Source organism: Pseudomonas sp. LAIL14HWK12:I10 (assembly GCF_900184205.1).
GTDB lineage: Bacteria > Pseudomonadota > Gammaproteobacteria > Pseudomonadales > Pseudomonadaceae > Aquipseudomonas > Aquipseudomonas kermanshahensis.
On record NZ_FXWU01000008.1, the window covers coordinates 112,425 to 165,558 of the forward strand.

The window sequence follows — 53,134 nt, forward strand, 5'->3', positions numbered from 1 at the left end:
GAGGCCATTGATGAAGCCGATGTCGAGGCGGTGGCCGAGTTCGCTTTGCGCCATCGTCGCCGTGTATCGCCCCAGCAGCAGCCGCCTTCGACACCGCCTGAGACAGGCCAGCAGAGCGCAAGCAGCCAGGGCAGCCAAGGCGGGCAGAGTGACTGGGGCGCGCTGCCACCACAGCCAGTGACCAGTGGTGCGCGCCGTGAGGTGCCGAACTGGGCAAAAAAGCCCTGAGCATCCGCCAGCCAAAGGCCCAAGGGACGGATGCCAGGCCACGTGCAGGGCAGTTGAAAGGTGCCAGCCGTGGCCGTGTACACAGCACCACTTCGGGCCGAGTAGCCTGGCTGCCGACTTTGCTCAAGGGGCGGCCACGGCTGCGTGAAGACCTCTGCTGGCAACAGCGCAAGGCTCAGCCTGGCGAACTGTGGCTGGTGATCGTCGACGCCTCGGCCTCAACCCGCCGCCACCAGGCGCTGGCGCAGACCAAAGGTTTGCTGGCGGCGTTGTTCGACCAGGCATACCGTCAGCGGGCGCGGTTGGCCCTGCTGACAGCGAGCGGGCAGACGCCGCAGTGGCAGCGACACGGCCTCAAGGCCTCGGCGGCCTTGCAGCCTTGGTTGCAAGCACTGGGGGCAGGGGGGGGTACACCGTTGATTGCTGCGTTGGAGCAAGCGCGGCAGTGGCTGCAGGCGCGGCAGCAGGCTCACCCGCATGAAGCTGTGCGCTGCCTGGTATTTACCGACGGTCGGCTGCAGCACGCGGATAACGTGCAACCGATGGGCTGTGCCACGCTACTGGTCGACATGGAGCTGGCGCCCGTTCGTCTGGGCCGTGCGCAACAATTGGCTGCGCAACTGCAGGCCGATTATCAGCACCTGGAACACTTCAAGGTCGTGGATTGAATAACAGTGCGGCGTGATACTGCGACACAATGTCGCAATAAGGTGTCGCAATAAGAAAAGTTGCAGCGGCAGCAACTGAGAAGTTGCACAAGTGCGTGGCAGGGCACGCACTTGGAGGGGCAATCGCAATTACTTCGGCATCGACCACGGTTGCAGGTCATAACCTTTTTCACACAGCTCGGCGCGCACTTCCTCGATCAGGCTGGCCCATTGCGCAGGGTCGGAATAAATGCGCGAGGACACTTGCTTGCTGCCGATGCGGGTGCTGGTCCGGTCGATCACTGCCAGGCTCAATTCACCAGTACCATTGGGCGCATCCCAGGCTACGCACTGGAAAGGTTCGAAGGCGTGGTCGGCAATCAGCAGTGCTTCGTTGACACGGAGCGGGGCATTCATGGTTCGGTCTCTCTATGGTCCCAAACATCGAAGTGAAGTCCGCGTTGCTTTAAATTCGCCTCAATCATCGCGATATGCAGCGCGGGGTTATGTGTACTGATGCTCGTTGTCCGGGGGCAAGTCACACATTGGGTGTAAAAATTTGTTTCAGGGTTGAATCCGTTCTTGCCTGCGCCGCCATGGGATGTCGATAAAGTGCGAAAATTCCCGTCAGGGTTTGTAAAAAAATGATTCGGCGGACAGACGGTACTGGGCACCGTCAAGTTCGTTGCTACTGTTAATTGGGCGCCACAACTTGCTGTTTTACTTCACAAAACCAAACTCTGGCGCCAAGGAACGGTCATGCAGCAACCCGCTTCCCAACGCCGTTTGCTCATCGTCGACCCCTGCGACGACTGCCACCGTTTATTGCCAGGCCTGCGCAGTGCCGGCTGGGATGTGGACAGTTGTATGCTCGGCGCTGCCCTGGACCACGCCTGCGATGTTGGCCTGCTGCGGCTGCAGGCGTCGCACCTGCGCCATCCCGACGCGGTCAAGGACATGATAAAGCGCAGCAATACCGAGTGGATCGCCGTGCTCAGCGCCGAGCAATTGCGCATGCAGAACGTCGGTGATTTCGTCTGCGAGTGGTTTTTTGACTTCCATACCTTGCCATTCGACGTTTCCCGCGTTCAGGTTACCCTCGGGCGTGCCTTCGGCATGGCGCGGCTGCGTGGCAAGGGTGCGGTGCGGGTGGACGACTCGGTTCACGAGTTGCTGGGTGAGAGCCGGCCGATCCGCGAGTTGCGCAAGCTTTTGGGGAAACTGGCGCCCACCGAGTCGCCGGTTTTGATCCGTGGCGAGAGTGGCACAGGCAAGGAGCTGGTGGCGCGCACCCTGCATCGGCAGTCGCAGCGGCACGATCAGCCGTTCATCGCGATCAACTGTGGGGCGATACCCGAGCACCTAATCCAGTCCGAGCTGTTTGGGCACGAGAAGGGTGCCTTTACCGGTGCGCATCAGCGCAAGGCCGGGCGAATAGAGGCGGCGCATGGCGGTACCTTGTTCCTGGACGAGGTGGGTGACTTGCCGTTGGAACTGCAAGCCAACCTGCTGCGCTTTCTGCAGGAAAAACACATTGAACGGGTCGGTGGCAGCCAGCCTATCCCGGTGGATGTGCGGGTGTTGGCGGCGACCCACGTGGACCTTGAAAAAGCCATCGAACAGGGCCGCTTTCGCGAGGACCTGTATTACCGGCTGAATGTGTTGCAGGTGGTGACGGCGCCACTGCGAGACAGGCATGGTGACCTGTCGATGCTGGCCAGCCATTTTGCCCATTTCTACAGCCTGGAGACCGGGCGCAGGCCGCGCTCGTTCAGTGACCATGCGTTGGCGGCCATGGGCCGGCATGACTGGCCGGGCAATGTGCGTGAGCTGGCCAACCGAGTGCGGCGCGGGCTGGTGTTGGCCGAGGGGCGGCAGATCGAGGCGCAGGACCTGGGCTTGCAGATCGAGCAAGAGCAGCAGCCGCTGGGTACGCTGGAGGAGTACAAGCACCGGGCAGAGCGCCAGGCTTTGTGTGATGTGCTTAACCGGCACAGCGACAACTTGAGCATCGCTGCGAAAGTACTCGGGATCTCGCGGCCGACATTCTATCGGCTGCTGCACAAGCACCAGATTCGTTGACGCCTGCCTGTGTAGGAGCAGCCTTGTGCTGCGAAGAGGCCGGTGGCAGCACTTAAGATCTTGGATGCTGCCGCCGGCCTCTTCGCAGCACAAGGCTGCTCCTACAAGGGGGCGATCAATGCGGTGCGCGCGGGATGGTCTTGAGCAGGTCTTCCGGGCTGATATGGCCAACCACCTGGGCCACCGCGCTGCCGGGGGTCGGCAGGTCGATGATGTGGCTTTTCATCTTGCCGACCACATGCATTTCACACGGTTTGCAGTCGAATTTCAGGGTCAGCACTTCGTCGCCCTGAATCAGCTGCATCGGCGCCACCTTGGTGCGCACGCCGGTCACGCCCTTGGCCTGCTTGGGGCACAGGTTGAACGAGAAGCGCAGGCAGTGCTTGGTGATCATCACCGGCACTTCGCCGTGCTCTTCATGGGCCTCGTAGGCCGCGTCGATCAGCTGCACGCCGTGACGGTGGTAGAAATCGCGCGCCTTCTGGTTGTAAACGTTGGCCAGGAACGACAGGTGCGACTCCGGGTACACCGGAGGCGGCGTGGTTTCAGCTTTACGGCCGCCGCGCGGATGCGCCTTGACCCGAGCAGCGGTCAGCGCCTCGATGGCTTCACGGCGCAGGCCCTTGAGCTGCGAGTTAGGGATGAAATACGCCTGCGGGGCATCCAGTTCGATGGCGTTGGCGTGGTATTGGGTGGTACCCAGTTGGCCCAACAGGTCGTGCAGTTGGTCCAGCGCCTGTTGCGGCTTGTTGGCCGCGCCGAACGGGCCGTCCAGGGCCACTTGCACGCTGACGCCTTCCTCGCTGCTGACGGTGAGCATCAGCCGCTGCTCGCGCAGCACCGCGTGCCATTCCACACCCACTCGGCGTTCGGCCGACGTGCGCTGCAAGGCCTGTTGCCAGTTGTGGTCGAGGTTGCGTGACAGCGGGTGATTTGGCCGCAGTTTGTACAGGCCGTCAGGCATTTCGTTGGGTTCGACGCGGTAGCGATAGCGCTTCTGGCCGTCTTCCTCGAACTCACCACGGGGTTCGGCAATGTTGGCGCGGAACCCCACCACCTCGCGCTTGACCAGCACGTTCAGGCCGTCGCCGTTGGTCAGCGGCACGTCAGTGGTGACCAGCATGTCGCGTTTGTTGACCTTTTCCACTACGCCCACCGGCAAGCCGGTGAACGTTGGTGAGTCGAACGCGCCGATGTCGATCTTGCGGTCGCTGACGAAGTAGTCGGTGCTGCCGCGGTGGAAGGTCTTGTCCGGGTCGGGGACGAAGAAGTGCTCGGTGCGGCCGCTTGACGCGCGGGCCAGGTCCGGGCGGTCTTCGAGGATGGCGTCGAGCTCTTTGCGGTAGTGGGCAGTGATGTTCTTCACATAGCCCATGTCCTTGTAGCGGCCCTCGATCTTGAACGAGCGCACGCCAGCGTCGACCAGGTCGCGCAGGTTGGCGGTCTGGTTGTTGTCCTTCATCGACAACAGGTGCTTCTCGAAGGCCACCACGCGGCCCTGGTCATCCTTCAGGGTGTAGGGCAGGCGGCAGGCTTGCGAGCAGTCGCCACGGTTGGCGCTGCGCCCGGTCTGGGCGTGGGAGATGTTGCACTGGCCGGAGAAGGCCACGCACAGCGCGCCGTGGATGAAGAACTCGATGGCGGCGTCGGTTTCGGCGGCAATGGCGCGGATCTGCTGCAGGTTCAGCTCACGGGCCAGTACCAGCTGCGAGAAGCCCGCCTGATCGAGGAACTTGGCACGCTCCAGGGTACGGATGTCGGTCTGGGTGCTGGCGTGCAGCTCGATCGGTGGGATGTCTAGTTCCATCACCCCCAGGTCCTGCACGATCAAGGCGTCGACGCCCGCGTCGTAGAGCTGATGGATCAGCTTGCGCGCCGGCTCCAGCTCGTTGTCGTGGAGGATGGTGTTGATGGTGGTGAACACGCGTGCATGGTAGCGACGGGCGAACTCGACCAGTTCGGCGATTTCGCTGACTTCGTTGCAGGCGTTATGGCGCGCGCCGAAGCTCGGGCCGCCGATATAGATGGCATCAGCGCCGTGCAGGATCGCTTCGCGAGCGATGGCCACGTCACGGGCAGGGCTGAGCAGTTCCAGGTGATTCTTTGGAAGGGACATGTCGTTATAGTTTCGGGCGGTCACGGTTTAGGTGGGCATTGTAGCGGTGAAACGGGCTGGTGGCATCCCTACGCTGTCCAGAGGCGGCGCGACCTGGAGTAGGAGCGGCAAGGCCGCTCCAGTGATCGAGCGGGGAATCAGCGTTTGGCAGCCATCGCGGTGACTTCCACGCGCATGCCTTCGACCGCCAGCGAGGCCACGCCAACGGCGGCGCGCACGGGCCATGGCTTGTTGAAGAAGCGCTGGTATACCTCGTTGAACGCTGCACGTTCAGCCATGTCGGTGAGGTAGATGGTCAGGTGCAGCACGCGGTCCATGCCGCTGCCGGCTTTTTCCAGGGCTACTTTCAGCGCCTGCAGGGTGCATTCGCTCTGCGCAACGATGTCGCCCAGCTCGAGGCTGCCATCGGCGCGGGTGGGGATCTGGGTGGAGACCAGCACACCGTTGTATTCGGCGACGTCGGACGAAATGGAATCGGCGTCCGGATCGGGGGTGTAGATGATGTCTGTGTTTGCCATGGGCGCGTTTGCCTTGCTACGGAAGGAAAGCGGCAAGCGTACGCGAGCAGGCGGCAGGGGTCGAGTCGTTAGGGCGCTGTCGCAGTTACCACTGGCACATCCCAAAAAAACAGGGCGCCTGATAGGCGCCCTGTTTTGTGTTGCTTAGGCTTCAGCGTCCCAAGGACGATCGCCTTTCTCATCTTTGACGCGGGTCGGCAGGCCCATCACGTCCAGCGCCTTGAGGAACGGCTCGGCTGGCAGTTCTTCGACGTTGACCATGCGCTTGGCATCCCACTCGCCACGGGCCACCAGCAGGGCGGCAGCCACTGGCGGTACACCGGCGGTGTAGGAAATACCTTGGCTGTCAGTCTCGGCGAAGGCTTCTTCGTGATCCGCCACGTTGTAGATGAACACTTCGCGCGGCTGGCCATCCTTGGTGCCCTTGACCAGGTCACCGATGCAGGTCTTGCCGGTGTAGCCCGGGGCCAGGGAGGCTGGGTCTGGCAGCACGGCCTTGACCACTTTCAACGGCACCACTTCCAGGCCTTCGGCGGTCTTGACCGGTTGCTCGGAGAGCAGGCCGAGGTTTTTCAGCACGGTGAACACATTGATGTAGTGCTCGCCGAAGCTCATCCAGAAGCGCACGTTCGGCACGTTGAGGTTCTTCGAAATCGAGTGAACTTCATCGTGGCCGGTCAGGTACAGGTTTTGCGAACCTACTACGGGCAGGTCGTCGGTACGCTTGACCTCGAACATGGTGTTGCTGGTCCACTGGCTGTTCTGCCAGCTCCATACTTGCCCGGTGAACTCGCGGAAGTTGATTTCCGGGTCGAAGTTGGTGGCGAAGTACTTGCCATGCGAACCGGCATTGACGTCGAGGATGTCGATCGAATCAATGCTGTCGAAGTATTGCTGCTGCGCAAGTTTTGCGTAGCTGTTCACCACACCCGGGTCGAAACCGACGCCGAGAATGGCGGTAATGTTCTTTTCTTGGCACTCTTCGAGGTGTTTCCACTCGTAGTTGCCGTACCAGGGCGGCGTCTCGCAGATTTTGCCCGGTTCTTCGTGAATCGCGGTGTCCAGGTAGGCGACACCGGTATCGATGCAGGCACGCAGCACCGACATATTGAGGAAGGCAGAGCCCACGTTGATCACGATCTGCGATTCGGTCTCGCGGATCAGTGCTTTGGTCGCCTCGACATCGAGGGCGTTGAGCGAGAAGGCCTGGATGTCGGCGGGTACCTTGAGGCTACCCTTGGCCTTGACGCTGTCGATGATGGCCTGGCATTTGGAGATGTTCCGCGACGCAATGGCAATACGACCGAGTTCGTCGTTATGCTGCGCGCACTTGTGGGCCACCACCTTGGCGACACCTCCTGCACCAATGATAAGAACGTTCTTCTTCAATTTATCCCTTGCTCCTTACTGAAAGCCGGTCTTACGACAGGCTGGAAACGTAGTCTTCGAAACCGAACTCGCGCACCACCTCGACACTGCCGTCGAGCTGCTTGACCACGATGGATGGCATTTTCAGACCGTTGAACCAGTTTTTCTTGACCATGGTGTAGCCGGCCGTGTCGATGAACGACAGGCGGTCGCCAATGGCCAACGGACGATCGAATTGGTATTCGCCGAAGATGTCACCGGCCAGGCACGATTTGCCGCAGACCATGTAGGTGTGCTCGCCATCGTTAGGGGCCATCTTGGCGTTGAGGCGGTAGATCAGCAGGTCGAGCAGGTGCGCTTCGATCGAGCTGTCGACCACGGCCAGGTGCTTGCCGTTGTACAGGGTGTCGAGCACGGTCACTTCCAGCGAGGCGCTGTTGGTGATGGCGGCTTCGCCCGGCTCCAGGTACACCTGCACGCCGTAGGTTTCCGAGAAGGCTTTAAGGCGCGCGCAAAACGCATCGACTGCATAGTCTTCACCGGTGAAGTGGATGCCACCACCGAGGCTGACCCACTCGACCTTGTGCAGCAGGTGGCCGAAGCGCTCTTCGATGTGCGTGAGCATCTTGTCGAACAGGCTGAAGTCACCGTTTTCACAGTTGTTGTGGAACATGAAGCCGGAGATCTGCTCGATGACCTTCTCGATCTTCTCTGGGTCCCACTCACCGAGGCGGCTGAACGGGCGTGCCGGGTCGGCGAGCAGGTAGTCGGAGCTGCTGACTTGCGGGTTGACGCGCAGGCCGCGGACCTTGCCTTCGGATTGTTCGGCGAAGCGTTGCAGCTGGCCGATCGAGTTGAAGATGATCTTGTCGCAGTTCTCGAGCATTTCCTCGACTTCGTCGTCGGCCCACGCAACGCTGTAGGCGTGGGTTTCGCCTGCGAATTTCTGGCGGCCGAGCTTGAGCTCGAACAGCGACGAAGAGGTGGTGCCGTCCATGTATTGCTGCATCAGGTCGAACACCGACCAGGTCGCGAAACATTTGAGGGCGAGCAGCGCCTTGGCGCCGGACTTCTCGCGCACATACGCGATCTTCTCCATGTTGCCCAGCAGCTTGGTTTTATCGATGAGGTAGTACGGCGTCTTGATCATTTAAAGGCCCCCGGCAAGGCCGGCCAAAAAAAGGACACGCATTGTGCCTTCACTCGCTACAGATCGAAAGGGCGAGATGCGCTTTTCGTCAGGCTCGCTGGAATTTTCCCAGGTGCGTGAGGCTCATTAGAACAGGCCTGTGTGACTATCCTGATCTCACGGGCGTTTTTCTCTCCACTCCATTGGACCAGGAACGCAAGCATGAAAATTGGCGTGATCGCCGACACCCACGGTTTATTGCGCCCAGAAGCGGTGGATGCGCTGGTCGGTTGTGCGCTGATCGTGCATGCCGGCGATATCGGCAAACCGGACGTACTGGAGGTGCTGGAGGCCCTGGCGCCGGTGCGGGTAGTGCGCGGCAACAATGACCTGAAATGGCCTTGGGCGGCGGACTTGCCCGATCAACTGCGCTTCGACATGGGGGGCTGGCAGGCACTCCTGGTGCATGACATCGCCGATGTGCCGGCCAAGCTCGATGAGGCTGTGCGGGTGGTGATCACCGGGCATTCGCACAAGCCGCTGATCGACTGGCGGGACGGGCTGCTGTACCTGAATCCCGGAAGCGCCGGGCCGCGACGGTTCAAATTGCCCGTGACGGTGGCGGTGATTGAAATGAAGGGAGAAGCGTTAGTCGCCAACATCATTCCCTTGCTCGATTGACTGCCCCGGCCGATCGGCGGGCAAGCCCGCTCCTACAGGTCAGAGTTATTCCTGTCGGAGCGGGCTTGCCCGCGAAAGGGCCGGAACAGGCAACCTCAATCGACCTGCTTCAACCAATCCTGAATCTGCGCCAGTGTCGCCGTGGCACCTCCGCAAACCACTATCAGCACATTGTTGTACTCGGCCAATTTCTTGGCTTCGTAAGCTACTGCCAATGCAGCCCCACACGCGGGCTCCACCAATATCCGATGATCGAGCAAGAAACGCTCGCAGGCTTCCAGCGCGGCACGGTCGCTGACCAGATGGTTGTGCAGCGGATGGTTACGCGCGCATTCCAATGCCTGATCAGCAACGCGCTTCGCACCCAGGGAGGTGGCCACCGAGGCGAGGCGCTCAAGTTCAACCGGGTGGCCAGCCTGCACCGCTGCGTGCAGCGAGGCGGCACCGGTAGTTTCCACCGCCAGCACAGGTACATCATCCCAGCCATTGCGTGTTAGCCCTTCGACTACGCCACTGAGCAATCCGCCTCCGCCGACCGACAGCACCACCGCATCGGGCCTAAGCCCGGTCGCGGCAACTTCGTCGATCAGGCTGGCATGTCCGGCCCAGAGCAATGGGTCGTCGAAGGGGTGAATGAACGCATCGCCGCTGCCGAGCAGGGTCTGGGCTAGCTCGTTGGCCTCCTGCCAGGAGCTGCCATGCACCACCACCTTGGCGCCTTCAAGGCGCAGCAGTTGCTTGGCGCGCTCGGTGGTGGTCTCGGGTACCACCACGGTCACCGGCACCCCCAGTTTGCGGCCGGCATACGCCACCGCCAGCCCGGCATTGCCCCCGGACGACGACACAAAATGGCGCGCGCCCCTGGCATGGTGGACTTCGCAGGCATGGCCCACGCCACGCAGCTTGAACGAACCACAAGGCTGCACTGCCTCAAGCTTGAGCCAAACGGTACAGCCTGACGCCAGCGAAAGCGGGCGGGATTCGATCAGCGGCGTCTGTATATGCAAAGTCATCGTTAGCTCCAAGCGTCAGTCTTCACGGGCCGCTGCCGGCTGTTCGCCACGCAACTGCTCCAGGTAGTTGTAAACGGTGTAGCGGGTCACCCCAAGGGCGCTGGCAGCCTTTTCCACGCCGCCTTTGACGATGAACAAGCCACGCTCCTGCATCACCCGCACCGCGTCGACCTTGGCCTGCTTGGTCATCCGGCCTTGGCCGCTGCGTTGCAGCGCGCCCTGGATGATTTCGCTCATCAACAGCGCCATGTCGGCGGGTTCGCTGACCGCTGGCGAGTCGCTCAGGGGCTGTAGCTGCTGCAGAAAATTCATCGCAGCGTCCAGCCCCGTAACGTCGGTATTGATGCACAGGCTGGCGAACGGGTGGCCGGTGCTGTCGCGGAAAATGGCCGTGGCGCTGCGCAGGGTGCGGCCCTTGAGCGTGGTCGGGTAATCCGGCAAGACCACAGGCGCACAGCCGCGCTGTTCCACGGTGGCCCGCATCAGGGCCTTGAAGCCTAGGTCCTGTTCGGGCGCGGCGAGGATTGGGCTGCCGACGACACGGCCGGAGAGGTGGCCGTTGACGATCGCCACCACGGAGTGTTCCGGGTGGTCAAGGTCGTGCAGGAGGATTTCCATGTTGCGCGCGGCAACGCTGCCCAAAGCCTGGATAGCGGCCTTGAGAACGGTGAGGGTGAGCTGACGTTCTTCAGGGGGAGAGAGCGGCATGAATGCATCGCCAAATTCAACGGTTTGTGCATTTTTACACAATGCGTTGAAAATGGCGATGTGACGGGCGAGTTTACTTGCCCAGTGCTGGCGTACGCGGTGGAATCATGCGGCGCGAGCCAGTGGCCTCGAAGGCCGCTGCGAAGCTCAATAGGTGGTTATCGGTATAGGCGCGGCCGGCGAAGGTCAGCCCCACCGGCATGCCGATGTCAGCCATTACGCCCATGGGCACGGTGACGGTCGGTACGCCCAGGTGGCGGATCGCAAGGTTGCCGTTGGCCACCCAAATGCCGTTGCTCCAAGCAATGTCGGCCGAAGCCGGGTTGACGTCAGCATCCGCTGGCCCTACATCGGCCACGGTCGGGAACAGCACCGCGTCCAGGCCCAGGGTGTCCATCCAGTCTTCCAGGTCCAGCTTGCGGGTTTTCTCCAGGCCGCGCAGCCCGTCGGGCAGCGTATCGATCTGGTCCCAGTTCTTCAGGCCGCGCTTGGCCATGTTGACGTATTCGTCCATGCCCGCAGCCAGGTCATCCTCACGGTTGGGCAGGGTGCCGGGGTCGTGCGGGAAGATCTTCGGCCCATCGACATCGGCCAGGCGGTTGAGCTTGGGGTCGTCGTTGGCCCGCAGGAAGTCGTCAAAGGCCCAGCCCGACAGCTCCCACAGTTCGTCATGGAGGAATGCCTTGCTGACGATGCCGCGGTTGTACACGGTCGGGGCGCCAGGGCGGTCGCCTTCGCAGTTGGAGACCAGCGGGAAGTCCACTTCGAGCACTTCGGCACCTGCAGCTTCCAACGCCTGGCGCGCTTGTTGCCACAGGTCGATGACGCTGTCGCGGGTGTTGATGCGCTGGCCGGTTGGGCCACCGATACCCGGTTTCTCGGAGGTGCCAGCTTCTGGGTCGGCATTGATGTACATGCGCGGCACGCCAAAGCGTTTGCCCTTGAGCGCGCTGGCATCCACCGCCAGGTCCAGGTACGACGCCGGGCGCACCGACGAGGCGGCCGGGATAGTTACCCACGGCTGCAAGCGCCACAGGTCACCGCGTGTGTCGGCGTCGTCGGCAACCACCACGTCGAGGATTTCCAGCAGGTCGGCCATGGTGCGGGCAAAAGGCACCACCACGTCCATGGTCGGGGTCAGCGGCCAGTTGCCACGCACCGAGATCACCCCACGCGAAGGGGTGTAGGCGCACAGGCCGTTGTTCGATGCAGGGCCACGGCCACTGGACCAGGTTTCCTCGGCCAGGCCAAAGGCACTGAAGCTGGCGGCTGTCGCGGTGCCGGCACCGTTGGACGAGCCAGAGGCGAAGGGCGCAGTCAGGTAGGCGGCGTTGTACGGGCTTTCGGCGCGGCCATAGACGCCACGCTGCATGCCACCGTTGGCCATGGGCGGCATGTTGGTCTTGCCCAGGCACACGGCACCGGCGGCGCGCAGGCGCTCAATGGTGAAGGCGTCGCGCTGGGCGACCAGGTCTTTGAAGGCCGGGCTGCCGGAAGCCGCAGTCAGGCCCTTGACCAGGTAGCTGTCCTTGGCTGTGTAGGGGATGCCGTCCAGCGGGCTCAGGGGCTGGCCCTTGGCGCGGCGGGCGTCGGAAGCTTCAGCTTCCTTCAGTGCGTCTGGGTTGCGTACCACCACGGCGTTCAGTGCGGTAGCGGTGTCGGCGCCATCGTAGGCGTCGATGCGCGCCTGGTAGGCCTTGACCAGCTCGACCGCCGTCGTGCGGCCCGACTCGAGTGCGTCGCGCAGCTCGGCAATGGAAACCTCGGTTACCTCGATCATGCGTTCACCAAAAAGTTTTGCAGGTGGGGGCTAGTGCGAGGAGTGTACAAGAAGGCATTGCCGGACGCAGGTTTGCGCAGGGGCAAATGGTTTTATGCAGGCGAGCATTGTCGGGGCCGCGAGGCGGCCCCGAACGGTCAATCCAAGTCGGCCGCCGAGTGCCGTTCTGGTACTTGGCTGGCTTCATCGCCCCAGGTGCGATTGACCCGTGACCCACGTTGCACGGCGGGCCGCTGGGCGATCTCTTCGGCCCAACGCTGCACGTGGGTGTAGTCGTGCACCGCCAGAAACGTTGCTGCGCCATAAAGATTGCCGCGCACCAGCTCGCCATACCAAGGCCACACGGCGATATCGGCGATGCTGTATTCATCGCCGCCCAAGTAACGGCTTTCGGCCAGGCGGCGGTCGAGCACATCCAGTTGGCGCTTGGCTTCCATGGTGAAGCGGTTGATGGCGTATTCGAACTTTTCCGGGGCGTACACGTAGAAGTGGCCAAAGCCGCCGCCCAGGTACGGCGCCGCGCCCATCTGCCAGAACAGCCAGTTCAGGCTTTCGGTACGTGCAGCGGCAGACGTGGGCAATAGCGCACCGAACTTTTCCGCCAGGTACAACAGGATCGAGCCCGACTCGAATACCCGTACCGGTGGCTCGACACTGCGGTCGAGCAGGGCAGGGATCTTCGAGTTGGGGTTGACCTGCACGAAGCCGCTGGAAAACTGGTCACCCTCGCCGATGCGGATCAACCAGGCGTCGTATTCAGCGCCGCTGTGGCCCAGGGCGAGTAACTCTTCAAGGGCTATGTTCACCTTCACGCCATTGGGCGTGGCCAGCGAATACAACTGCAAGGGGTGCTTGCCCACTGGCAGCGCCTTGTCATGGGTCGGGCCGGCTACCGGGCGGTTGATGCTGGCGAACTGGCCACCGGAGGCTGCGTCATTGCGCCAGACCTTGGGTGGGGCGTAAGGGTGCTTGCTCATGCAGGGTGCTCCTTCAAGGTCGCGAAAGGGTCAGGTAAAGCGATTGACCTGCATCTATGCCATGGGTTCTCGGAAAAGCGCAATTGCATTGGGCGCGGGCGTTGCGTGCATGCAGGGTTTCATCCAGTTTTCATCTGCCCTTGGCGTCGGCGGCTCTATGCTGGCGCTATCTCTGACCCTGCACGGAACGGCTGGCGATGAACATCCCTCGCAGCGTGTTGGCGCTGGTCCTGCTCGGCGGCCTGTTGGCCCACGCCCAGGCCGCGCCTTGGGTCGCCGGCCTGCACCACATGACCCTGGCCGACCCTGTCGATGATCGCCCGATGCAAGCGTTGGCGTTTTACCCGGCGACGGGTGTGCCCCATAACATGCGCATCGACGGCTATCCGCTCGACGTCGCCGAAGAGGCGCCGGTGGCCCTGGGGCAGTTCCCTTTACTGGTGCTCTCCCACGGCAATACCGGCAGCCCGCTGGCCTTGCATTACCTGGCCTCCGCGCTGGCACGGCAGGGTTTTGTGGTCGTGGCGGTGGTGCACCCGGGGGACAACGCCCGCGATCACAGTCGCCTGGGTACCTTGAGCAACCTGTATGGCCGGCCGCTGCAAGTCAGCGCCGCGATCACGGCTGCCCGTAACGACGCGCTGCTTGGGCCCTACCTGAATGATGGCAAGGTAGGTGTCATCGGCTATTCGGCCGGGGGCGAAACGGCGCTGATCGTCTCGGGTGCGCAACCCGACCTGGACCGCCTGCGCCAGTACTGCCTTGAGCGCCCCAGCGATGGCGACGCCTGCAAGACTCATGGCGTGCTGATTGCCGACCGCAGCGAGCTGGCACCGAAGGCCGATTCACGGGTGGGCGCGGCGATGCTGATGGCGCCGCTGAGCCTGCTGTTTGGCCGCCATGCGCTGGCCAGTGTGCACATCCCGGTGCTGATCTACAGCGGCGACAGCGACCAACTGGTGGCCGTGGACCGCAATGCCGAAGCGTTGGCGCGCAAACTGCCCGTCACGCCGGATTACCGTCTGCTGGCCGGCGCAGGGCATTTCGTGTTCATGGCGCGCTGCGACGAAGAACAACACGCCCGTATGCCGGCGCTGTGCAAGGATGCCGAAGGCGTTGACCGCCGCCATATTCATCACTCGTTGCAACGCGACACCGCAGCGTTCTTCAGCCAGGCCCTCAGCGCACCGCTACTGGATGAGCGCTCAGCTGCGTCGGCTGCGCCGCGCCAGAAGCAGCGTTAAGCCGACGCCTGCCAGGGCGAGCAGGGCGGCAACGCAGAAGATAGAGGCATAGCCCAGGTGCACTGCCACCGCGCCCATCACCGGGCCGGCGATGGCCAAGGCCATGTCGAAAAACACCGCGTAAGCCCCCAACCCAGCGCCGCGGCTGCTGCTAGGCACCTGCTTGATGGCCTCTACACCCAGTGCCGGGTACACCAGCGACAAGCCGAACCCTGTGAGCCCGGCACCTGCCAACGCCCAAGGCGGCGAGGGTGCCAGCCACAGCAGCCCCAGGCCAATCACCTCGGTGGCCATACACACCACTGCCACGTTGTAGCCGCCAAACCGGTTGACCGCATTGACGAACAACAGCCGCGAAATGATAAAGCACACGCCGAAGGCGCTCAGGCACCAGGCTGCACCGGCCCAGCCACGTTCCAGGTAATAGAGGGTGACGAACGTGGTCAGCGTGCCATAGCCGATCGACGCCAATGTCAGCCCCAGGCCACAGGGCGCAACGCGGCCGAAGGCAGACCAGAAGGGCAGCCGTTCGCCCCGTACCACCACCACGTCCGGGCGTTTGCGCAGCACCAGCATGGCCAGCAGCGCCAGCACCAGCAAGGTTGGCCCCAGCACGCTGAAGTCCAGGCCATCCACCGCCAGCACACCGACCGGGGCACCAATGGCGATGGCGCCGTAAGACGCGATACCGTTCCACGAGATCACCCGGGCGGTGTGCTCCGGCCCAACCTGGCTGATGCCCCAGCTCAAGGTGGCCACGCCGATCAGCCCTTGGGCGATGCCCAGCAGCAGGCGCCCGCCCAGCAATAGCGCCAGGCTCAGTAACGGCACGCTCAGGGTCCAGGCCGACAACAGCGTCAGCACCCCGCAACTGGCAATGCCGAGCAAGCCGAAACGAATCGCTTGCTTGCCGCCCAGCGTGTCCGCCACCCGCCCGGCAAAGGGGCGGCTCAGCAGGGTGGCCAGGTACTGCAGGCCAATCGTTATCCCGGCGACAACCGCGCCGAAGCCCAACTGGTCGTGCACATAGCTGGGCAACACCGCAATCGGCAGGCCGATGCAGAGGAAGGCAATGAACGTGTAGAAGACGATCGACAGGATCTGCAGGGTGATGTTGGAGGTACTGCTGGCGGGGGCGGGCTGTTGCGCGGTCATGGGCTCTTTCGCGGGCGGGCGGTTGGGCGTTGTTTCATCATGGCCGTTGCGCGAAGGAAATGAAAGCAGGCTAACGAATTATTCCGGGTTAATGCCCCATCCATGGGATCCGCCTGGTCAACTCAACGCGACCAGGCGGAGCGCACTACATCAGACCACGACGCCCTGGCTACGCAGGTAGTCGTCATAGGTGCCGCTGAAGTCCACGACACCGTCCGGCGACAGCTCGATGATGCGGGTGGCCAGCGAGGACACGAACTCGCGGTCATGGCTGACGAACAGCAGCGTGCCTGGGTAGTTTTCCAGCGCCAGGTTCAGTGCTTCGATCGATTCCATGTCCAGGTGGTTGGTCGGTTCGTCCATCACCAGCACGTTCGGTTTTTGCAGGATCAGCTTGCCGAACAGCATGCGGCCTTGCTCACCACCGGAAATCACCTTCACCGACTTGAGGATCTCGTCGTTGGAGAACAGCATGCGCCCGAGGGTGCCGCGAATCACCTGCTCACCGGAGGTCCACTGGCCCATCCAGTCGAACAGGCTCAGGTCGTCCTCGAAGTCGTGGGCGTGGTCCTGGGCGTAGTAGCCCACTTCGGCGCTGTCGGTCCACTTCACCGAGCCCGCATCCGGGGTCATTTCGCCAACCAGGGTGCGCAGCAGGGTGGTCTTGCCGATACCGTTGGGGCCGATGATCGCAACGCGCTCGCCAGCTTCGACAGTGATGTCGAAGTTCTTGAACAGAACCTTGTCGTCGAAGGCCTTGGCCATTTTTTCGACCACGACGGCCTGACGGTGCAGCTTCTTGGTCTGCTCGAAGCGGATGAACGGGCTGACCCGGCTCGAGGGTTTGACCTCGGCCAGCTGGATCTTGTCGATCTGCTTGGCGCGCGAGGTGGCCTGCTTGGCCTTGGAGGCGTTGGCCGAGAAGCGGCTGACGAAGGTCTGCAGCTCGGCGATCTGGGCTTTCTTCTTGGCGTTGTCCGACAGCAACTGCTCGCGCGACTGGGTCGCGGCGGTCATGTACTCGTCGTAGTTGCCTGGGAACAGGCGCAGCTCACCGTAGTCCAGGTCGGCCATGTGAGTGCAAACGCTGTTCAGGAAGTGCCGGTCGTGGGAAATGATGATCATGGTGCTGTTGCGCGCCGTGAGGATCGTTTCCAGCCAGCGGATGGTGTTGATGTCCAGGTGGTTGGTCGGTTCGTCGAGCAGCAGCACGTCCGGGTCCGAGAACAACGCCTGGGCCAGCAGCACACGCAGCTTCCAGCCCGGTGCCACTTCGCTCATCGGGCCGAAGTGCTGGTCCAGCGGAATCCCCAGGCCCAGCAGCAGTTCACCGGCGCGCGATTCGGCGGTGTAACCGTCCATCTCGGCGAATTCGGTTTCCAGCTCGGCGACGGCCATGCCGTCTTCCTCGGTCATTTCTGGCAGCGAGTAGATACGATCGCGCTCGGCTTTGACCTTCCACAGCTGGCCGTGGCCCATGATCACCGTATCGATCACGGTGAATTCCTCGTAGGCGAACTGGTCCTGGCGCAGCTTGCCGAGGCGGGTGTTCGGCTCGAGCATGACCTGGCCACCGGACGGCTCCAGGTCGCCGCCGAGGATCTTCATGAAGGTCGACTTACCGCAACCGTTGGCGCCGATGAGGCCGTAGCGGTTGCCGTTGTTGAATTTGACGGAAACGTTTTCAAACAGCGGCTTGGAGCCGAACTGCATGGTGATGTTGGCGGTGGAGATCAAAGGGCTTACCTATCAGTAACTTACGACGCTGGGCTTTCAGCTGATACCGATTTGATACCAATCTTGAGTTTTTCCAGCTCGCTCCAGTCAGAGCTTGAGTTAAGCCAACGGGCATACGTCGACAGCAGCATCTGCACGCTGTGACCTAGCTGTTGGGCGATAAATGCGGGGTTGAGGCCGGACATTAAGCATATTGTCGCATAGGTGTGACGGCAGTTGTATGGGGGACGACGCCTGATCCCCAATTCATTGAGCACAGGCACCCACTGCTTGTGGAGGTCGGACGTCTGTTTCACGTACTCGGCGTTCTTCGATGGCGGGAACAGGAACGGGGTTTCGGTCACCGCCCCCTTACCATCTCTGCGGCGATCCGCGTATTGCCTGGCGAACTGGATAGCCCGTAAGGCCCTATCGTTCAGCAGCACGAAACGGTCCCGGCCGGTTTTCGTCCTTTCCTCCACCTCGCCCAGGGCGACGGTCCTCTTGACGTGCACCGTCTTTCTTCCCATATCGACCACATCCCACCGTACCGCCAATGCCTCCGACAGGCGGAGGCCAGTGAAGAACATGAACTCGAACAGAGCGGCATAGATCAGGCTAGGCCAGTGCTTGTGCTGATACAGCTTGTCGATGATGCTATTGGCTTCCGCCAGGCTGAATGGGTCGATCTCCTTCTTCGACCGCTTCGGCAGTTCGATCAGCTCGGCGGGGTTCTTGACTAGCAGGCCCTCCCGGGTCGCTGCCGCTAGGATCGTCGATAGTCGGGTAATCGCATTGCGCTTCACGTTTGCCGAGGTCCATTCGGTTTCAATGATGACGCGGCGGAGGAGATTGGTCGTGATCAGGTCGACACGGACCATGGCCAGCCGCGGTACCCAGTAGAGGTTCAGGGCGCTTTTGTAGTTGTTGTGCGTACCTTGAGTGATTTCGCGGCTGTCCAGCCAGAGCTGAGCATATTCGCCAAAAGTCGGCTTACCGCCGACCGCAGCTTGCGAGCTTGGGAACAGCTCGGCGTATTTGTCTGGATCAAGCAGCCCGAGCTTGTTGAGGCTGGTTACCTGATCGCGAAGGCTGGATGCAGCCTTGATCCCTTTTTGTGTCGGGGGATAGGGGAGCGTTTCGCATCGACGGATACCGTCCCATGTGAAACGAATGCGGAGGGAGTTGCGGAAGATTTCGACCCCACGGGGTAAACCCATTGGCTTTCCAGCCATTCGTCATACCTCTTTTTGCTGTAAATGATCCGGCCGCCGTGCTTCATCCAGACGCCCGCGGGAATCTTCCCATCCAGGCGTCGGTGTTCTAGGGAGCGTTTAGTGCAGCCGATGAGTTCGGCCATTCGCTGCTCAGTGACCTTGTCTACGTCACTGGTGCTCTCGATATCCATGGGATGGTCTCCACGCCGCCGGTGGCGGCAGGTTGGTAGTCAGGCGGGGATATTCGCTAGCGCCCCATCAGCGATGCTGATGGCTGCCTGGGCGCCGCTGACGTAGGCCGGGTCGAAGCCGCCGGCGTAGTGAATCACTCGCTGGCAGGAATCCAGCTCTTTGCGAACTAGGCGCAGCGCGTGCACCAGGTCTTCCTGCAGGGCGCCCTCGGCTCGGCCGATGTCCCAGAACTCCTGACCCCAATGCCCAGCAGGCGGAGGGTTGCTGTTCTGCTTGCCGAAAGCCATGGCTCCGAGGATTGCGTCACAGAGCAGGCGCTTGTAGATGTTCTCGCCATCTAGGCTCAGGCCGCCGCGACGGCGAAGAGTGCTCACGACCTCGTCGACGTTCAGGCCGCTGTCCTTGAGGACAATGTCGAGCTCCGGTTTGCCGGCGGTGTAGATCACCAGGGCTAACTTGGCATCGGGCCAGAGGTCGGCGGCCAGGCGCTCCAGGCAGTCGTTCGCGGTGTGGTGGAAGCGTTCTGTTGCGGACATAGGTCATCCTCGCCCGCGCATGTCGGCGGGCTTGAGTAGTAGGGGGAGGGGTTACTTGATGCGGTCGAAGAAGTTGCCGCCACGACGCTGATACGAGAGCCCCGACCAGCGGGAAGCGGCGCTGCCGGCCTGACGGATGCATACGGCATCCGCCGCATAGCCCACATGCAGAACTTCGTCGCCGGCGGCGCTGCTGAGCACGATCATGGCTGCGAGCGGTTCGTGCTCGACCTCGTTACCCTCGATGTGCTGGGCGATGGTCCGAAACCAATCGGCCAGCCTCTTGCGCTCGGCTTGGTTGGCCGCAACCTGGTTGTTGTGCACTCGGCGGGTGGTGGGGAACTGGAAAACTTCGGCTGTCATCTCGCCCCCCTGTAGATCAGGTAGGCCATGTACATCAGGGGCAGAATCATGGGCGCACCTCCGTGCCGGCGTCGCGGTCCTTCACCGAGAAGAGCTGATAGCCTTTGGGTGTGTTTTCCGGCGAACGGGCCGCTTCGACTACGGCCTTGATGTCGTCGGTCTCGAGATCATCCGAGTTTACGAAGAACGTGCGCCTGCCAGCCCTTGGGTTCGGATGCATGGCCATGGCAGGCGAAAATCCGATCACGCGGTATTCCATAATGAACACGGTCACGGCATCAGCTCCTTCGGCACCTGGACGGTATCGCCGAGCTTAGCTGCGACGATGGCGCGGCAAGCGGCGATTAGGTGGGTCAAGCCGTCCGCATCGCCTGTGGTGTCATCTAGCCCGGTGACGGCAAAGAATGAATCGGAGTACAGGCCAAAGCCGATGCGGTACTTCTGGACCAGCAGTCCGCCAAGCGCCCAGTCCTCCCAGGGGTTGTAGCGCTTGCTGTGCTCAATGACTTCGCCACGATAGGTTACGAACACGCGCCACCCGTTGCCGTAGATCGGAGCCTCCAGGTCGAGCTCCAGCCCCTCTGCCTTGCCCACGGCCCACCCCAGCGCCTCGCCGGCCAAGTCTGCCGTCTTCACTTCGATCAGCTCGGTCATGCGCGTCGCTCCTTCTGCTGCTCGGCCTCAATCTGTTTGTAGAGGGCGTCCACCCGCTTCTGCTTGCGGTTGATTGCCTCGGAGCGGCTCAGGTGTTCACGAAGTGCCTTGTCATATGGCTCGATCTTCTCGACCAGTCGAAGCCGTTCATTCGGATCTGTTGATGCGTTGAACTGCTTGGCCAGTTGATCGCGCTCGCCAAAGTCCAGGTGGTCAAGCGCTCGATTTTCCTTCTCCATTTCGGCAATGACGTCTGCCGATTGCCGCTTCCAGCGCAGGTACAGCACTTCGCTTTTCTTGGGCTTCATGAAGAAATGCTGAGACCGGATCCACTCAACCAAGTCTTCTTTGGTCATCTCGTCGAGCACGTCTTTGCGCGCGGCTTTGCTCACAGCTGATACCTCTCATCAATCCAGCGCCCAGGCGCCAGAGCGGGTGTAGGTTCGGGTTGGGTTTCGTGCGGGGAGAGCTGGCGCTCGTGATGGGTAACGCACGGCGCCGCCTGCTCGTCCTTGTGCTGGCTCATCCAAGAAGCGCCGATCAGTGCGCCGATGGCGCCGTATGTGAGAACTTCAATCAGCCAGCCGATCATGGCTGCACCTCGGCGTTGTAGCGCTTGTAGCCCTCGCCGAACTCCCAGCAGTAGGTCGCCGGCCATGCGCCTGGCGTGCCTTCCTCGACGAACACGTATCGGTGCGTAAACTCGCCCGAGCGATCAGGCACCGTCTTGCACCATTTGTGCTGCGGGCCGCCCAAGAACCAACCCGGGCATTCCTTCACGGCTTCAGCCATGAACACATCAAGGTCGTGATGGCCCTTGCTCATTGCGATGTAGGGGTTGCTGCCGACGCTCTGAACGTCCAGCGGATACTGTTTCAGCCTCATGGTTTCACCTCGCGGCGCGCCCACTGCACATGCGGGCCGTCTTCCGTGTCGAAGATGCCCATCAGGAACCACTCCGGGCCAGGCGATTCAGGCTCCCAGCCGTTGCAGTGGCCGGCGCCGTCGAAGTACGGGTGCTCAACCAAATCTGAATCCATATCCCAGGTTTTCAGCTCCAGGCCTTGCTCAGCTGCCCAGGCCTTGAAGGGAGCCGGGTCTTCCGTTCCGCCAAAGTCAGGGATGCCTGGATTGCACCACCACCCTTTTTCGTCGCGCGCAACAGGGGCCGGCTGGATCAATTGCTTTTCTTCAGGCATGACTTCGTCCTTGGCCGCCATATCGCGGCAGTTAGTTGTACAAAATATTGATTTTGTAGAGGTTATTGGGCCGGTGGTCCGATTCAGCTCACAGTTCGGCCTTTACCGGTTGTGCACTGGTACCGCTTCGCTATGGTGGTCTTTGGCCCTAAACAAAAAGACATCAGTCCTAGGAGGCGGCATGCGCATGCGCGGCGACGTTTATTGGCAGTGGTCGGACCCAACCCTGCACCACCGGGACCATGACGAAACTCTCGATGACGGTACGTTTATCGATGTGCAGGTCCGGCTGTCTCGCACGGGCAACACGCAGATGTTCATCGGCGTCTATGCGGCCGCTGGCGCTGCGATCCACGAGGAAGCTTTCGACTCCAGGCCAGGCGAATCGATGACCAGGGCATTGGCCTGGGGTGTAGGGCGTGCCCGCCGGATTGCCACCGAAGGCCTGGCTGCAACGGACAAGATTGCGGCCTGCTCGAAATAGAGGGGAGAGGGGTTACCGCTGGATGGAGTACAAATGTGCTCTACAGCGCAAGTTCAGTCTGTGGTTCGCGTTGCCAGATCGGTGAACTGGTGTGGGCCTCAATGCGATCAGCGATCACGCCGGCGCGCTGGCCGGCGGAGGGCGGTGTGTACATGCCGAATCGGCTGATGCTGCCACCATTCACCGCGGCGTTTGTGCTGTCAGCGGATGCCAGGGGCAGGCTTTGGAAGATCGCCGGGTCAAGCATTCGCAGGCCGTGCAGGCGGCAGATTGGGCGACCCTGGTCGTCGCAGATCGCATCCATCGCTGAGCCCATCCGCTTCCACCAAGCGCCGGTACCGGGTGATCGCCACTGCCCGGAACTGCCCAGGGCGACAGTTCGCCATGCCTTTGCCAGGCGCTCCAGCCGCTCGATCGACTCATGCATGTGCCAGACCGGCACGCCCGGCAGGTGGCCAGGCCATTGCTCGAGCAAGCGGTCGTTGGCTTCTTCGTCTCCGTCGATCACATCAGGGATCAATGCCCAGTCGAAGCCAGGGTGCCGGTGCCAGTCATCCACCCAGCGCATGTAGCCGTGAACGTCCACCTGGCCGCCTTTCTTCCAGACCGTAAACGCTCCGTTGTCGAAGACGAAGGACTGGCAGGCATCGGCGACGATGCCCATGTCGTCTTGGCGCGGGAACGGCACCAAGGCGTGCCGGCCGGCCAGCAGTCTTGCCGCATCCTGCCGCGTTCCGCCAATGGGCGTGCCGTGGTAATGGATCATCCGCTAAGCCTCGATGTTTTCAAATCGACCGGCGCGCTCGGCTCTGCGCTGGCGGATAGGGCGGCGTCTATGCTCGATCCCCATTCGCGTAGCAACTGTTCAGTAGGCATGACGCACCCATTGCAATGGTCGGCTATTTCACGCAGCAACTCCTCATGCTTGGCCAACTGGGCGCGCAGCTCAGCTATAACTGCGGCCTTCGTGTCGCGATCAGCCTCTGCGTCACGCCTCAAGCGCCACTGCTCGGCACGCTCGTTTTCGATACGCTCAACCTCGCCAGGATCGGCGGGCCGGAATACTGGGAAAGGCCCCTCATACAGATCAGGGTTTAGCCTCGCATCTCTTCGCGCAAGGCCTAGAGTGCCGGCAAGACTGCCCTTCAGGGTCTTGGCCATCCACGCCACCGGCTCGCCCTGGTGCTGCTCGTCAGGCTCGATGCCGGACATCGGCCCCAGGCCAATGATAGGCAGCCCAGTCGCCGCCGAATCCCGTTCTGCCTCTTCTTTGGTCCACCAGAAGGCAGTACCAACCATCCAGGCTATTGGCTCGGGGTGGGGCTGCGGGGCTCGCGCAGATGCAAGGTGATGCCAGCTATTTACTTCGAACTCTGCCGGGCGCAGGCCGAGGCGGGTGCCGCCCTCCATTACCGCTGTGACAGCGCCGTGGCTATTCGTCCACACGGGATAGGTTTGACCTGCCTTCGCAACTGGCGCATCGCCCTTGATGTAGGCGAGCCCGATGCCAGGCATAGGGTCGGAGGTGACGGTCTTCAGCATCCGGACCGTGCGCGGCACCCGATTTCCGAACGGGTAGCTGCCGCTGCGCTTATGGAGTGCAGGGCAATCGATTTGCTTTTCTGTGGGCATGAGAGATTCTCTGGCGCATGCTAAAGTGCCACCACTTACCAACGGAGGGTTAGAGATGGTCCATGTGGTTGAAGTTATTGCAGAGCTGAAGGCTGACGGATTCATTAACGTCGGACGTGGAACTCAAGGGCGCGTAATTCGTGCGGTTGGCGAAAAGCAGTTCGCGATCGAGGTTGATGACGTGGTGAAGGGGGTGGGCTTACCATCTGGTCTTTTTGAAACCCAAGAGGAAGCAAAAGCAGTTCTGCTCCAATTCTGGGAGGAGTGCAACGAAGCTCTTATGAATGAAATTTCGTGGACTAAGCTTCGCTAGGTTTTCCGAGATATGTAAGCCTCTCTCGCAGGGGAGGCGTTATCGTTGAATAGGGGAGGGGGCTTCCGGGGTTGTCACCAGTACAGAAACTAATGGCTATTTGCCGTGCTTTTGGTATCTAGACAGAAGAGCCTGAGGAAGCTGAACTAGACCTTTAGAAGTGTTCATTGTTATAGCTCAGGGAGCTCGTGCATGTCAGAAACTCAAACAAATATTCTGGAAGAGTATTCTAAAAGCCGGGACGTATATATGTCGTATGCCCGAACATTGACTGCTTTGCTTGAGCGATTGCTTGCAGTGAATTCCGTGCCGGTACATTCAATAAATTTTCGATGTAAAACTGTTGAGAGCCTTGCTGGCAAGGTGGCAAGGAAAGAGAAGTACAAGCATCTTCATGAAATTACGGATCTTGCTGGGGTTCGAATAATTACATTGTTTTCGTCCGATGTTGATGTTGTGGCTGAGCTTGTTGAGAGAGAGTTTGTTGTCGATCGTGTTAATTCAATTGATAAGAGGGTGGCTCTTGATCCTGATAGGTTCGGGTATCTATCTTTGCACTATGTTATTTCTCTGAATCAGTCTAGGGGTGAGCTTCAAGAGTACAGTGGGTTTGCGCCTCTCAAGCTGGAGTTGCAGATCCGCTCTATCCTTCAGCATACTTGGGCGGAAATTGAACATGACATAGGGTATAAAAGTGTTGCCGAAGTCCCTAAACAGATTCGCAGGCGTTTCTCGCGATTGGCGGGATTGCTGGAGCTTGCGGACCAAGAGTTTACTGGTATCCGCAGAGAGCTTGATGAGTACGCAGTTGAGGTGGATGATAATATACAGGAGCGGGCGGAAGAAATTCTACTTGATAAAGTGTCACTTCAAACATTTGTGGGATCCAATCAGCTTTGTGTGGAGTTAGATGGTTTAGTCGCGAAGATGCGCAATGCGAGGCAGCAAGAAACTCTTGTCAACGCGTCTCTACTTCTTGGGATGGAACTGGTTGGGGTGAAGACACTGGGTGCCGTTGAGAAAAACCTTGAGCTGTATAGGGGGGATATAATTCGGCGCGCTGAGGATGTTGCAGTTAATTCATCACCAGTAAAGCATGTTCAATACGGTATTTGCCTGTTTTTCTTGGTGCAAGTGATGGTAGCCAAAACGAAGGATCGGGGTCTTATTGATAAGTATGTCTTAGACAATGAGTGGGGGCAGCGTTTCGCTGATTATTTGATGGCTTTTTGATTTTCGAGCACACCGATGCGCTGGCTTGAGTGGTCCATGGTCACGCCGGGGTTCCGTTGACGATAATACAGTGCCGACCCAGGCACGCCGTGAATGCTAAACCTAGTCGCAGTTGTAGTTGCTCATGGCTTTCTCCATGCATTGTCCCGCTCACCATGGAGGGATGCGATCATGGAGGGATGCGATGTAGTGGCTTTTTGATAGAAGATAGGTTACATAGCGTTCACACATCCATTAGAGAAACCGTATGAAGTCAGAAGCCTCCTCTCTGGAAAGTCCTACATTGGAACTTGAAGCCAATCCCAAATTTTTTGCGACTAAGGACCATGGTGAGCTTGTCCGTAATGTACGCATCAAGTTAGGGGAGCAGATGACATTTTCCAAAGATGGGTTGGCACCGAAGGATCTCTTCGTTCTGGAAGGTATCCATATTTTTACCCAGGCAGTAGAGAATTCTCCGTCCGTGTTTGATGAGAGTTGTGCTTTCAATATCGAGAATATTGGTTCGCAATTGATGTCCAGGCTTGGAAGTGTGACTGAGCTGGACTACGCAAGTCGGGAGGAAGTATTCGCGATGTGTTACAGGTTTCTAATCGAGCTCCAGTTGTCAGTCTCCGTCCAGCTTTCTTCAGATTTGCATAAGGTCCTGCATGGAGTGCGTGATTTCGAATGGTCCGGTATGGCTGGTCTACAACTTCAATATGCTGAGCATCAGATGCTTATTGGGGTGGTTAAGAAATTTATACATCATCCAGGGATCTCTAGGCTTCGTGATCTTCCTGAAACCATCGAGCGTAGTGAAAAAGAGCGAGTTGCTTTAGAAGAGCAGATAAGCGGCAGAGAGTCGCGCATCGAAGCGCTAAATAAAAACCTACAAAAATATGAGTCTGCATTCAATTTTGTCGCATTGTACGACGGGTTTAAAGGTTTGCGAGGTCAGAAACGTCGCGAAAGCCTAATGGGCCTTTGCTGGATGGTGGTGCTGGGGGGGGTCATGATGGTCCCCTTTATCGGTAAATTGTATTTGGCATTCAAGCCCGTGGCAGGTGTTCAGGTCGATATATATACCTATATGTCATTGATTGGTTTGGAGTTGGTCTTGCTATTTTTGTTTAGAGTAGCACTTCATGGTTACCGAGCGGTTAAGGCGCAGCTGATACAAATCGATTTGCGGATGGCGCTGTGTCAGTTTATTCAAGGGTATGTGGAATATGCTGCACAGGTCCGAAAGAGTGACTCTCAGCTTCTTGAAAGATTTGAGCAGCTTATTTTTAGCGGTATTGTCACTAGCGAAGGCGCCATCCCCTCCACCTTTGATGGTTTTGAGCAGTTGGCAAGTTTGATATCCAAGATCAAGGATGCTAAATGATCATTCGGAGGCTGAGCGCCTTAGCTGTTGGACTAGCTGAGTGGGCAGGTTCTTGATTGTTAGGCTGGCGCTGGCCTGGTCGAACTCGACTCGCTCCCCAAGCAGGTGCGCTTCGAAGCTGATCGACATGCCTTCGGCCCGTCCGGTATAGCGGCGATACTGGTTGAGGGTTCGCTTGTCGGCGGCGAAGCTCTCGGCCATTCCGTAGTCGCCTGCCTGGATAAACTCGGCGAAGGTCTTTGGCCTTTCTTCGTCCAGCACCTCGGAAAGCTCGTCCAGGCAGACCGGCTCGCCAAGCTTGTCTTGCGCCTGGGCATATGCCACCAGGTGTTGGCTCTTCTCGCTGGCAGTGTCGTCGGACATGTCTTCGGCCTTCACGAAGTCGGCGAACGCCTTGAGCAGGGTTCGCGTTTCGCTTGGGCTGTCGATGCCTTCTTGGCAACCGATGAAGTCTCGGAAGTAGTCCGAGGCTTTGCGGCCGTTCTTGCTCTTGATGAACGATATGTACTGGCGCGATGCTGGGTTGTTTTTCCATTCGCTCAGGTTGATGCGGGCTGCTAAGTGCAGCGCGCTGGTATCCAGGTGGTTCGATACCGACAGGGTTAGGTCATCGGCAACCGAGATCGTCTCGACCTGACGCAGGATGGCGATCGTCAGGTAGTCGGTCAGCCCTTGCTGATACAGGGCGAACAGAACATGGCCGCCTGCCAGGTTTGATTCCTCCATGAGTCGCGTCAGGTGCTCCACTGCGGTGCGGGTGAAGTCGATGAACTGCATGTCGCCGCTGACGACCTTGGCCAGCCACCCGCTGAGAGGGTAGGCGCCGGATTCGCTGTGGAAGAATCCCCAGGCCTTGCCGGTCTTAGCGTTGTAGCCATCGTTTACGTCGTTCACCAGATTCTCGATGGCACCGCTTTCCGGCAGGCTGGCGCTGGCCATGTGCAGGGCCGCTGGGCTGCCGTCCGGCTTCTTGTCGATGAAGTGCATCACTGCGTGGTGAATGGGCATGGGTGTTCCTCCGTGGCCGTTTGGCGGCATGGTGGCAATTTGGTTTGTGATGGGGTATTACGGGTGCATAGGAAGGGGGATCGAGGGTGTCCAAATGAAACTGCTGAAAGAACTATTTAAAACTCCTGAGGTATTGGAGTTGGCTTCAGAACTCATCGAGCTCACGGCAGAGCTCGTGGAAGGCGCCTATATGGAGAAGGGGCATTCACTCCCTTCAACTTATTCGGGGGTCGTTCCGTATGGGCGAATCAAGAATGGAGGTGGACACGATCATCGCTACAACAAGGGCGAAGATAGAACTCCTGCCCAGAAGGAGGCGGATAAAAATCGACGCACTTGAAAGGTCTCCTTTCTCCATGGTCGCTACGGCTTAGGCCGCTTGGCGGCAGATTGATGTGCAGCTGGCGCCGGCCGTGCCGGACGCGCGCGGTTATGCGTTTCATGCTGTGTTGGCTTCTCGCTTTTCGGCGGTGGTCGGGAAGTTGATCTCGAACTCACGCAGCAGCCGCTTTAGCTGCTTGTCGGAGATCTTCATCAGGCGCACCACCTGATATCTGGTCATGCAGAGGTTGCGGTAGGCGATGATCTGATCCGCTTTGTCCCTGTCGGCCGCCGGGTCGCAGAGCTTCTTGCCCAGGTTGCCCTTGCCGCGCCTTGGATCTCGCTTGAATTTGAATTGGCCGTCCAAGGCGTAACGGCTCAGGCAGCTCAATGACAGGCCGGTGTATGCAGCGGCTTCGGCATAAGTCATGAGCTTCGCCAGCTCACGGACCTCTTCAATGCGCATCTGGCGTCTTTCAGTGCGGGTATTCAGCGGAGCGGCTTGCGCTCGTGCCGGCTCAAGATCACGGTGCGCGCGCCGCGGCACATAGCCTTTGGTCGGCAAGCTCTGCACATGGCCGCCGTCGAGAAAGAAGCTGTCAATGCTCGCATTGAGCTGGGCTAGCACTGCACTGCGCTGGTCTTGATTTGGGCTGCCGATCATTGAAGTCCGCCTCCCTTGCTCGCCGCACCTGCCTCCATCGCGTTAACAAAGCGCATGACGGCCCGATAGGTGAAGGCGTAGCCCTGAACGGCGCCAGTGGAGATCTCCACCACATCCCATTTTCCGTCCTTGCCCGATGCCTGGTACCGCGGTGCGGGCTGGTTGACCTTGGCGTGCGCCTCGGCCCTCACTGACTTACTGCGCTCGAGCAAGGCCGCGAGCACGGCAAGCTTCTGCTCGAAAGCAGGGTGCATTGCTGTCTGCATGGGATGATCCTCGGTAGGGTCAGGCGTGGTACTCGAAGGCCTCGGCCTTGCGAACGATTCGAACTTGTGCGGTGCGGCGCTCCGGCGCGCGACGATCGCGGCGCATGGGGTCGCTGTCGTTGATCACCGCATGCATTGCGATGAGGCCGGCGAGGGCGATGCAAAGCGGGCTGATGATCTGTTGACGCATGGCCTTGGTGACCGCCTCGATGCGTCGGCCAGCTTCCAACTTGAACAGTGCGGCCTCGATTCGGTTGGCCACTGTGCCAGGGCTGACCGCCATCTGGCGGGCGATTTCTTTGGTGGTGAGGCCTTGGGCCACCCACAGCAATGCTTCGAGCTCACGGGGAGCCAGCGCCTTGCCGAGCTGGCCAATCCATGACCCGCAAGTGATCGTTTCCATGAAGAGTCCTCGGTGGGCTGCATTGGTCGTGACGCTCGCTGCCGTCTACCTCCCGGACCAGGGGAGGGCGAACGTCACGACCAATGCAGTCGATAAGGTTGATGGCGGTGATGCTTAAGTGGCGTAAGGCGCACCACGGTGAGCTTTACGGAATTGGTGCCCCGGCCTCGCTGCTGGCGACAGGCCGGGGATGCTGCATCAGCGGTGATTCGTCGTTTCGGGTGGGCTACCGGGCTCTCCGGCCAATGCGCGGTGACATCGACGCCACAACTTGCCGCTGCCTGTCAGGGTTACGGGTGCAGCCTTCAGGCTTTCTGCACCTCACGGGTGAATCGCTACCTACTTCATGGCCAGGGTTCTCCTCTGTCCGTGGTTAATGGTTTGCCACCAAGATCCGAGGTCGATACGGCGTCGCTTAGGGAGGCTCCTGCCTATGAGCGTGCTAGCTACCTTTCCCACCTGGTGGTGTGTTGCGTCTGGTTGTGTAAAGAGCGGTGGCTGCCGTAGCTGCCTGCCGATGAAGCTCGGCGTTGAGTGAATTTAAGCAATCTGAAATTCATAGGTCAAGCATGCTGAATAAATATTTTCAGCAATCTGAAATTGGTAGGCAACAAAAAGCCCGCACGGGGCGGGCTGGTTCTTCAAATCTCGCTGAATTCTCGCCATCCAATACGGATCACCCCTGACTCCAGGTGCTCGACTCGAATACCCGTTGTCTGCTCCAGGTCGCTGAGGATCCTGGCCCAATCCGCAGTCGACTCATCTGGCGCCGGCGTGAGTTCAATAAACTGGCGCTTCTGCACATGAGGCGAAGCAACGGCCTGTTGGATTCGATATCCAAGGCGCTCATATGAGCGGGAGGGCGATTGCGAGAACGCGAGCGGTAACATCTTTGAAACTCCTTGTACTGTATGTGCATACAGTTATCCTGAGTCGCTCAGTTTTTCAAGTCTTTCGATGATCAGCTCACCCCAACCTGCAAAAAATTGGCGCATATCGGTTCGTGCAGGCATAAAAAAGCCCAGCTCAAGGCCGGGCTTTCGTCGATCAAATTCCTTAGAGCTTCATCATTGCGCGAACGACTACGCCAACGATGCGACAACCTTCCGCACACATCTCAATTGGATATGCAGGGTTCAGAGGCTTGAGAAATCTCCTGCCTCCATCCTCGACCAGCTTCTTGAAGGTGGCTTCATTGCTGTCAGCGAGCTTGGCCACGACCAGCTTGCCTGGAATTGCATCTGCTTCGGTGTCCACTAGGATCATCATCCCTTCGGTGATGCTGGTTCCTACCGGAGAAGTCATGGAATCGCCTTTGACCTCCAGCCAAAATGCAACACCCTTTGAGTCGTAGTCGGATACTTCATACCGATCCGAAAACCCCGGGGGGAAAGGCTCAACAGCTTCAGCCCAGGCTCCTGCGGCCACCCAGCTGATCACCGGGTATCGAAATGACATCTTTGGCTGCGGGATGGCCTCAACGTTGCTTTCCTCGACCTCAGGCCCCTCACCGATGGCCAGCCATTCAGCGCGGAACCCAGTCGCTTTAGCGAGGGCATACAGATTCTCGGGCCTGAGGCTTTTGCTCTCTCCAGAGATCCATTGGGTAACGGCTGAGTTTGCGACGCCGCAAGCGGCCGCAATTTCGCCCTTCTTCATGCCGCTGACCGCAATGGCCTTGGCTATTCGCTCGTGTCTTTCCATGCGATGAGTTTAAGTTAACTGAATTTAAGTATGCAGTTCGCTGAATGGTCTCGTTGACTATGCGTCTTCAGCATGCTGAAATTCACGAACGCACCATCGAGGAAGCGCAATGAAGACGCGTGACGCCGCTAAACATTTCGGCAGCAAGAAGAAGCTCGCCGACGCGCTGGGTATCCAGCCCAGCGCAGTAACCATGTGGGGTGAGGTCGTTCCGATCTCTCGCCAGTACCAACTCCAAATTCTCTCGGGCGGAGCACTCATGGCAGATGCCAAATCATCACCCGAAGAGTGCGGTAAGTCTGACAAGGCTGGCGTTGCGCCAGTAGATGACCGAAACACCTGCGAATCCATCCAGTAGCGGAATCGCAGGCGAAAAAAAACCGCCTGGCAGGGCGGCTTTCTCTACAGCAAGTAACGAGGTTGATTATGCACTCAGCAACGGATGCTAGCAACACCGCACCATTGTTCGCTTCACACCTGAAATCCTTCCACCAATCCGCCGCACTCAATGCCGCGCGAATGATTCGCCTCCAGTACGCAGCCACCTCGAAAGCTGCGCTCCGCCGGGAGTGCGTCGAGCATCTGCGGGCATCGCTGTGCGGAGGTGGCGCGTGAGCACCGTCACCCCAATCCAATCGAAAAGCGGATTCACCCGTATGGACAACGACCTGTACGAGGCCCTGATCGGGGCTGAGCTGTCAGGCCGCGAGCTTCGTGTCGCCCTGGCAATCCACCGTCAAACCGCTGGCTACAACCAAGAGAGCGCTTGCATCGCGGCGTCGTACATCGCCCAAATGTCCGGCATTCGTCGTGAGGACGTATCCCGCGCAATATCCGAGCTGCTTCGCCAAGGCGTGATTCATCGCGAAGGCGGGAGCCGCAGCCCGATCGGTTTTGCTCCAGTCGGCGAGTGGAAGATCGACAAGAAAAACACTCACCCGAACAAGCCAAAAGAAGTGCCACAGTGTGGCGTTTCTGACACGTCCAATGTGGCGTTCTTACCACACAATAAAGACAGAAATACAAATACTACTCCTGACGGAGTAGTCGGCGACGGCAAGGGTCAGCCAGCCAAGGCAAAACCTGTTCGCCCGAAACCAGCGATGGGGTCTTGCCCGTACCAGGCCATTGTCGACCTGTACCACAAGGCGCTGCCAGCGCTGCCAGCCGTGGCAATCCTCAACGAAAACCGTAAGCGAACCCTCCAGGCCCGCTGGCGGGAAAGCGATGTGCATCGCGATCTCGGCTTCTGGGCTGATTACTTCTTCCAGGTCAGCACCTCTGATTTTCTGATGGGCAAGGTCGAAGGCCGGAATGGCTCGAAGTCGTTCCGTGCGACCTTCGACTGGCTGATCGCCCCGTCCAACTTCGTGAAGGTGGTGGAGGGCAACTACCATGCGTGAACCCTACAACGTTGATGCCGAGCACGGCCTGTTGGGCGCCATGCTGCAGCGCCCTGAACTGATCGACACCCTGTCCGACGACCTTACCCCAGAGTCATTTTACTTCGCCGAGAACGCCGAAGTGTTCCGGGGGATCATGGCGATGCGCGCTGCTGGCAAAGCCGTGGATATGTTGACCGTGGCCGACTACATCGGCGTTTTGGACAATGGCGACCGTGCCCTGGGCCACTGCGCGTCCCTGGTCCACAACACGCCGAGCGTAGCAAGCGCCGGTACTTACGCCGTTATCGTCCGTGAGCGGGCCATCGAGCGCGCCCTGTACGCACTTAGCGACCGTACCCTGGAGATCGTGCAGGGTAGCGGTGATATTCAGGACAAGATCGCGGCCGTGCAGGCGGCGGCCATGGGCATCGACGCTGGCGGTGATGGTGATGAGGTCGTGAAGGCTGCCGACCTGATGGCCGACCAACTGGAGGTGTGGCAGGAACGTCACGACCGGCTGTCACGCGGCGAGACGCTGATTGGCCTGTCGACCGGCTTGTCCGATCTGGACCAGAAGCTGGGCGGCCTGCAGCCCGAGCAGCTGATCATCGTGGCGGGTCGCCCGGCCATGGGCAAAACCACCCTGGCCATGGGCTTCGTGCTGGACGCGGTGGTGCGCCAGAAGAAGTCCGGCCTGGTCATCAGTCTGGAGATGAGCAAAGTCCAGTTGATAGACCGCGCCGTCGCCGCCGAAGGCCGTGTCCCGCTCAACTTGATCAAGAATGGGTCTGCCTGTGAGTCGCATGGCGCTGAGCTCTGTGCTGCAGCGGCCAAGCTGAAGCACGCCAACCTCTTCATCGCCGACCGCGCCGCCGCCACTGTCGGCCGTATCCGTTCGCTGGCTCGCCGGCACAAGATGCGGTACGGCCTGGACATTCTGATGATCGACTACCTGCAGCTGATGGACGGCGAGGGCGGCAACCGTACTGAAGCGGTCAGCAGCATCAGTCGTGGCTGCAAGCTGCTGGCCCGCGAGCTGGGCATTCCAGTCGTGCTGCTGAGTCAGCTCTCCCGCAAGTGCGAGGAACGCCCGAACAAACGCCCGGTGAACTCGGACCTTCGAGAGTCGGGCGCCATCGAGCAAGACGCCGACGTGATCCTCTTCGTGTACCGCGACGAGGTCTACCACGAAAACAGCGAGTTCAAGGGCGTCGCTGAGATCATTGTCGGCAAGGGCCGCGACATCGAAACCGGCATCGTCCGCGCAGCCTTCCTCGGCCAATACAACCGATTCGAAACCCTCTCGGCCAGCTGGCAGCCGCCGGCCAAGGCCCCAAGCCAATCCGAGCGGCCATTGTCGGCCCGCTACGCACGCAAGGAAGTCGCATGACAGCACCCGCCCTTCGCCCGTTCAAGGCCAAAGCGGCTCGCGCCAAGCCCGTCGACCGGGAAGGGCAGGAGCAGGCCGCGCTGATGAAAGAGCTCCAGTTGCGCTACCCGCAGGCGTACAAGCTGATCTACCACGTGCCGAACGGCGGGCACCGAATCAAGGCCGTGGCTGCCAAGCTCAAGGGGCAGGGCGTCAAGGCTGGCGTGCCCGACCTGGTGCTGCCGATGGCCCGCGGCGGGTATTTCGGCCTGTACATCGAGTTCAAGGCCATGCCGCCGTTCGATGCGCCGGTGTCACCCAGCCAGGACGCCTACCTGCATGCGCTCGGTGACCAGGGTTACTTGGCCATCGTGTGCCGCGGCAACATCGACGCCGTCGAAGCCATCCGGGCCTATCTGCTGCAGCCCGCCACGGTGGCCGCATGAGCGCGACCCGTGAAGTGAAGCTGAGCGAGGCCGAAGTGCGCCGCCAGGCCGCCGACAAGTCGGTGCGCGACTTGCGCGACCCGCGTCACCCGGGCCTGTACCTGCGCTTCTGGAGCAACCGCGAGCGCGGCACTTGGCATTTGGTACGTGGCAAGAAGTGGGTACCGATCGCTCGCTGGCCTGACTTGGGCGTGGCGGCGGTGCTGGCCGAGCTGCCCGCGCTTCGTCAGCGCCTGATGCGCAGCCCGGCCACCGCGCCGGTTGCCTCGGGCATGGCCAACGTGGGTCAGCTGCTCGACTGGTACGGTAACCGCATGGCTCGCGACCGCTCGTTGTCGGCGAAGCGCAAGGCCGGCGCCCGTTCCGCCATCGCCCAGCACCTGAAGCCGCGGCTCGATGACCTGGCCCTGGCCGAGGTGACTGCCGACGCGCTGGACAAGCAGCTGATGTGGCCGTGCCAGGCCGAGTTGTCGCTGTCCTATCTGCGGCAGATGTTCGCGCTGCTGCTGACCGCCTTCCGCCAGGCGCAGCAGCTTGGCCTGATCGACCGCAACCCGATGGCGGGGATGCGCTTCAACGACTTCACCAAGGCCAAGATCATGCCCAAGGCTGCCCGCCTGCGTGATGTGCAACTGCCCGAACTGATGCAGCAGCTGGCCCAGGCCTTCGACGCGGCCCCGGGTGACGCCATGCTGGCCCTGATGATGCTGGCCCACGGCACCCGTATCGGTGAGACCCGAATGGCGCGCTGGAGTGAGATCTCGCTGGCAGCGGCCGAGTGGTTCATCCCGGCAGCGAACACCAAGACCCGCACCGAGCACCGACTGCCACTGACTGCCCAGGTCGAGGCGCTGCTGGTGCGGTACCGGGCAATTCAGCAGGGTCAGGGCTACGAGGGTGTGTACCTGTTCCCAAACCGTCGCGGCCTGTCGCTGAGCGAGACCCAGGCCAGTGCCGTGTTCACCCGCCTGGGGCAGGGCGAGTGGACCAGCCACGACCTGCGCAAGGTGTCCCGCAGCACTTGGACTGACCTCGGTATCGACGGGCACATCGGCGAGATGCTGCTAAACCACACGCTGGGCAAGATCGCCAGCACCTACATCCACACCCAAGCCATGCAGCAGCGCCGGGTTGCCCTGGAGAAGTGGCATGCGTGGCTTGATCAGGTTGGCTTCGTGGCCATCCACCGCCTTACCAAGGCCTTATCTGAAAATTCGCAGAATTCGCCGCAGGCCACAGCAGGCGTAGCGTCGAGCGACCTTACCGCATTTGTAATTAGCGAGGATTCGAAATGCTGATTGAGCTCTGCAAGCGCACGCGCCTCGCCGTCAATCCTGACGATGTCAGCTCAGTGTTCTTGGTGAGCAGCAACGGCTATCGGGAGCTGGAGGTGAAGATGCGTACTGGTGACGCGTACCGGGTTCGCCACCAGCCCGAGTGCCTGGATGGCGACGATATCTACCAGGTGCACAAGCAACTGATGGAGGCCCAATGAGGAAGACTCACGGCCCAGCCTTCAAGAAGGCCGTGATCGAGTTGGGCAAGTGCCCTTTGTGCCGTGGGAGAGCGGTCACTCAGGGCCTGTTTCACGAACTGCCATGCGACCACTGCAACGCCTCGGGCTGGGTAGCGGCTGCAACTGGCGAGGCCCTGGCCCTGGATGAACTGGTGACCCAGCTCAGCCTGAAGCTGCAGGCCGCGACACGGCAGGTCGAGCAGTTGAAGAACCCTCAGGCATCCGGGCCTGAGGCTACATATCAGGGAAGCAACCGGCGCGGCGCTGGCGGCACCAACTACACCGGCGATTGAGGGGGAAGGACCATGATTTACAGCAGCGTTTCGGGTGCAGTAGTTGCCGCTCTGGCGGCGGGCGAGAAGGGATCGGCGAAGGCCCAGGCCTGGCAGAAGCTGTACAAGTCGGCAGAGGAGGAGGGCGGCTGTCTGGCCTCATTGGGCCGCCGATCGGGCGGCATCGATCGTACGCAGATCGATTACTGGCTGTCTGCCCGCCTGCACCACATGCTCAAGGGTAGGCACTGGGATGCACTGGTCGCCAAGTACAGCACCAACAAAGCGAAGAAGGTTCAGGCGATCACGCTGATCCGGCCACTCATCGCGAGCCCTGCGCCGACACTGTTCATCTACAAGGCGGTGACCGCCTGGGCCATCCCAAAGCTCAAGGGGGCACGCCGCAAGGCGCCGCAATCTGTTTCGGTGGATATCCCGCTGGATGCTTCGCCTTGGCGCCGGGAGGTCGCAGTAAATGCTGCAGTCGCCGCTGGCCAGGCAGCGAAGAAAAGGATTGAGGCAGTCGAAGAGGATGTGATCATTCTGCCGAACAGCTTCTACGACATGAACACCTGGGATCTCGACGCCACACCGGAACCCACTCGCCGTCGATGGAGGCAGGGTATCAGCGAAAAGCTCGATGGCATGATCGATGACGCGCTGACTGAGGTAAGGGTGATTCTGGAGGCAGAAGGGCTGCTGATTAAAGAGGCTGCGTGATTATCTGTTGACATCAGTGAGCGATTGAGCGAAATTATTTCCATCCTGTCATTCCTGCGCGTGTTGAGGAGTGACCCAAAAGAACCCGGCCCATGAGCCGGGTTTTTTGTTTATTCGATTTTCAGGATCTTAGGTAGCTTGGTTTCCGGGAAAAGAATCCCGAGGGCCCTGAGGCCTACTTCCGTGATTATGAATTTTGAACCGTGCCCTGCGGCCCGCTCCCTGATGTAACCCTCCTCCGCAAGCCATTTGGCAGTCAGAATTACTTGGATCTGCAGATCCTTCCACTCTTGGGTGTTTGTCGAGGTCCCGGCTTGGGACCATGTGGCATTTTCATCACTCAAGCCCGCTGTGTAGGGGTCGAGCTTGATGGCCTCAGGGAAGCTGCCATAGAGCGCTTTCAGCATTCCCGCAGTTACAAAGTCAAAATCCTGAATACTTGTCGTGCTCACTTGGCACTGTCTCCATTGGTACAAGAGACGTCACGATAGCATAAGGCCATGTAGTCAGAGATCACTCTCAAGGAGCAACAAATGGCCGAACCAAGCACCGGCGCCCTCGCAGTGACCGGCGTACTTGCCAGTGTCGGCCTGGGTGCTGCATTCCCCCAACTGGATCTCGCCGCATTGGTCGGGGCATTCGGTGGGGCGTTCTTCTATGTGGTGTTCGCCAAGGACATCAGCACTTGGCGCCGTGTTGGCTACCTGCTGGCTGGTTGGATTGGAGGTTACTTCGGTGCCGCCGAGCTTATGGGGCGAGCCTGGACCCAGACCGCAGGCTTCAGCGCTTTTGTTTGTGGCGTCCTCTGCGTGGTCACGTTCTCCGGCTTGCTGGAGTGGATGCAGACCGGCCGGATGCCAACCTGGCTGCAGTGGGTCTTCCGCCTGCGAGCCAGGAAGGAGGGTTGAATGGTTGCCGTTATCCAGGCTGCGTTGTGCGCGGTCATCTTCGTGATGATCGGCCTGCGCTACCGGCCTTACCCAGACGCCCGCTACAAGCTGGGAGTGTCTCTGATGGCATGGGCTGCGTGTGCTGTTACCGGCATGCAGTTCATCAGCCTTGTCGGGCGGATGGTGATGCATGACGACTTAGCCGACGCCTCCTGGTTCAACACCGCGTTCTACCTACTGGCAGCTGTTCTGGTGTGCCGTGCTAAGGGCAATGTGGCCAAGATTGCCAGGGTGGATTGACGAATGGTTGCTCATACCAGCGGCACCACCGCGAAGCCCAGTCCATATGGGTATCGCTGGCAGCAGGCCCGAGAGGGCTGGCTGCGCAAGAATCCGTTGTGTGTTCGCTGCAAGCAGTCAGGTCTGAGCAAGCCAGCCAACGTGGTTGACCACATCCAGCCACACCGCGGTGACATGACCCTTTTCTGGGACAGGACGAACTGGCAGTCGCTTTGCACTAACTGCCACAGCTCCTATAAGCAGCGACTGGAGAAGTCAGGGCGCGAGACAGGCTGCGATGTCAGCGGCAGGCCGCTGGACCCCAGGCATCACTGGAATCGGCCCTCTTGAGGGCTTCCGGGCGGCGCGGGGCCCCATCCCAGAGGGTAGGGGGGTGAAAATGTTTTTTCGGAAACCTTTCCTGACCGTTCGCCCCCCTCCGTGCGCAAAACCGCGAAATGAAATGATTTTTTTTGAGAGCAGAAAATGGCCGGGAGACGACCCACACCGACGGAGCTGAAGCTTGTCAGAGGGAATCCCGGTAAGCGCCCGATCAACAAGAACGAGCCTCAGCCAGCTAAGCGCATTCCCAGTGCCCCCGATCACTTGAGCTCTGATGGCCAGGTGGCGTGGGGGCGGCTCACCGTGCTGCTTGACCGCATGGGTGTGCTTACCGAGGCCGATGGCTTTGCGCTTGAGCGCCTCTGCGACTGCTACTCCGAGATCCTTGCCCTGCGTGATGTGATTGATGCGCAGGGGCGGACTTACGAAACCACCAGTACCCAGGGCGAACTGGTGCTCAAGGCGAACCCGGCAGTGGCCATGTTGGCCGACGTAGACCGTCGCTTCAAAAGCTACCTGGTCGAATTCGGCCTGACACCGGCTGCGCGATCCAAGGTGCAAGTAAAAGACGATGAGCCAAAAGAAGACCAGTTCGCGGAGTTCTTCGGTTGACGACCCTGCGACGCAGTACGCCAAGGAGGTGCATTCCGGTGAGCGTGTCGCGGGGCCAGACATTCGAAATGCGTGCGCGCGCCATCTGAGGGATCTGGAGGAGGGGCCGAAGCGCGGGCTGACCTGGGATTTGGCTGCGGCCAACAAAGCTATTCGCTTCTATCGCACAGTCCTCAAGTTGAACGGTGGGGAGTTTGAAGGGTTGCCGTTCGAGCTGTTGCCCTGGCAGAAATTCATTGTGGGCAGCATCTTCGGATGGAAGTCCAGTGACGGGTATCGCCGCTTCCGGGTCGTTTACGTAGAAAGCGGTAAGGGTTCAGGAAAATCGCCATTGGCCGCCGGGGTTGGGCTGACCGGACTGATCGCGGACAACGAAGCACGCGCCGAGATCTACGCTGCCGCGACCAAAAAAGATCAGGCCATGATCCTGTTCCGGGATGCTGTGGCGATGGTGCAGCAATCTCCGGAGTTGACCAAGCGCCTGGTTTGCAGCGGCACCGGCCAGAACATTTGGAATCTGGCCTACCTCAAGTCAGGATCGTTTTTCAGACCGATCAGCTCGGATGATGGTCAGTCTGGTCCGCGGCCACACATGGCGCTCATCGACGAAGTGCACGAGCACAAGACCAACATGGTCGTGGAGATGATGCGCGCCGGCACCAAGAGCCGTAAGCAGGCGCTCATTTTCATGATCACCAACAGCGGCTCGAACAAGCGCGGCCCTTGCTGGGAGTACCACGAGTACGGCTCCCGGGTTGCATCTGGGGCACTCACTGATGACGGATTCTTCGCCTATATCTGTTCTCTGGACGAGGGCGATGATCCGATTCAGGACGAAAGCTGCTGGTTCAAGTCGAACCCTTCGCTTCAGGATGCTGATCTTCCGGGCATGAAGTACTTGCGCGAACAGGTGACCGAAGCCCGGGGGATGCCGAGCAAGGAAGCCATGGTACGGCGCCTCAACTTCTGCGAATGGACCGGCGCTGAGTCGCCATGGATCTCCTGGGATGTCTGGAGCCAGGCTGAAGAGCGCGTACCGATGTCGCTGTTGCGCAATCGCCCCAGCGTTGGCGGACTGGACCTATCCAGCACGACGGACCTGACATCATTTGTCCTGCTGTTCTATCCGACCTACGAGGATCCGCACTGGCGGCTGTTGCCGTATTTTTGGATTCCCGACCACGAACTCGACAAGCGCGAAGCCCGCGACAAAGTGCCTTATGCGGCGTGGATTAAGTCGCGTGATCTAGAAACGACGCCAGGGCGTGCCATCAGCAAGCTGCATGTGTTGCGTCGGCTGCAGACCATCTGTGACTTCTTCCAAGTGGACAAGATCGCGTTTGACCGCTGGCGGATCGAGGACATGCGGCAGCTGATGAGCGAGTACGCCATCACATTGCCCGAACTCGTGGAGTTCGGGCAGGGCTTCAAGGATATGGGGCCAGCGGTGGACGAGTTTGAGCGGCGTCTGCTCGGCATGATCGAGCCGCAACCAGAGGAAGAGGGTGGCGCGGCAGAGTTCTTCGATGATGCGCTGCCGGCCGAGGCGGTGGAGTCTCTGCGGCACGATGGCAATCCAGTAATGACCTGGTGTGCCGGTAACGCCGTGATTGTTTCCGATCCGGCAAACAACCGAAAAGCCGACAAGGCAAAAGCAACGGGCCGAATTGACGGAATCATTGCCGCGATCATGGCAACAGGTATTAGCGGGGCAGTGTCTTCCGGTAGCAGCGGCAGTTCCATTTACGACGAAGGAGTTGGGGTTTGAACACCATTGCAATTGCTGCGTGGGTCGCGGGACTGCTTGGCTTCGGCCTGCTGGTCGCCGGCATCGCCCTGATCCATGTGCCCGCTGCGCTCATTTCTGCTGGACTGGGCCTGATCGGCTGGGCCTGGCTGGCCGACAGAGCTGCAGCTCGACTACCCCTCAAACCCAGCTCAGATGGAGGCTGATAATGTTCTTCAGCAATCTTCTCGGTGGCAATGCAGGGCTGGTTTCGGATGGCGGCGGGGGCTTTTGGCGGGGCTTGATCGGTTCTGGTCGTTCGGCAGCAGGGGTGACGGTTACGCCGGATACGGCGCTGGCCATCACCGTCTTGCAAACTTGCGTCACCTTGCTGGCGGAGAGCGTGGGTCAGTTGCCGCTTGAGTTGTATCGCCGACTGGGTGATGGCAAGCGTGAGTCGGCAACTGCCCATCCGCTCTATGATGTTCTGCGTTATCAGCCAAACCCTTGGCAGACTCCTTATGAGTACCGAGAATCCGGCCAGCTCGCCCTGGGGCTGCGGGGGAACTGCTACAGCTTCATCGAGCGCAACGACGACGGCTCGGTGAAGGCCCTATATCCGCTGCGGAACGACAAGGTGGTGGTGCTCAAGGGGGGCGACTTACGTCCAGTCTACCGTGTTGGTGGGCACGATCCGTTGCCAATGCGGCTGATTCATCATGTGCGCTGGCACACGAAGAATCACTACACCGGCCTATCTCCCGTTGAGTTGCATGCCGATGCAGTCGGCCTGGCGCAGGCGGTGAGGCAGTACGCGGGGAAGTCATTTGCCAACGGCACTGCGGTGAGTGGTGTCATCGAGCGCCCGAAAGAGGCCCCGCCGATCAAGGAGCAGGCCAGTATTGACCGCATCCTCGATCAGTGGGGCAACAAGTTCTCAGGTATCGACAACGCGAAAAAGGTCGCGATGTTACAGGAAGGCATGACCTTCAAGGCGGTGTCGATGAACAACGTCGACGCCGAGCTGCTGGGCATCCTCAAGGCCACCGGGCTCGACATCGCTCGGATCTACAAGATTCCGCCGCACATGATTAACGAGCTGGAGAAGGCCAGTTACAACAGCCTTGAACAGCTGCTGATCCAGTACGTGATATTCGCCTTGATGCCCTGGGTGAAGCGCCACGAGCAGGCCATGATGCGCGACTTCCTGCTGCCGTCGGAACGGCGGGATTACTTCATCGAGTTCAACCTGTCTGGTCTGCTGCGTGGTGACCAGAAAAGCCGCTACGACGCCTATGCAATTGGCAGGCAGTGGGGGTGGCTGTCGATCAACGACATCCGGCGCCTGGAAAACATGCCGCCCGTTGCCAACGGCGACAGCTATCTGCAGCCGCTCAACATGACCGACGTGGCCAACGGCCTGCCCGATATGAATAACCCAAACGTCCGCGCCCAGCTGGAACAGCAGCGTGACGACATCCTGAGGATGCTTGCCGCATGAAACGACATTTGCGCGCTGCCAGCTTGCTGTTCAATCAGCCGCTACTGACGACACCCGACATGCTGGACCTGGCAGTGCGCTGGGCCAATCAGACGATGAGCCTGAACATCGTCAACCTGAACATGGGCGGGGCTGCAGCCAACCCATCGATGTTCTATGACGAAGATGACTACCAGGCCGAGCAGGACCGCCGTGAAGAGCAACGGCGGGCCGCCATTGCCCAGACCGGTATCGAAGTGATCCCCGTTCATGGCGTGCTTGTTAGCCGCGGTAGCCACTTGAACGCCTGCGAGACCATGACCAGCTACGAAGGTCTGCGAGCAGCCCTGAATAAGGCGATTGCTGACCCCATGGTCGAGCACATTGTGCTCGACATTGACAGCCCAGGCGGCAGCGCGGTCGGCGCCTTCGAACTGGCGGCCGACATTCGCGCGGCAACCAAGATCAAGCCCATCACCGGCCTGGTCAACTTCATGGCGTACTCCGGGGGCTACCTGATTGCGTCTGCTTGCACCGAGGTCGTGGTCAGCCTGACCTCCGGCGTGGGCTCTATCGGAGTAGTGGCCAGCCACATGGACCGCTCGAAGATGATCGAAGGCATGGGGGTAAAGGTCACGACAGTCTTTGCCGGCGCACACAAGAATGACCTAAGTCCGAACGAGCCCATTACCGAGCAATCTCTGCAGGTGCTGAACGAAGTCGTGCAGGAGAGCTATCAGCTGTTCACGACGCACGTGGCCGATTACCGAGGCCGCGACGTTGCCGAGATCATCGCCACCGAGGCCGCTTGCTATCGAGGCTCGGCAGCCATCGCCATTGGTCTGGCTGACCGGCTCGAATCGCCGCAGCTTGCGGTAGATAACCTCTCGCGTGCGGTCGCTCTCAGTCGCGCGCAGCGCCAAGGCGCACAGCCACAACAGCGCATCAGCGTGAGGGCTACGGCCTTCGCCATTCAGTCTCAACTCTGACCGCGTTCGCGGCAGTGCCCACGACCGCCTAACGGCGGTTTTTTTATGCCCAGGAGGCAGTATGTCCCTCGTAACTCAACTGCGTAGCGAACGCGCCACCATCAATGGTCAGATCCAGGCTCTGGCCCAGCTGGAGGCCGCCGGTACCGCACTCAGCGCAGAACAGCTCTCCCAGTTCGAGCAGCTCAGCACCCAGTTCAATCAGCTGACGGAGAAGCTTGCGCGCGCCGAGGCGGCCGAGCGTATGGCGACCGCGAGTGCGGTCCCCGTGAACGAAGGCGCTCAAGGGCTGAACGGCCCGCCCGGCAGTATCAGCGGTCCATTTGCAGCGAAACCGGTGCCGGGTGCCAACATGGCGCAGATGGTCCGCGTGCTGGCCGCTTCCCGCGGCGATCAACAGGCAGCCGCGAAGTTGGCCGCCGACTCGGGCTACAACCCTGAAATCGCCATGGCGCTTAGCACCGTGACGCCAGGCGCCGGCGGGGTGCTGGTGCCGCAGAGTTTCTCCAGCGAAGTCATCGAGCTGCTCCGGCCAAAGTCGGTGGTTCGCAAGCTCGGGGCGGTTTCGCTGCCACTAGAAAATGGCAACCTCACTGTTCCGCGCATCAAGGGCGGTGCGGTGGTGGGGTACATCGGTACTGAGGAGGATATGCCTGCCACCGATATGCAGTTCGATGACCTCAAGTTGTCGTCGAAGAAGCTGGCGGCTCTGGTTCCGATCAGCAATGACCTGCTGGGGTACTCGGGTACCAACCCGAACGTGGATCGCCTGGTAGTGAATGATCTCACCGCCTCGGTAGCCCTGGCAGAAGACCTGTCCTTCCTGCGCGGTGCTGGTACCGGCAACCTGCCCAAGGGCCTGCGTTTTTGGGCGCCGGCCTTCAACGTGTTCGCAGCGCCGGCAGCTGTAACCCTGGAAGCAGTTGAGTTGGCGCTGTCCGCCCTGATTCTGCGCTTGGAGAACGCCAACTCCAACATGACCTCACCGGGGTTTGTCATGGCGCCCCGGACCAAGCGCTGGCTGGCTGCGCTGCGTGATGGCAACGGGAACAAGGCTTACCCGGAGCTGGATCAGAACATGCTGAAGGGCTTCCCGGTCGGCTCGACTACTCAGATCCCCATCAACCTGGGGGCCGAGGGCGATGCTTCGGAGATCCACTTCGCGGACTTTGCCGACTGCTTCATCGGTGAAGACGATGCCATGGTCATCGATTTCAGCAAGGAAGCAACCTACAAAGACGGCAGCGGCAACGTGATCAGTGCATTTCAACGCGATCAGACCCTCGTCCGCGTAATCGCCAAGCACGACTTCGGGCCGCGCCACGTTGAATCGGTAGCAGTGATGACCGGTGTCAAATGGGGTAGCACCCTGTAACGCAGTACGCCCGGTCCGCCGGGCACTCCTTTCCAAATTCCAGGAGCACCTCATGACCAAAGTAATTGTTACTTTTGACAAAAACTGGCGCGGCTATGCCGCTGGCGAAACCGCTGGCTTCGAATCGAATGTAGCCGAAGGGCTCATTGAGGCGGGCTATGCCAGCGAAGCGGGCAAGCAGGCGAAGAAAGCCAAACCTAACACTGGCTCCGCAGCCGCGCCAGGCAAAGATAATGGTGGCGACGCTACCGGCGCTGCGGGTAAGTCTGATGACTCAGCGGACTCTGACGGCAAGCCTTAATCATGGCACGCCGCATCGCTTACACGGGGGCGCCCGTGCTGACATTGGAGCAGGTGGCCTTTCAGTGCCGCGCTGAGCCAGAAGATCTGCAGCCCGAGCTGATCAATCAGATCATCATCCCAGGCGTTACAGCACAGGGGGAGTCGAGGACGGGCGCGGCAATACGAGAGGCGCTCTACGAAGAAGAATGGCCGGCGTACTATCCGTCAGGTCACTTTCTGGATGTCGGCCAGGCGGTCGCTGTCGAATCCGTCTTGCTCCTCGGCGCTATCGGCGCACCGGTGGAGTTCACAGGTGCAGTTGAGCTCATTCACGGTGGCAAGGAAAGCTACCTGGCATTTCCCGGCGGCCGACCTGAGGGCCGTCTGCGCATCCGCTACCGTGCAGGCGTTGACCTGGAGGCGCATCCTGGGGTTGTGAGCTGGCTGCTGATGGCTGCCGAAACGGCATTCGCCCAACGCGGGCTGTTGATTGTTGGCCAAACGCTGACCGAGGTTCCTTCGGGGTTTGTCGACCACTTACTGGCGGATATCACTGTTCCGCCGAGGTTCTGAACATGGCTAGCTCGATAGGCACACGCGAGCCGGAATCCGGCGAGCTGGACCGGCGCATCACTATTCGGCTGCGCGAAGATCTGCCTGTTGAGGACGCAGATCTGGATGCGGTCTTCACTCAGCCTCGCCACCGCTGGGCCAAGATCCGCGCCGTCGGCACAGCGGTGTACACCGACAGTGTCCAAACGGACGACAAGATCACACATCGGATGTGGGTTCGACTGCTGGGCGGCGTCACGACCTCGCATGAGGTGGTGGCGGGCGGCGTGATTTATCGCGTCAAACGCTGCGCCCCCTGGGGGGCAGGGAAGCGCTTCACCCTGATCGAAGTTGAAGAGCTGGGTCAGCAGCAAGACGAAGGAGGGCTCTATGGCTAACTCGGCTTCCGTCGACGGTTACTTGCACATCGAGGGTTTCGACCAGTTCGGGCGTGAGATCTTTGACAAGAAACAGATCAGGAAAGGGATGCGCAAGGCTGGCCGACTGGTCAGCCGCCGTGCCCAGCTGAACCTGGCCTTGGCCCGTGGACAAGACAACTACCCGGTCAGCCGAACCGGCAGGACCGTCGAGTCGATCACGTTCAAGGTCTCCCGGGCTGGTTTCCTGGTGAAGATTGCGCCGCGAAAGACCTCGTCCATGAAGGACTACTACCCGACCTATCTGCATTACGGCGTGAAGCAAGGGTCTCGCGTACGTGGGCTCGCATCCGGCAAGCGTCGCGGTAAGGGCGAACGTGCTGCAGCTCTCGCAGAGCGGGCCGCAAGCGGATGGCGCATCGCGCCACGGGCGAACTACATGGAAGACGCCCTGCAGGACGAAAATGACCAGGTCCAGTCGATCCTCAAAGCAGCCTTCGCCGCCGCGTTGCGCTGACCAGCAGGCCCTCCGGGCCGGTAAGCTAGTATGAAAATCTCCCCCGTGATCGCGCACTTGCGCGAGTACTGCCCGAGCCTGGCTGACAGGATTTCGGGCGGCATTGACCTCGACGCCGTTAGCTCGTCCACGCTGCTGAAGAACCCATCGGCCTATGTGATAGCCGCTGATGACAAAGCCGGCGAGAACAAGGCGCAGAACGCGGTCACTCAGGATATCGAGGATCGCTTTGAGGTGGTGTTCGCCATTGACACCAAGGACGAGCGCGGCCAGCAGGCCGCCGACTTGCTGCACGACTTTCGCAAAGAGCTGTGGCGGGCCTTGGTCGGCTGGCGACCTGGTGACGAGTACGACCCCATCGTCTACGACGGCGGCGGATTGGTGCTGATCAACCGTGCACGGGTGGTCTACCGCTTCAGCTTCTCGGCTGGTTTCCAGCTGGGCCGCAACCGCGGCAGTGAGCCCGCTGAAACCTGGCATGAGTTCGAGCTTGATGGCCTCCCGCCGCTGAAGGGCATCGACTTCAGCTTGGACAGCCTGGACCCGAAAGACCCCAACCACACCTCGCCTGGGCCAGATGGTCGGGTCGACGTGCGCTTTTCCACCGAACTACCACAAGGGTAACCCCATGACTCTAATCACCGTGTATCCGGTAGACGGGCGCGTCACGCCCGACCCGGCCATGGGCGATACGGTGCCGGCCGAAGGGCGCACCGTGGAACTCGATATCTACTGGCAGCGCCGCCTGAACGATGGCGACGTGACCAACGAAAAACCCGCCAAGGCGAAGGCCAAGGCCACCAACGGGAGCGCTGAATAATGGTCGTCAGTTTCAACAGCATTCCCAGTGACCTTAAGGTGCCGCTGTTCTATGCCGAGGTCGACAACAGCCAGGCCAACACGGCCACCAGTGCCATGCCGCGCCTGATTGTTGGGCAGGTCAACGATGACGCCGTGGCCGCTGAAATCGGCAAGCTGACGCTGGTCCCCAGCCTGAGCCTGGCCAAGAGCATCGGCGGCGTCGGCTCGATGCTGGCCGATATGTATGACACCTGGCGTGCCATCGACCCGGCCGGGGAGGTGTGGTGTCTGCCGGTGAAGGCCACTGGCACCAAGGCCACCGGCAAGTTGACCGTCACGGGCACCGCGACTGCCGGTGGGCAGATCAACCTGTACGTGGCCGGTAAGCTTGTGCGGGCCACCATCGCCAACGGCGCCACGGCTGCAGCTGCCGCCACGGCCATCGCTGCAGCAGTCAACGCGGCCGGCTTGTCGGTGTCGGCGGTGGCGGCGACTGGCGAAGTCACCCTGAGCTGCCGCTGGGCGGGCCTGAGCGGCAACGACATTCAGCTGCAGATGAACCGACAGGGGCGCGCCAATGGCGAAATCACCCCGGCCGGGCTGACCGTTACCGTCACGGCGGTGGCCGGCGGTGTGGGTACGCCTGACCTGGCGGCCGCCATCGCGCTGCTGGGTGATGAGCCGTTCGAGTTCCTGTGCGGGCCGTGGGCCGATGCCACCTCACTGGATGCCTGGAAGTCGCTGATGAACGACAGCAGCGGCCGTTGGAGCTGGTCGCGGCAGCTGTATGGCCACGTTTACACAGGCCTGCGCGGCACGCTGGGCGAGCTGGTGGCCTTGGGCGACACCCGCAACGATGCGCACGTCACCGTGTACGGCTTTGAAAAGTCATGCCCGGACCCGGTATGGCGGCAGGTCGCCGCGTACGCGGCGCGGCAGGCGGTGTTTATCTCGGCAGACCCGGCGCGGCCGACACAGACCGGCGAGCTAAACGGCATCACCCCGGCGCCGGCCGGTGAGCGCTTCATGCTGACTGAGCGTCAATCGCTGCTGAGCCATGGCATTGCCACGGCCTTCGCGCAAAGCGGTGCCCAGCGCATCGAGCGCGCCGTGACCACCTACCAGAAAAACGAGTACGGGCAGACCGACAACTCGTATCTGGACAGCGAAACGCTGCACCAGTCGGCCTACATCATCCGTTTCCTCAAGGGGCGGATTACCAGCAAGTACGGCCGGCACAAGCTGGCCAACGACGGTACGCGCTTCGGCGCCGGCCAGGCCATCGTCACCCCGGCGGTGATCCGCGCCGAACTGATCGCCGGCTACTTCATCCTTGAGCAGATGGGCATCGTGGAAAACGCCGACGCCTTCGCCAAGTACCTGGTGGTTGAGCGTTCCACGACCGATCCGACTCGCGTGAACGTGCTGTATCCGCCGGACCTGGTGAATCAGCTGCGGGTGTTTGCGCTGCAGTACCAGTTCCGCCTGCAGTATCAGGTGTAAGTCAAACCGATCCACCAAAGCCCGCCATTGTGCGGGCTTTTTTGTAGGAGACGCCCATGGGCAAGAAAGTCGCGGGCACCGTTTACATCAAGGTAGACGGCACCCAGTTCACCGTGACGGGTGGGGTCGAGGCCCCGCTGAGTGACAAAAAGCGCGAAACCGTCGCGCCGGGCTTCTTCAAGGAAGAAGACCTGCCGGGCTACGTTGTGGCCACTGTGGTCGCTGACGCTGACCTGCCAATCGCGCAGCTGATGGCGGCCACCGACGCCACCGTCACCGCCGAGCTTGGCAATGGCTGGGTCTACGTACTGTCCGGCGCGTACATCGTGGAAGAGCCGGCCGCCAAGGGCGATGACGGCACCATTGATTTCCGTTGGGAAGGCACCAAGGGGGTGTGGCAATGAAAGAAGTGATCAAGCTGTCCGCGCCTATTACGGCGCACGGTGTGGAAGTGACCCAGTTGGAGCTGCGCCGGCCCACCGTTGTAGAGGTGCGTCAGCTCAAAGCGTTGCCCTACAAGATTGACGGCGACGACTCGGTCTCCTTGGACATGGACGTGGCGGCCAAGTACATCGCTGTGTGCGGCCATATCCCGCCGTCGTCGGTCAACCAGCTGGATATTTCCGACCTGAACACCGCCGCCTGGGTGGTGGCTCGTTTTTTCTTGACGCCGGCGTCAGCGACGTTGACGGCCTGATTGCGGTTGCCTACGACCTCGCATGGGTCTGGAAATCAGACCCTGAGCAGGTGATGGGCCGGACGTTGGACGTGGTTCTGGAGGCCGTCATGCACAGCCAGCGCATAGCGGAAACGCTGAGGGGGGAGGATGGCTGACAAGTTCCAGCTCAAGGCGCTTATTACAGGCGTCGACAAGCTGTCACCGACCCTGGCGGGCGTGCGCAAAAACATTTCCGCGTTCCGCAAGAACCTGGAAAGCACCGGCCTCGGCAAGATCGGTTGGAGCGATATTGTTACCGGTGGGGCCATGGCGGCCCCGTTCATTGCCGGTGCGCGCGCGGCCATCGACTTTGAGTCGCAGATGGCCGATGTGCGCAAGGTGGTCGACTTCGATACGCCTGACCAGTTCAAGAAGATGGGCGACGACATCGGCCGGATGTCCGAGCGCTTACCCATGGCCGCGACAGATATTGCCAAGATCGTCGCGGCCGGCGGTCAATCGGGAATTGCCCGTGATGAGCTGCTGGGCTTTGCTGAAGCGGCGGTCAAGATGGGCATTGCCTTTGATCAGACCGCCGATGAAAGTGGCGACATGATGGCCAAGTGGCGGACCAGTTTCAAACTGACGCAAGGGGATGTTGAAACCTTGGCCGACAAGATCAACTACTTGGGTAACACCGGCCCGGCCAACACCAAACAGATTTCCGACATCGTCACCCGCATCGGTCCACTGGGCGAGATTGCCGGTCTGGCGTCAGGGCAGATTGCCGCGCTGGGCGCGACTATGGCTGGGGTGGGCGTTGAGCAGGACGTGGCCGCTACCGGTATCAAGAACTTCATGCTGGCCATGACCAAGGGATCGGCGGCCACCAAGGCCCAGGCCAACGCTTTCAAGGCGCTGCGGCTGGACTCGAAGATGGTATCCAAAGCCATGCAGGACGATGCCCAAGGCGCGGTGCTGGATATCCTCGATCGGATCAAAACCATCGACAAGGACAAGCAGGCGGGAATTCTATCCGAATTGTTCGGTACCGAGTCCATCACCGCGATTGCGCCGCTGCTGACCAACTTGGATCTGCTCAAGGGCAACTTGGCCAAGGTCGGGGACGCCTCTAAATACGCGGGCTCCATGGAGGGCGAATATTCCTCGCGGGCGGCTACCACGGCCAACAACATGCAACTGTTGCGTGGCAGTGTGATGAGTGTCGCCCGGGAGGTCGGCAATGCTTTGCTGCCGGGTATCAATGCGGTGGTTGACCAGCTACGCCCCTGGATATCGCAGGTAGCGGATTTGGTGCGCAATAACCCGCAACTGGTGCGCGGCATCGTCATTGCCGGGGCAGCGTTCACCGCACTGAGGGCAGCGGTGTTTACTGCAATGGTGGCCACTCGCTTGTTAGGCGTGGCCTTTGCGGCAACGCCAATCGGCCTCATCGCCGTGGGCATCGCGGCAGCGGCCGGTCTGATCGTCGCCAACTGGGAGAAGGTCGGGCCGTTCTTCACTGCGCTGTGGGATTTGATCCGGGCGGCGGCGGTGCCAGTGATGGACATGATGAAGACCTTTTTTGAATGGACGCCATTAGGTCAGATCATCAAGTACTGGGGGCCAATCAGTGCCTGGTTCAAGAAGCTGTGGGAGGGCATCAAGCCTTACATTGAGCCGCTGCTGAAGTTCATGGGCATGGAGGATGGCGGGCCAGGCATCACCGCCAAGGTGACGCAAATGGCCGAAGCGCAGAGGCGCCGTAATGCGGGTGAGGGTGGTGGCACGGGTGATTTCCTGGTGGCTAATGCCGGCGTGAAGGTCAAGGCCGCCCAGGAGCAACGCGCCCAGCAATTCGGCATCACCCCCGGTGCGCTGCTGAAAGCGCCGGGTCAACTGCCCGATCCGGGCTCGCTGCTGCGGCAGTCTTCGGCGGCAGCCGGCAAGACCCAGTTGAACGGTGAGTTGCGTGTGCTGTTTGAGGGCGCACCGCCGGGCACGCGGCTGGAGGGGGCAAAGAGCAGTCAACCTGGCGTGACCGTAACGCCGCAGAACGTCGGCCGCCGAACCATGGGAGGTTCGCAATGAGTGAATGGCGTGATTTGCGCCGCGAGGCCTCGTTTCGCGGCGTGCCTTTTCTGGTCGACAGCGACAGTGTGCCGGTCGGCCGGCGCACCCAGTTGCATGAGTACCCGAAGCGCGATCAGCCTATGGTCGAGGACATGGGCCGGCAAACGCGGGAATACAGGTTTGAAGGCTTCGTGGCTGGCAGCGACTTCATCGCCCAGCGTGACCGCCTGCTGGACGCGCTGGACAAGCCCGGGCCGGGTGAGCTGATACACCCCTGGTTTGGGCGGCTGACCGTCACGGCCGGCAAGTGTGAAATCTCCCATGCGCGCAATGAGCTGGGCATGGTGCGGTTCAACTTGTCGTTCATCGACGGCATGTTGACCTTCCCGGTGCAGACGGTGAATACCCGCCGTCAGCTGATTGCCCATGTGCCGAGCTTGCTGGAGAGGATCAAGGCGCGCTTTGACGCGGTAATGGCCAAGGTCAATTGGGCGCGGCAGCAGGTCAACAAGGTGCGCCGGGCCATTTCCAGCGCCTATGCCTTCGCTATCAACTTCCTCAAGCCGCTGACGTCCCTGGTGGCCGATGTGGGGGCGTTCGTGCAGTCGGTCATCAATGCCCCCGACGCCTTGGCAGCCAGCCTGCTGAGCGATCTGGCGAGCGTTGAACGCTGGTTCAGTGGGTACGGGTCCAGTGGTTCGCTGCATGCGTCCAAGAGCAAGGCGCAGGCCATCGTGGCGCTGTCTGCCGAGCGGACCGCGACCGATGATCCTGACATAGCTCTGATCCAGTCCGCAGTCATTGGCCTGGTGCAGGACGCGGCCGTGGTCGACCTGCTGTTGGACATGGCCGAAGTGCCGGTGGCCAGCGTCCAGACCGTCGCGCAGCCGGCGGCGTTGAGCGTTCAGCTTGAGCAGCAAGGGGCGACAGTCGACGCCGCCGGCGCGATGGTCGCAGGGGTTCCGATAGCAGATGACATTATCGCGGCCAGGGACGCCATCAGTGAGGCGATGTGGGTTGTAGCGGGGGAAAGTACCCCGGAGCACTTCGGCGCGTTCAGTGACGCTCGTTTGGCCTTGGATCGGCATTTGACCCAAGTGGCCCGCAGCGGGGTGTGGCTGCGCCCGTATCAGCCGCGGCTAATGGTGTCGTCGCTGGTCCTGGCCCACCGCCTGTACGGCGATGCCCTGCGCAGCGCCGAAATCGTCTCGCGCAATGCGATTCGCCACCCGGGCTTTGTGCCTGCCGTAGAACTGCAAGTCGCCAAGAGTTAAGCCATGGAACCAGATAACACCGTCACCCTGAGCGTTGGCGGGCACGACTACGCCGGTTGGAAAGACGTCAGCATCAGTGCCGGGCTGGAGCGCCAAGCGCGTGACTTCACCGTGTCGGTCACCTGGAAGTGGCCCGGCGGTAACGATGAGCCGGTGCGCATCCGCCAGGGTGAAGAGGTCGAGGTACGCATTGGCCAAGACCTGCTGCTGACCGGCTATGTGTTCAGCACGCCGATTAGCTATGACGCCGCCACCATCACCTTGAGCATTGCCGGGCGCTCGAAAACCGCCGACCTGGTGGACTGCGCGGCGATCAACTCGCCGGGCCAGTGGCGCGGGCAGAGCGTGCAGAAAATCGTCGAAGCCTTGGCCGGTGAATACGGCATCAAGGTTATCAACGAGGCCACGGTCACGCTGGGCCTGGATGATCACACCATCGAGCCCGGCGAAACCGCGTTCGAGAGTATCGACCGCTTGCTGACGCTCTCCCGGCTGTTCAGCACGGACGATGGCCGGGGCCGGCTGGTAATTGCCTCCCCGGGCACCGCCGGCCGTGCGGTCGACGCGTTGGAGCTGGGCAAGAACATTCTCACTGGTGACACCGCCCTGGACTTCTCCAACGTGTTTTCCGAGTACATCAGTCGCGGCCAGCGCAGCGGTACCGACGACTCGTTCGGGGTTGCGGCCTCTGAGGTCGAGGCGCGGTTAGACGATGACCGGGTGACCCGCCGGCGAGTGAAGGTGATCAGCCAGTCGGGGCAGCTGACCGACAAGAT

68 protein-coding genes (2 of these 68 only partly in view) are annotated in these 53,134 nt (G+C 60.7%); 39 read left to right on the plus strand and 29 right to left on the minus strand.

Annotated features, from left to right (window positions below; all coding sequences use genetic code 11):
* Positions 1–228, plus strand: partial view of a magnesium chelatase ATPase subunit I gene (locus QOS90_RS18595; RefSeq protein ID WP_027594828.1) — the end only. The gene continues 783 nt to the left of window position 1, outside the view; 228 of the gene's 1,011 nt are visible here — the last part of the coding sequence; the start codon falls outside the window, past its left edge; the stop codon is at positions 226–228.
* 53 nt (positions 229–281) lie between these two features.
* On the plus strand, positions 282–896 hold the full coding sequence (locus QOS90_RS18600) for a vWA domain-containing protein (protein WP_085273474.1): 615 nt from the start codon (positions 282–284) through the stop codon (positions 894–896).
* Positions 897–1,025: 129 nt separating this feature from the next.
* On the opposite strand, the gene QOS90_RS18605 is transcribed toward QOS90_RS18600, so the two are convergent.
* Positions 1,026–1,292, minus strand: a complete 267-nt coding sequence (locus QOS90_RS18605; protein ID WP_013972506.1) for a hypothetical protein — start codon at positions 1,290–1,292, stop codon at positions 1,026–1,028.
* Positions 1,293–1,634: 342 nt separating this feature from the next.
* Between QOS90_RS18605 and QOS90_RS18610 the strand changes: the two genes are divergently transcribed.
* Complete coding sequence (locus tag QOS90_RS18610; RefSeq protein ID WP_027594830.1) at positions 1,635–2,957, plus strand: sigma-54 dependent transcriptional regulator; 1,323 nt, start codon at positions 1,635–1,637, stop codon at positions 2,955–2,957.
* Between the two features lie 115 nt (positions 2,958–3,072).
* Here the strand turns inward: QOS90_RS18610 and QOS90_RS18615 are convergent, their stop codons facing one another.
* From QOS90_RS18615 to QOS90_RS18630, 4 genes are all read right to left on the minus strand, one after another.
* Entirely contained in the window at positions 3,073–5,073 is a 2,001-nt protein-coding gene (locus QOS90_RS18615; RefSeq protein WP_085273473.1) for a peptidase U32 family protein, read from the minus strand.
* 137 nt (positions 5,074–5,210) lie between these two features.
* Complete coding sequence (locus QOS90_RS18620) at positions 5,211–5,591, minus strand: RidA family protein (RefSeq protein WP_027594832.1); 381 nt, start codon at positions 5,589–5,591, stop codon at positions 5,211–5,213.
* Positions 5,592–5,735: 144 nt separating this feature from the next.
* On the minus strand, positions 5,736–6,980 hold the full coding sequence (locus QOS90_RS18625) for a saccharopine dehydrogenase family protein (protein WP_027594833.1): 1,245 nt from the start codon (positions 6,978–6,980) through the stop codon (positions 5,736–5,738).
* A 31-nt stretch (positions 6,981–7,011) separates the two neighbouring features.
* Positions 7,012–8,109 carry a carboxynorspermidine decarboxylase gene (locus tag QOS90_RS18630; RefSeq protein ID WP_027594834.1) on the minus strand — a complete coding sequence of 366 codons (1,098 nt, stop codon included), beginning with the start codon at positions 8,107–8,109 and terminating at the stop codon, positions 7,012–7,014.
* Between the two features lie 201 nt (positions 8,110–8,310).
* On the opposite strand from QOS90_RS18630, the gene QOS90_RS18635 reads away from it, so the two are divergent.
* Positions 8,311–8,769, plus strand: coding sequence for a metallophosphoesterase family protein (locus tag QOS90_RS18635; RefSeq protein WP_085273472.1), 459 nt, complete (start codon positions 8,311–8,313; stop codon positions 8,767–8,769).
* Between the two features lie 95 nt (positions 8,770–8,864).
* On the opposite strand, the gene QOS90_RS18640 is transcribed toward QOS90_RS18635, so the two are convergent.
* The 4 genes from QOS90_RS18640 to yghU form a co-directional block, all read right to left on the minus strand.
* Complete coding sequence (locus QOS90_RS18640) at positions 8,865–9,782, minus strand: pyridoxal-phosphate dependent enzyme (RefSeq protein ID WP_027594836.1); 918 nt, start codon at positions 9,780–9,782, stop codon at positions 8,865–8,867.
* A gap of 15 nt (positions 9,783–9,797) precedes the next feature.
* Complete coding sequence (locus QOS90_RS18645) at positions 9,798–10,490, minus strand: helix-turn-helix transcriptional regulator (RefSeq protein ID WP_027594837.1); 693 nt, start codon at positions 10,488–10,490, stop codon at positions 9,798–9,800.
* A gap of 73 nt (positions 10,491–10,563) precedes the next feature.
* Positions 10,564–12,270 (minus strand): amidase, encoded by a 1,707-nt coding sequence (locus tag QOS90_RS18650; protein ID WP_085273471.1) that lies wholly within the window; start codon positions 12,268–12,270, stop codon positions 10,564–10,566.
* Positions 12,271–12,407: 137 nt separating this feature from the next.
* The gene (yghU, locus tag QOS90_RS18655) at positions 12,408–13,247 is read right to left on the minus strand and encodes a glutathione-dependent disulfide-bond oxidoreductase (RefSeq protein WP_027594839.1); all 840 of its coding nucleotides are present in this window, start codon (positions 13,245–13,247) and stop codon (positions 12,408–12,410) included.
* A 197-nt stretch (positions 13,248–13,444) separates the two neighbouring features.
* Here yghU and QOS90_RS18660 point away from each other — a divergent pair, with 197 nt between their 5' ends.
* Positions 13,445–14,491, plus strand: a complete 1,047-nt coding sequence (locus QOS90_RS18660; protein ID WP_027594840.1) for an alpha/beta hydrolase family protein — start codon at positions 13,445–13,447, stop codon at positions 14,489–14,491.
* Here QOS90_RS18660 and QOS90_RS18665 read toward each other — a convergent pair.
* From QOS90_RS18665 to QOS90_RS18715, 11 genes are all read right to left on the minus strand, one after another.
* Positions 14,453–15,646 carry an MFS transporter gene (locus QOS90_RS18665; protein ID WP_027594841.1) on the minus strand — a complete coding sequence of 398 codons (1,194 nt, stop codon included), beginning with the start codon at positions 15,644–15,646 and terminating at the stop codon, positions 14,453–14,455. The two genes, QOS90_RS18660 and QOS90_RS18665, sit on opposite strands and share 39 nt — an antisense overlap.
* 150 nt (positions 15,647–15,796) lie before the next feature.
* Entirely contained in the window at positions 15,797–17,383 is a 1,587-nt protein-coding gene (locus tag QOS90_RS18670; protein WP_027594842.1) for an ABC-F family ATPase, read from the minus strand.
* 20 nt (positions 17,384–17,403) lie between these two features.
* Complete coding sequence (locus tag QOS90_RS18675; RefSeq protein ID WP_085273470.1) at positions 17,404–18,597, minus strand: tyrosine-type recombinase/integrase; 1,194 nt, start codon at positions 18,595–18,597, stop codon at positions 17,404–17,406.
* A 212-nt stretch (positions 18,598–18,809) separates the two neighbouring features.
* On the minus strand, positions 18,810–19,307 hold the full coding sequence (locus tag QOS90_RS18680) for a hypothetical protein (RefSeq protein WP_085273469.1): 498 nt from the start codon (positions 19,305–19,307) through the stop codon (positions 18,810–18,812).
* A gap of 51 nt (positions 19,308–19,358) precedes the next feature.
* Positions 19,359–19,670, minus strand: a complete 312-nt coding sequence (locus tag QOS90_RS18685; RefSeq protein ID WP_085273468.1) for a hypothetical protein — start codon at positions 19,668–19,670, stop codon at positions 19,359–19,361.
* A 46-nt stretch (positions 19,671–19,716) separates the two neighbouring features.
* Complete coding sequence (locus QOS90_RS18690; protein ID WP_085273467.1) at positions 19,717–19,944, minus strand: hypothetical protein; 228 nt, start codon at positions 19,942–19,944, stop codon at positions 19,717–19,719.
* Positions 19,941–20,324 (minus strand): phage protein NinX family protein, encoded by a 384-nt coding sequence (locus tag QOS90_RS18695; protein ID WP_085273466.1) that lies wholly within the window; start codon positions 20,322–20,324, stop codon positions 19,941–19,943. The genes QOS90_RS18690 and QOS90_RS18695 overlap by 4 nt, the downstream gene beginning before the upstream one ends.
* The gene (locus QOS90_RS18700) at positions 20,321–20,716 is read right to left on the minus strand and encodes a hypothetical protein (RefSeq protein ID WP_085273465.1); all 396 of its coding nucleotides are present in this window, start codon (positions 20,714–20,716) and stop codon (positions 20,321–20,323) included. Before QOS90_RS18700 ends, QOS90_RS18695 begins: the two co-directional genes overlap by 4 nt.
* The gene (locus QOS90_RS18705) at positions 20,713–20,916 is read right to left on the minus strand and encodes a hypothetical protein (protein ID WP_085273464.1); all 204 of its coding nucleotides are present in this window, start codon (positions 20,914–20,916) and stop codon (positions 20,713–20,715) included. The genes QOS90_RS18700 and QOS90_RS18705 overlap by 4 nt, the downstream gene beginning before the upstream one ends.
* Positions 20,913–21,209 carry a hypothetical protein gene (locus tag QOS90_RS18710; protein ID WP_085273463.1) on the minus strand — a complete coding sequence of 99 codons (297 nt, stop codon included), beginning with the start codon at positions 21,207–21,209 and terminating at the stop codon, positions 20,913–20,915. Before QOS90_RS18710 ends, QOS90_RS18705 begins: the two co-directional genes overlap by 4 nt.
* Entirely contained in the window at positions 21,206–21,523 is a 318-nt protein-coding gene (locus QOS90_RS18715; RefSeq protein ID WP_085273462.1) for a hypothetical protein, read from the minus strand. Before QOS90_RS18715 ends, QOS90_RS18710 begins: the two co-directional genes overlap by 4 nt.
* A 181-nt stretch (positions 21,524–21,704) precedes the next feature.
* Here QOS90_RS18715 and QOS90_RS18720 point away from each other — a divergent pair, with 181 nt between their 5' ends.
* Positions 21,705–22,007 carry a hypothetical protein gene (locus tag QOS90_RS18720; protein ID WP_085273461.1) on the plus strand — a complete coding sequence of 101 codons (303 nt, stop codon included), beginning with the start codon at positions 21,705–21,707 and terminating at the stop codon, positions 22,005–22,007.
* Between the two features lie 40 nt (positions 22,008–22,047).
* Here the strand turns inward: QOS90_RS18720 and QOS90_RS18725 are convergent, their stop codons facing one another.
* The gene (locus QOS90_RS18725; RefSeq protein ID WP_085273460.1) at positions 22,048–22,773 is read right to left on the minus strand and encodes a hypothetical protein; all 726 of its coding nucleotides are present in this window, start codon (positions 22,771–22,773) and stop codon (positions 22,048–22,050) included.
* Complete coding sequence (locus QOS90_RS18730) at positions 22,770–23,639, minus strand: hypothetical protein (protein WP_256577427.1); 870 nt, start codon at positions 23,637–23,639, stop codon at positions 22,770–22,772. Before QOS90_RS18730 ends, QOS90_RS18725 begins: the two co-directional genes overlap by 4 nt.
* Positions 23,640–23,694: 55 nt before the next feature.
* On the opposite strand from QOS90_RS18730, the gene QOS90_RS18735 reads away from it, so the two are divergent.
* The 3 genes from QOS90_RS18735 (at position 23,695) to QOS90_RS18745 (ending at position 26,554) form a co-directional block, all read left to right on the plus strand.
* Positions 23,695–23,952 (plus strand): hypothetical protein, encoded by a 258-nt coding sequence (locus tag QOS90_RS18735; RefSeq protein WP_085273459.1) that lies wholly within the window; start codon positions 23,695–23,697, stop codon positions 23,950–23,952.
* Between the two features lie 192 nt (positions 23,953–24,144).
* On the plus strand, positions 24,145–25,185 hold the full coding sequence (locus QOS90_RS18740; RefSeq protein ID WP_085273458.1) for a GTP pyrophosphokinase: 1,041 nt from the start codon (positions 24,145–24,147) through the stop codon (positions 25,183–25,185).
* A 247-nt stretch (positions 25,186–25,432) separates the two neighbouring features.
* A complete protein-coding gene (locus QOS90_RS18745) occupies positions 25,433–26,554 on the plus strand; it encodes a hypothetical protein (protein ID WP_097151341.1) in 1,122 nt (373 codons plus the stop codon).
* On the opposite strand, the gene yejK is transcribed toward QOS90_RS18745, so the two are convergent.
* Positions 26,555–27,562, minus strand: a complete 1,008-nt coding sequence (gene yejK, locus QOS90_RS18750) for a nucleoid-associated protein YejK (RefSeq protein ID WP_085273456.1) — start codon at positions 27,560–27,562, stop codon at positions 26,555–26,557. It abuts the gene before it with no gap.
* 94 nt (positions 27,563–27,656) lie between these two features.
* On the opposite strand from yejK, the gene QOS90_RS18755 reads away from it, so the two are divergent.
* A complete protein-coding gene (locus QOS90_RS18755) occupies positions 27,657–27,902 on the plus strand; it encodes a hypothetical protein (protein ID WP_143491074.1) in 246 nt (81 codons plus the stop codon).
* Between the two features lie 99 nt (positions 27,903–28,001).
* Here QOS90_RS18755 and QOS90_RS18760 read toward each other — a convergent pair whose 3' ends face one another.
* From QOS90_RS18760 to QOS90_RS18780, 5 genes are all read right to left on the minus strand, one after another.
* Positions 28,002–28,547, minus strand: a complete 546-nt coding sequence (locus tag QOS90_RS18760; RefSeq protein ID WP_085273454.1) for a hypothetical protein — start codon at positions 28,545–28,547, stop codon at positions 28,002–28,004.
* Positions 28,544–28,813, minus strand: a complete 270-nt coding sequence (locus QOS90_RS18765; RefSeq protein ID WP_085273453.1) for a hypothetical protein — start codon at positions 28,811–28,813, stop codon at positions 28,544–28,546. The genes QOS90_RS18760 and QOS90_RS18765 overlap by 4 nt, the downstream gene beginning before the upstream one ends.
* Positions 28,814–28,832: 19 nt before the next feature.
* A complete protein-coding gene (locus QOS90_RS18770; protein WP_085273452.1) occupies positions 28,833–29,216 on the minus strand; it encodes a response regulator transcription factor in 384 nt (127 codons plus the stop codon).
* A 641-nt stretch (positions 29,217–29,857) separates the two neighbouring features.
* Positions 29,858–30,106 (minus strand): DUF1654 domain-containing protein, encoded by a 249-nt coding sequence (locus tag QOS90_RS18775; RefSeq protein ID WP_085273451.1) that lies wholly within the window; start codon positions 30,104–30,106, stop codon positions 29,858–29,860.
* Between the two features lie 166 nt (positions 30,107–30,272).
* Positions 30,273–30,920, minus strand: coding sequence for a LexA family protein (locus QOS90_RS18780; protein ID WP_085273450.1), 648 nt, complete (start codon positions 30,918–30,920; stop codon positions 30,273–30,275).
* Positions 30,921–31,029: 109 nt separating this feature from the next.
* Here QOS90_RS18780 and QOS90_RS18785 point away from each other — a divergent pair, with 109 nt between their 5' ends.
* The 8 genes from QOS90_RS18785 (at position 31,030) to QOS90_RS18820 (ending at position 36,628) form a co-directional block, all read left to right on the plus strand.
* The gene (locus tag QOS90_RS18785; protein WP_085273449.1) at positions 31,030–31,278 is read left to right on the plus strand and encodes a Cro/CI family transcriptional regulator; all 249 of its coding nucleotides are present in this window, start codon (positions 31,030–31,032) and stop codon (positions 31,276–31,278) included.
* Between the two features lie 253 nt (positions 31,279–31,531).
* Positions 31,532–32,323 carry a replication protein gene (locus QOS90_RS18790; RefSeq protein WP_085273448.1) on the plus strand — a complete coding sequence of 264 codons (792 nt, stop codon included), beginning with the start codon at positions 31,532–31,534 and terminating at the stop codon, positions 32,321–32,323.
* Positions 32,316–33,695, plus strand: coding sequence for a replicative DNA helicase (gene dnaB / locus QOS90_RS18795; RefSeq protein ID WP_085273447.1), 1,380 nt, complete (start codon positions 32,316–32,318; stop codon positions 33,693–33,695). The genes QOS90_RS18790 and dnaB overlap by 8 nt, the downstream gene beginning before the upstream one ends.
* Positions 33,692–34,120: a VRR-NUC domain-containing protein gene (locus QOS90_RS18800; RefSeq protein ID WP_085273446.1), complete on the plus strand. Its 429-nt coding sequence runs from the start codon at positions 33,692–33,694 to the stop codon at positions 34,118–34,120. The genes dnaB and QOS90_RS18800 overlap by 4 nt, the downstream gene beginning before the upstream one ends.
* On the plus strand, positions 34,117–35,418 hold the full coding sequence (locus QOS90_RS18805; RefSeq protein ID WP_085273445.1) for a tyrosine-type recombinase/integrase: 1,302 nt from the start codon (positions 34,117–34,119) through the stop codon (positions 35,416–35,418). The genes QOS90_RS18800 and QOS90_RS18805 overlap by 4 nt, the downstream gene beginning before the upstream one ends.
* The gene (locus QOS90_RS18810; protein WP_085273444.1) at positions 35,412–35,615 is read left to right on the plus strand and encodes a hypothetical protein; all 204 of its coding nucleotides are present in this window, start codon (positions 35,412–35,414) and stop codon (positions 35,613–35,615) included. The genes QOS90_RS18805 and QOS90_RS18810 overlap by 7 nt, the downstream gene beginning before the upstream one ends.
* Entirely contained in the window at positions 35,612–35,929 is a 318-nt protein-coding gene (locus tag QOS90_RS18815; protein ID WP_085273443.1) for a hypothetical protein, read from the plus strand. The genes QOS90_RS18810 and QOS90_RS18815 overlap by 4 nt, the downstream gene beginning before the upstream one ends.
* 12 nt (positions 35,930–35,941) lie before the next feature.
* The gene (locus QOS90_RS18820; protein WP_085273442.1) at positions 35,942–36,628 is read left to right on the plus strand and encodes a hypothetical protein; all 687 of its coding nucleotides are present in this window, start codon (positions 35,942–35,944) and stop codon (positions 36,626–36,628) included.
* 110 nt (positions 36,629–36,738) lie between these two features.
* Here QOS90_RS18820 and QOS90_RS18825 read toward each other — a convergent pair whose 3' ends face one another.
* Positions 36,739–37,080, minus strand: coding sequence for a hypothetical protein (locus tag QOS90_RS18825; RefSeq protein WP_085273441.1), 342 nt, complete (start codon positions 37,078–37,080; stop codon positions 36,739–36,741).
* 81 nt (positions 37,081–37,161) lie between these two features.
* On the opposite strand from QOS90_RS18825, the gene QOS90_RS18830 reads away from it, so the two are divergent.
* The 21 genes from QOS90_RS18830 to QOS90_RS18930 form a co-directional block, all read left to right on the plus strand.
* Positions 37,162–37,536, plus strand: coding sequence for a putative holin (locus tag QOS90_RS18830; protein ID WP_085273440.1), 375 nt, complete (start codon positions 37,162–37,164; stop codon positions 37,534–37,536).
* The gene (locus tag QOS90_RS18835; RefSeq protein WP_097151343.1) at positions 37,537–37,818 is read left to right on the plus strand and encodes a phage holin family protein; all 282 of its coding nucleotides are present in this window, start codon (positions 37,537–37,539) and stop codon (positions 37,816–37,818) included.
* A 3-nt stretch (positions 37,819–37,821) separates the two neighbouring features.
* Positions 37,822–38,148 (plus strand): HNH endonuclease, encoded by a 327-nt coding sequence (locus QOS90_RS18840; RefSeq protein ID WP_097151344.1) that lies wholly within the window; start codon positions 37,822–37,824, stop codon positions 38,146–38,148.
* 255 nt (positions 38,149–38,403) lie between these two features.
* Positions 38,404–38,751 carry a phage terminase small subunit P27 family gene (locus QOS90_RS18845; RefSeq protein WP_256577426.1) on the plus strand — a complete coding sequence of 116 codons (348 nt, stop codon included), beginning with the start codon at positions 38,404–38,406 and terminating at the stop codon, positions 38,749–38,751.
* Entirely contained in the window at positions 38,711–40,519 is a 1,809-nt protein-coding gene (locus QOS90_RS18850) for a terminase large subunit (protein ID WP_085273438.1), read from the plus strand. Before QOS90_RS18845 ends, QOS90_RS18850 begins: the two co-directional genes overlap by 41 nt.
* Positions 40,516–40,704: a hypothetical protein gene (locus QOS90_RS18855; protein ID WP_085273437.1), complete on the plus strand. Its 189-nt coding sequence runs from the start codon at positions 40,516–40,518 to the stop codon at positions 40,702–40,704. Before QOS90_RS18850 ends, QOS90_RS18855 begins: the two co-directional genes overlap by 4 nt.
* 2 nt (positions 40,705–40,706) lie before the next feature.
* Positions 40,707–41,978 (plus strand): phage portal protein, encoded by a 1,272-nt coding sequence (locus QOS90_RS18860; protein WP_085273436.1) that lies wholly within the window; start codon positions 40,707–40,709, stop codon positions 41,976–41,978.
* Positions 41,975–42,946: a S49 family peptidase gene (locus QOS90_RS18865; protein WP_085273435.1), complete on the plus strand. Its 972-nt coding sequence runs from the start codon at positions 41,975–41,977 to the stop codon at positions 42,944–42,946. Before QOS90_RS18860 ends, QOS90_RS18865 begins: the two co-directional genes overlap by 4 nt.
* A gap of 61 nt (positions 42,947–43,007) precedes the next feature.
* Positions 43,008–44,321 carry a phage major capsid protein gene (locus QOS90_RS18870; protein WP_177408598.1) on the plus strand — a complete coding sequence of 438 codons (1,314 nt, stop codon included), beginning with the start codon at positions 43,008–43,010 and terminating at the stop codon, positions 44,319–44,321.
* A 52-nt stretch (positions 44,322–44,373) separates the two neighbouring features.
* On the plus strand, positions 44,374–44,622 hold the full coding sequence (locus QOS90_RS18875) for a hypothetical protein (protein WP_189674502.1): 249 nt from the start codon (positions 44,374–44,376) through the stop codon (positions 44,620–44,622).
* Between the two features lie 2 nt (positions 44,623–44,624).
* Positions 44,625–45,176 carry a hypothetical protein gene (locus tag QOS90_RS18880; RefSeq protein WP_085273433.1) on the plus strand — a complete coding sequence of 184 codons (552 nt, stop codon included), beginning with the start codon at positions 44,625–44,627 and terminating at the stop codon, positions 45,174–45,176.
* 2 nt (positions 45,177–45,178) lie between these two features.
* Positions 45,179–45,553 carry a head-tail adaptor protein gene (locus tag QOS90_RS18885; protein ID WP_085273432.1) on the plus strand — a complete coding sequence of 125 codons (375 nt, stop codon included), beginning with the start codon at positions 45,179–45,181 and terminating at the stop codon, positions 45,551–45,553.
* Entirely contained in the window at positions 45,546–46,049 is a 504-nt protein-coding gene (locus QOS90_RS18890) for a hypothetical protein (RefSeq protein ID WP_085273431.1), read from the plus strand. Before QOS90_RS18885 ends, QOS90_RS18890 begins: the two co-directional genes overlap by 8 nt.
* A 30-nt stretch (positions 46,050–46,079) precedes the next feature.
* A complete protein-coding gene (locus QOS90_RS18895) occupies positions 46,080–46,673 on the plus strand; it encodes a phage tail terminator protein (protein ID WP_085273430.1) in 594 nt (197 codons plus the stop codon).
* A gap of 4 nt (positions 46,674–46,677) precedes the next feature.
* The gene (locus tag QOS90_RS18900; protein ID WP_085273429.1) at positions 46,678–46,869 is read left to right on the plus strand and encodes a DUF2635 domain-containing protein; all 192 of its coding nucleotides are present in this window, start codon (positions 46,678–46,680) and stop codon (positions 46,867–46,869) included.
* Positions 46,869–48,353: a phage tail sheath subtilisin-like domain-containing protein gene (locus QOS90_RS18905; RefSeq protein ID WP_085273428.1), complete on the plus strand. Its 1,485-nt coding sequence runs from the start codon at positions 46,869–46,871 to the stop codon at positions 48,351–48,353. The genes QOS90_RS18900 and QOS90_RS18905 overlap by 1 nt, the downstream gene beginning before the upstream one ends.
* A 56-nt stretch (positions 48,354–48,409) precedes the next feature.
* Positions 48,410–48,757: a phage tail tube protein gene (locus tag QOS90_RS18910; protein WP_085273427.1), complete on the plus strand. Its 348-nt coding sequence runs from the start codon at positions 48,410–48,412 to the stop codon at positions 48,755–48,757.
* Positions 48,754–49,050, plus strand: coding sequence for a phage tail assembly protein (locus QOS90_RS18915; RefSeq protein ID WP_085273426.1), 297 nt, complete (start codon positions 48,754–48,756; stop codon positions 49,048–49,050). Before QOS90_RS18910 ends, QOS90_RS18915 begins: the two co-directional genes overlap by 4 nt.
* Before the next feature lie 129 nt (positions 49,051–49,179).
* Entirely contained in the window at positions 49,180–51,102 is a 1,923-nt protein-coding gene (locus QOS90_RS18920; RefSeq protein WP_085273425.1) for a phage tail tape measure protein, read from the plus strand.
* Positions 51,099–52,358: a DNA circularization protein gene (locus QOS90_RS18925; protein ID WP_085273424.1), complete on the plus strand. Its 1,260-nt coding sequence runs from the start codon at positions 51,099–51,101 to the stop codon at positions 52,356–52,358. Before QOS90_RS18920 ends, QOS90_RS18925 begins: the two co-directional genes overlap by 4 nt.
* A 3-nt stretch (positions 52,359–52,361) precedes the next feature.
* Positions 52,362–53,134, plus strand: partial view of a phage baseplate assembly protein gene (locus QOS90_RS18930; RefSeq protein WP_085273423.1) — the 5' portion only. 337 nt of this gene lie beyond the right edge of the window; the window shows 773 of its 1,110 coding nt (coding positions 1–773); it begins with the start codon at positions 52,362–52,364; its stop codon lies beyond the right edge, outside the window.

Bases quoted from the DNA above. Each gene is read 5' to 3' on its own strand.
- QOS90_RS18605 (WP_013972506.1), bottom strand. From the start codon at position 1,292: ATGAATGCCCCGCTCCGTGTCAACGAAGCACTGCTGATTGCCGACCAC.
- QOS90_RS18610 (WP_027594830.1), top strand. From the start codon at position 1,635: ATGCAGCAACCCGCTTCCCAACGCCGTTTGCTCATCGTCGACCCCTGC.
- QOS90_RS18615 (WP_085273473.1), bottom strand. From the start codon at position 5,073: ATGTCCCTTCCAAAGAATCACCTGGAACTGCTCAGCCCTGCCCGTGAC.
- QOS90_RS18620 (WP_027594832.1), bottom strand. From the start codon at position 5,591: ATGGCAAACACAGACATCATCTACACCCCCGATCCGGACGCCGATTCC.
- QOS90_RS18630 (WP_027594834.1), bottom strand. From the start codon at position 8,109: ATGATCAAGACGCCGTACTACCTCATCGATAAAACCAAGCTGCTGGGC.
- QOS90_RS18635 (WP_085273472.1), top strand. From the start codon at position 8,311: ATGAAAATTGGCGTGATCGCCGACACCCACGGTTTATTGCGCCCAGAA.
- QOS90_RS18640 (WP_027594836.1), bottom strand. From the start codon at position 9,782: ATGACTTTGCATATACAGACGCCGCTGATCGAATCCCGCCCGCTTTCG.
- QOS90_RS18645 (WP_027594837.1), bottom strand. From the start codon at position 10,490: ATGCCGCTCTCTCCCCCTGAAGAACGTCAGCTCACCCTCACCGTTCTC.
- QOS90_RS18650 (WP_085273471.1), bottom strand. From the start codon at position 12,270: ATGATCGAGGTAACCGAGGTTTCCATTGCCGAGCTGCGCGACGCACTC.
- yghU (WP_027594839.1), bottom strand. From the start codon at position 13,247: ATGAGCAAGCACCCTTACGCCCCACCCAAGGTCTGGCGCAATGACGCA.
- QOS90_RS18660 (WP_027594840.1), top strand. From the start codon at position 13,445: ATGAACATCCCTCGCAGCGTGTTGGCGCTGGTCCTGCTCGGCGGCCTG.
- QOS90_RS18665 (WP_027594841.1), bottom strand. From the start codon at position 15,646: ATGACCGCGCAACAGCCCGCCCCCGCCAGCAGTACCTCCAACATCACC.
- QOS90_RS18675 (WP_085273470.1), bottom strand. From the start codon at position 18,597: ATGGCTGGAAAGCCAATGGGTTTACCCCGTGGGGTCGAAATCTTCCGC.
- QOS90_RS18680 (WP_085273469.1), bottom strand. From the start codon at position 19,307: ATGTCCGCAACAGAACGCTTCCACCACACCGCGAACGACTGCCTGGAG.
- QOS90_RS18685 (WP_085273468.1), bottom strand. From the start codon at position 19,670: ATGACAGCCGAAGTTTTCCAGTTCCCCACCACCCGCCGAGTGCACAAC.
- QOS90_RS18695 (WP_085273466.1), bottom strand. From the start codon at position 20,324: ATGACCGAGCTGATCGAAGTGAAGACGGCAGACTTGGCCGGCGAGGCG.
- QOS90_RS18705 (WP_085273464.1), bottom strand. From the start codon at position 20,916: ATGATCGGCTGGCTGATTGAAGTTCTCACATACGGCGCCATCGGCGCA.
- QOS90_RS18710 (WP_085273463.1), bottom strand. From the start codon at position 21,209: ATGAGGCTGAAACAGTATCCGCTGGACGTTCAGAGCGTCGGCAGCAAC.
- QOS90_RS18715 (WP_085273462.1), bottom strand. From the start codon at position 21,523: ATGCCTGAAGAAAAGCAATTGATCCAGCCGGCCCCTGTTGCGCGCGAC.
- QOS90_RS18720 (WP_085273461.1), top strand. From the start codon at position 21,705: ATGCGCATGCGCGGCGACGTTTATTGGCAGTGGTCGGACCCAACCCTG.
- QOS90_RS18725 (WP_085273460.1), bottom strand. From the start codon at position 22,773: ATGATCCATTACCACGGCACGCCCATTGGCGGAACGCGGCAGGATGCG.
- QOS90_RS18730 (WP_256577427.1), bottom strand. From the start codon at position 23,639: ATGCCCACAGAAAAGCAAATCGATTGCCCTGCACTCCATAAGCGCAGC.
- QOS90_RS18735 (WP_085273459.1), top strand. From the start codon at position 23,695: ATGGTCCATGTGGTTGAAGTTATTGCAGAGCTGAAGGCTGACGGATTC.
- QOS90_RS18740 (WP_085273458.1), top strand. From the start codon at position 24,145: ATGTCAGAAACTCAAACAAATATTCTGGAAGAGTATTCTAAAAGCCGG.
- QOS90_RS18745 (WP_097151341.1), top strand. From the start codon at position 25,433: ATGAAGTCAGAAGCCTCCTCTCTGGAAAGTCCTACATTGGAACTTGAA.
- yejK (WP_085273456.1), bottom strand. From the start codon at position 27,562: ATGCCCATTCACCACGCAGTGATGCACTTCATCGACAAGAAGCCGGAC.
- QOS90_RS18755 (WP_143491074.1), top strand. From the start codon at position 27,657: ATGAAACTGCTGAAAGAACTATTTAAAACTCCTGAGGTATTGGAGTTG.
- QOS90_RS18760 (WP_085273454.1), bottom strand. From the start codon at position 28,547: ATGATCGGCAGCCCAAATCAAGACCAGCGCAGTGCAGTGCTAGCCCAG.
- QOS90_RS18765 (WP_085273453.1), bottom strand. From the start codon at position 28,813: ATGCAGACAGCAATGCACCCTGCTTTCGAGCAGAAGCTTGCCGTGCTC.
- QOS90_RS18770 (WP_085273452.1), bottom strand. From the start codon at position 29,216: ATGGAAACGATCACTTGCGGGTCATGGATTGGCCAGCTCGGCAAGGCG.
- QOS90_RS18775 (WP_085273451.1), bottom strand. From the start codon at position 30,106: ATGTTACCGCTCGCGTTCTCGCAATCGCCCTCCCGCTCATATGAGCGC.
- QOS90_RS18780 (WP_085273450.1), bottom strand. From the start codon at position 30,920: ATGGAAAGACACGAGCGAATAGCCAAGGCCATTGCGGTCAGCGGCATG.
- QOS90_RS18785 (WP_085273449.1), top strand. From the start codon at position 31,030: ATGAAGACGCGTGACGCCGCTAAACATTTCGGCAGCAAGAAGAAGCTC.
- dnaB (WP_085273447.1), top strand. From the start codon at position 32,316: ATGCGTGAACCCTACAACGTTGATGCCGAGCACGGCCTGTTGGGCGCC.
- QOS90_RS18800 (WP_085273446.1), top strand. From the start codon at position 33,692: ATGACAGCACCCGCCCTTCGCCCGTTCAAGGCCAAAGCGGCTCGCGCC.
- QOS90_RS18805 (WP_085273445.1), top strand. From the start codon at position 34,117: ATGAGCGCGACCCGTGAAGTGAAGCTGAGCGAGGCCGAAGTGCGCCGC.
- QOS90_RS18810 (WP_085273444.1), top strand. From the start codon at position 35,412: ATGCTGATTGAGCTCTGCAAGCGCACGCGCCTCGCCGTCAATCCTGAC.
- QOS90_RS18815 (WP_085273443.1), top strand. From the start codon at position 35,612: ATGAGGAAGACTCACGGCCCAGCCTTCAAGAAGGCCGTGATCGAGTTG.
- QOS90_RS18820 (WP_085273442.1), top strand. From the start codon at position 35,942: ATGATTTACAGCAGCGTTTCGGGTGCAGTAGTTGCCGCTCTGGCGGCG.
- QOS90_RS18830 (WP_085273440.1), top strand. From the start codon at position 37,162: ATGGCCGAACCAAGCACCGGCGCCCTCGCAGTGACCGGCGTACTTGCC.
- QOS90_RS18835 (WP_097151343.1), top strand. From the start codon at position 37,537: ATGGTTGCCGTTATCCAGGCTGCGTTGTGCGCGGTCATCTTCGTGATG.
- QOS90_RS18840 (WP_097151344.1), top strand. From the start codon at position 37,822: ATGGTTGCTCATACCAGCGGCACCACCGCGAAGCCCAGTCCATATGGG.
- QOS90_RS18850 (WP_085273438.1), top strand. From the start codon at position 38,711: ATGAGCCAAAAGAAGACCAGTTCGCGGAGTTCTTCGGTTGACGACCCT.
- QOS90_RS18860 (WP_085273436.1), top strand. From the start codon at position 40,707: ATGTTCTTCAGCAATCTTCTCGGTGGCAATGCAGGGCTGGTTTCGGAT.
- QOS90_RS18865 (WP_085273435.1), top strand. From the start codon at position 41,975: ATGAAACGACATTTGCGCGCTGCCAGCTTGCTGTTCAATCAGCCGCTA.
- QOS90_RS18870 (WP_177408598.1), top strand. From the start codon at position 43,008: ATGTCCCTCGTAACTCAACTGCGTAGCGAACGCGCCACCATCAATGGT.
- QOS90_RS18875 (WP_189674502.1), top strand. From the start codon at position 44,374: ATGACCAAAGTAATTGTTACTTTTGACAAAAACTGGCGCGGCTATGCC.
- QOS90_RS18880 (WP_085273433.1), top strand. From the start codon at position 44,625: ATGGCACGCCGCATCGCTTACACGGGGGCGCCCGTGCTGACATTGGAG.
- QOS90_RS18885 (WP_085273432.1), top strand. From the start codon at position 45,179: ATGGCTAGCTCGATAGGCACACGCGAGCCGGAATCCGGCGAGCTGGAC.
- QOS90_RS18890 (WP_085273431.1), top strand. From the start codon at position 45,546: ATGGCTAACTCGGCTTCCGTCGACGGTTACTTGCACATCGAGGGTTTC.
- QOS90_RS18895 (WP_085273430.1), top strand. From the start codon at position 46,080: ATGAAAATCTCCCCCGTGATCGCGCACTTGCGCGAGTACTGCCCGAGC.
- QOS90_RS18900 (WP_085273429.1), top strand. From the start codon at position 46,678: ATGACTCTAATCACCGTGTATCCGGTAGACGGGCGCGTCACGCCCGAC.
- QOS90_RS18905 (WP_085273428.1), top strand. From the start codon at position 46,869: ATGGTCGTCAGTTTCAACAGCATTCCCAGTGACCTTAAGGTGCCGCTG.
- QOS90_RS18910 (WP_085273427.1), top strand. From the start codon at position 48,410: ATGGGCAAGAAAGTCGCGGGCACCGTTTACATCAAGGTAGACGGCACC.
- QOS90_RS18915 (WP_085273426.1), top strand. From the start codon at position 48,754: ATGAAAGAAGTGATCAAGCTGTCCGCGCCTATTACGGCGCACGGTGTG.
- QOS90_RS18920 (WP_085273425.1), top strand. From the start codon at position 49,180: ATGGCTGACAAGTTCCAGCTCAAGGCGCTTATTACAGGCGTCGACAAG.
- QOS90_RS18925 (WP_085273424.1), top strand. From the start codon at position 51,099: ATGAGTGAATGGCGTGATTTGCGCCGCGAGGCCTCGTTTCGCGGCGTG.